Origin of the sequence: uncultured Campylobacter sp., assembly GCF_938015785.1 — a bacterium.
Classification (GTDB): domain Bacteria; phylum Campylobacterota; class Campylobacteria; order Campylobacterales; family Campylobacteraceae; genus Campylobacter_B.
In genome coordinates this window covers 1-57,671 of the sequence record NZ_CALLWC010000051.1, presented here as the reverse complement: position 1 = coordinate 57,671, position 57,671 = coordinate 1, and the positions used below count along the sequence as shown (strand labels likewise).

At 46.9% G+C, this 57,671-nt stretch carries 58 protein-coding genes, 5 tRNA genes and 1 pseudogene; 26 read left to right on the top strand and 38 right to left on the bottom strand.

What is annotated here, in order from left to right; all coding sequences use genetic code 11:
• Positions 1–118: 118 nt before the first annotated feature.
• Both Q0393_RS07630 and Q0393_RS07625 read left to right on the top strand, forming a co-directional pair.
• Positions 119–1,441 (top strand): MATE family efflux transporter, encoded by a 1,323-nt coding sequence (locus Q0393_RS07630; RefSeq protein ID WP_298979170.1) that lies wholly within the window; start codon positions 119–121, stop codon positions 1,439–1,441.
• The gene (locus Q0393_RS07625; RefSeq protein WP_298979168.1) at positions 1,417–2,754 is read left to right on the top strand and encodes a M48 family metallopeptidase; all 1,338 of its coding nucleotides are present in this window, start codon (positions 1,417–1,419) and stop codon (positions 2,752–2,754) included. The genes Q0393_RS07630 and Q0393_RS07625 overlap by 25 nt, the downstream gene beginning before the upstream one ends.
• 310 nt (positions 2,755–3,064) lie before the next feature.
• Here Q0393_RS07625 and Q0393_RS07620 read toward each other — a convergent pair whose 3' ends face one another.
• The 4 genes from Q0393_RS07620 to dnaJ form a co-directional block, all read right to left on the bottom strand.
• Positions 3,065–3,286: a hypothetical protein gene (locus tag Q0393_RS07620; protein WP_298063516.1), complete on the bottom strand. Its 222-nt coding sequence runs from the start codon at positions 3,284–3,286 to the stop codon at positions 3,065–3,067.
• Positions 3,287–3,453: 167 nt separating this feature from the next.
• Positions 3,454–3,894 (bottom strand): hypothetical protein, encoded by a 441-nt coding sequence (locus Q0393_RS07615; protein WP_298979166.1) that lies wholly within the window; start codon positions 3,892–3,894, stop codon positions 3,454–3,456.
• Positions 3,895–4,108: 214 nt separating this feature from the next.
• Positions 4,109–5,350 (bottom strand): hypothetical protein, encoded by a 1,242-nt coding sequence (locus tag Q0393_RS07610; protein WP_298979164.1) that lies wholly within the window; start codon positions 5,348–5,350, stop codon positions 4,109–4,111.
• Positions 5,351–5,576: 226 nt separating this feature from the next.
• A complete protein-coding gene (gene dnaJ, locus Q0393_RS07605) occupies positions 5,577–6,668 on the bottom strand; it encodes a molecular chaperone DnaJ (protein ID WP_298979162.1) in 1,092 nt (363 codons plus the stop codon).
• A 128-nt stretch (positions 6,669–6,796) separates the two neighbouring features.
• On the opposite strand from dnaJ, the gene Q0393_RS07600 reads away from it, so the two are divergent.
• From Q0393_RS07600 to Q0393_RS07555, 10 genes are all read left to right on the top strand, one after another.
• Entirely contained in the window at positions 6,797–7,468 is a 672-nt protein-coding gene (locus Q0393_RS07600; protein WP_005870149.1) for a response regulator transcription factor, read from the top strand.
• A complete protein-coding gene (locus tag Q0393_RS07595) occupies positions 7,465–8,706 on the top strand; it encodes an ArsS family sensor histidine kinase (protein WP_297901220.1) in 1,242 nt (413 codons plus the stop codon). The genes Q0393_RS07600 and Q0393_RS07595 overlap by 4 nt, the downstream gene beginning before the upstream one ends.
• Entirely contained in the window at positions 8,703–9,272 is a 570-nt protein-coding gene (gene recR / locus Q0393_RS07590) for a recombination mediator RecR (RefSeq protein WP_298979161.1), read from the top strand. Before Q0393_RS07595 ends, recR begins: the two co-directional genes overlap by 4 nt.
• A 505-nt stretch (positions 9,273–9,777) precedes the next feature.
• Positions 9,778–11,085 carry a UDP-N-acetylmuramate--L-alanine ligase gene (gene murC / locus Q0393_RS07585; protein WP_298979159.1) on the top strand — a complete coding sequence of 436 codons (1,308 nt, stop codon included), beginning with the start codon at positions 9,778–9,780 and terminating at the stop codon, positions 11,083–11,085.
• Between the two features lie 61 nt (positions 11,086–11,146).
• Complete coding sequence (locus Q0393_RS07580; RefSeq protein WP_298979156.1) at positions 11,147–11,923, top strand: hypothetical protein; 777 nt, start codon at positions 11,147–11,149, stop codon at positions 11,921–11,923.
• Entirely contained in the window at positions 11,913–14,123 is a 2,211-nt protein-coding gene (locus Q0393_RS07575; protein ID WP_298979153.1) for an endonuclease MutS2, read from the top strand. Before Q0393_RS07580 ends, Q0393_RS07575 begins: the two co-directional genes overlap by 11 nt.
• Positions 14,124–14,974: 851 nt before the next feature.
• A complete protein-coding gene (locus tag Q0393_RS07570; protein ID WP_298979152.1) occupies positions 14,975–15,694 on the top strand; it encodes a CorA family divalent cation transporter in 720 nt (239 codons plus the stop codon).
• A 17-nt stretch (positions 15,695–15,711) separates the two neighbouring features.
• On the top strand, positions 15,712–16,125 hold the full coding sequence (locus tag Q0393_RS07565) for a hypothetical protein (protein WP_298979150.1): 414 nt from the start codon (positions 15,712–15,714) through the stop codon (positions 16,123–16,125).
• Between the two features lie 44 nt (positions 16,126–16,169).
• Positions 16,170–16,646, top strand: a complete 477-nt coding sequence (locus Q0393_RS07560) for a hypothetical protein (protein WP_298979149.1) — start codon at positions 16,170–16,172, stop codon at positions 16,644–16,646.
• Positions 16,647–16,772: 126 nt separating this feature from the next.
• Positions 16,773–17,186, top strand: coding sequence for a methylated-DNA--[protein]-cysteine S-methyltransferase (locus Q0393_RS07555; protein ID WP_367179178.1), 414 nt, complete (start codon positions 16,773–16,775; stop codon positions 17,184–17,186).
• A gap of 259 nt (positions 17,187–17,445) precedes the next feature.
• Here the strand turns inward: Q0393_RS07555 and hchA are convergent.
• Positions 17,446–18,261: pseudogene (gene hchA / locus Q0393_RS07550) on the bottom strand (glyoxalase III HchA); the annotation flags it as partial.
• Between the two features lie 536 nt (positions 18,262–18,797).
• Positions 18,798–19,055, bottom strand: coding sequence for an MGMT family protein (locus Q0393_RS07545; protein WP_298979147.1), 258 nt, complete (start codon positions 19,053–19,055; stop codon positions 18,798–18,800).
• A gap of 150 nt (positions 19,056–19,205) precedes the next feature.
• Here Q0393_RS07545 and Q0393_RS07540 point away from each other — a divergent pair, with 150 nt between their 5' ends.
• The gene (locus tag Q0393_RS07540) at positions 19,206–19,742 is read left to right on the top strand and encodes a hypothetical protein (RefSeq protein WP_298979146.1); all 537 of its coding nucleotides are present in this window, start codon (positions 19,206–19,208) and stop codon (positions 19,740–19,742) included.
• A gap of 195 nt (positions 19,743–19,937) precedes the next feature.
• Positions 19,938–20,771 (top strand): dipeptidase PepE, encoded by an 834-nt coding sequence (pepE, locus tag Q0393_RS07535; protein WP_298979145.1) that lies wholly within the window; start codon positions 19,938–19,940, stop codon positions 20,769–20,771.
• A gap of 175 nt (positions 20,772–20,946) precedes the next feature.
• Here the strand turns inward: pepE and Q0393_RS07530 are convergent, their stop codons facing one another.
• Positions 20,947–21,096, bottom strand: coding sequence for a hypothetical protein (locus Q0393_RS07530; protein WP_298979144.1), 150 nt, complete (start codon positions 21,094–21,096; stop codon positions 20,947–20,949).
• A 112-nt stretch (positions 21,097–21,208) separates the two neighbouring features.
• Between Q0393_RS07530 and Q0393_RS07525 the strand changes: the two genes are divergently transcribed.
• A complete protein-coding gene (locus tag Q0393_RS07525; RefSeq protein WP_298979143.1) occupies positions 21,209–21,508 on the top strand; it encodes a hypothetical protein in 300 nt (99 codons plus the stop codon).
• 79 nt (positions 21,509–21,587) lie between these two features.
• On the opposite strand, the gene Q0393_RS07520 is transcribed toward Q0393_RS07525, so the two are convergent.
• The 3 genes from Q0393_RS07520 to Q0393_RS07510 form a co-directional block, all read right to left on the bottom strand.
• On the bottom strand, positions 21,588–21,812 hold the full coding sequence (locus tag Q0393_RS07520; protein ID WP_298979142.1) for a hypothetical protein: 225 nt from the start codon (positions 21,810–21,812) through the stop codon (positions 21,588–21,590).
• A gap of 59 nt (positions 21,813–21,871) precedes the next feature.
• Complete coding sequence (locus Q0393_RS07515) at positions 21,872–22,453, bottom strand: nitroreductase family protein (protein ID WP_298979141.1); 582 nt, start codon at positions 22,451–22,453, stop codon at positions 21,872–21,874.
• A gap of 70 nt (positions 22,454–22,523) precedes the next feature.
• The gene (locus Q0393_RS07510; protein WP_298979140.1) at positions 22,524–23,021 is read right to left on the bottom strand and encodes a glutathione peroxidase; all 498 of its coding nucleotides are present in this window, start codon (positions 23,019–23,021) and stop codon (positions 22,524–22,526) included.
• Positions 23,022–23,444: 423 nt separating this feature from the next.
• On the opposite strand from Q0393_RS07510, the gene Q0393_RS07505 reads away from it, so the two are divergent.
• Positions 23,445–24,188 (top strand): DUF4272 domain-containing protein, encoded by a 744-nt coding sequence (locus Q0393_RS07505; RefSeq protein ID WP_298979139.1) that lies wholly within the window; start codon positions 23,445–23,447, stop codon positions 24,186–24,188.
• A 405-nt stretch (positions 24,189–24,593) separates the two neighbouring features.
• On the top strand, positions 24,594–24,755 hold the full coding sequence (locus Q0393_RS07500) for a hypothetical protein (protein WP_298979137.1): 162 nt from the start codon (positions 24,594–24,596) through the stop codon (positions 24,753–24,755).
• An 8-nt stretch (positions 24,756–24,763) separates the two neighbouring features.
• Here the strand turns inward: Q0393_RS07500 and tpx are convergent, their stop codons facing one another.
• The 20 genes from tpx to Q0393_RS07400 form a co-directional block, all read right to left on the bottom strand.
• A complete protein-coding gene (tpx, locus tag Q0393_RS07495) occupies positions 24,764–25,294 on the bottom strand; it encodes a thiol peroxidase (RefSeq protein WP_298979135.1) in 531 nt (176 codons plus the stop codon).
• A gap of 615 nt (positions 25,295–25,909) precedes the next feature.
• The gene (gene fusA / locus Q0393_RS07490) at positions 25,910–27,985 is read right to left on the bottom strand and encodes an elongation factor G (RefSeq protein WP_298979133.1); all 2,076 of its coding nucleotides are present in this window, start codon (positions 27,983–27,985) and stop codon (positions 25,910–25,912) included.
• A 9-nt stretch (positions 27,986–27,994) separates the two neighbouring features.
• Positions 27,995–28,465, bottom strand: a complete 471-nt coding sequence (gene rpsG, locus Q0393_RS07485) for a 30S ribosomal protein S7 (RefSeq protein ID WP_177386837.1) — start codon at positions 28,463–28,465, stop codon at positions 27,995–27,997.
• 69 nt (positions 28,466–28,534) lie between these two features.
• On the bottom strand, positions 28,535–28,909 hold the full coding sequence (rpsL, locus tag Q0393_RS07480) for a 30S ribosomal protein S12 (RefSeq protein WP_291939381.1): 375 nt from the start codon (positions 28,907–28,909) through the stop codon (positions 28,535–28,537).
• Positions 28,910–28,992: 83 nt separating this feature from the next.
• Entirely contained in the window at positions 28,993–29,382 is a 390-nt protein-coding gene (locus Q0393_RS07475) for a DoxX family protein (protein ID WP_298979130.1), read from the bottom strand.
• A 35-nt stretch (positions 29,383–29,417) separates the two neighbouring features.
• Entirely contained in the window at positions 29,418–33,932 is a 4,515-nt protein-coding gene (gene rpoC / locus Q0393_RS07470; protein ID WP_298979128.1) for a DNA-directed RNA polymerase subunit beta', read from the bottom strand.
• On the bottom strand, positions 33,929–38,065 hold the full coding sequence (gene rpoB, locus Q0393_RS07465) for a DNA-directed RNA polymerase subunit beta (protein WP_298979126.1): 4,137 nt from the start codon (positions 38,063–38,065) through the stop codon (positions 33,929–33,931). Before rpoB ends, rpoC begins: the two co-directional genes overlap by 4 nt.
• Positions 38,066–38,155: 90 nt before the next feature.
• Positions 38,156–38,536 (bottom strand): 50S ribosomal protein L7/L12, encoded by a 381-nt coding sequence (rplL, locus tag Q0393_RS07460; protein ID WP_177386842.1) that lies wholly within the window; start codon positions 38,534–38,536, stop codon positions 38,156–38,158.
• Between the two features lie 20 nt (positions 38,537–38,556).
• Positions 38,557–39,036, bottom strand: coding sequence for a 50S ribosomal protein L10 (gene rplJ, locus Q0393_RS07455; RefSeq protein ID WP_291939396.1), 480 nt, complete (start codon positions 39,034–39,036; stop codon positions 38,557–38,559).
• A 113-nt stretch (positions 39,037–39,149) separates the two neighbouring features.
• On the bottom strand, positions 39,150–39,851 hold the full coding sequence (gene rplA / locus Q0393_RS07450) for a 50S ribosomal protein L1 (RefSeq protein WP_297921281.1): 702 nt from the start codon (positions 39,849–39,851) through the stop codon (positions 39,150–39,152).
• A 56-nt stretch (positions 39,852–39,907) separates the two neighbouring features.
• Positions 39,908–40,333: a 50S ribosomal protein L11 gene (gene rplK / locus Q0393_RS07445; protein ID WP_005872629.1), complete on the bottom strand. Its 426-nt coding sequence runs from the start codon at positions 40,331–40,333 to the stop codon at positions 39,908–39,910.
• 20 nt (positions 40,334–40,353) lie between these two features.
• Positions 40,354–40,884: a transcription termination/antitermination protein NusG gene (gene nusG / locus Q0393_RS07440; protein ID WP_298979123.1), complete on the bottom strand. Its 531-nt coding sequence runs from the start codon at positions 40,882–40,884 to the stop codon at positions 40,354–40,356.
• Positions 40,885–40,898: 14 nt separating this feature from the next.
• Entirely contained in the window at positions 40,899–41,072 is a 174-nt protein-coding gene (secE, locus tag Q0393_RS07435; protein WP_297997693.1) for a preprotein translocase subunit SecE, read from the bottom strand.
• Positions 41,073–41,084: 12 nt separating this feature from the next.
• A tRNA-Trp gene (locus Q0393_RS07430) sits at positions 41,085–41,160 on the bottom strand.
• 7 nt (positions 41,161–41,167) lie between these two features.
• Positions 41,168–41,341: a 50S ribosomal protein L33 gene (gene rpmG / locus Q0393_RS07425; protein WP_005872634.1), complete on the bottom strand. Its 174-nt coding sequence runs from the start codon at positions 41,339–41,341 to the stop codon at positions 41,168–41,170.
• 55 nt (positions 41,342–41,396) lie between these two features.
• Positions 41,397–42,596 (bottom strand): elongation factor Tu, encoded by a 1,200-nt coding sequence (tuf, locus tag Q0393_RS07420; protein WP_040304280.1) that lies wholly within the window; start codon positions 42,594–42,596, stop codon positions 41,397–41,399.
• 56 nt (positions 42,597–42,652) lie between these two features.
• Positions 42,653–42,727, bottom strand: a tRNA-Thr gene (locus Q0393_RS07415).
• A gap of 113 nt (positions 42,728–42,840) precedes the next feature.
• Positions 42,841–42,917: transfer RNA gene (locus Q0393_RS07410), tRNA-Gly, on the bottom strand.
• Positions 42,918–42,929: 12 nt separating this feature from the next.
• Positions 42,930–43,014: transfer RNA gene (locus Q0393_RS07405), tRNA-Tyr, on the bottom strand.
• A 36-nt stretch (positions 43,015–43,050) separates the two neighbouring features.
• A tRNA-Thr gene (locus Q0393_RS07400) sits at positions 43,051–43,126 on the bottom strand.
• Between the two features lie 126 nt (positions 43,127–43,252).
• On the opposite strand from Q0393_RS07400, the gene Q0393_RS07395 reads away from it, so the two are divergent.
• Positions 43,253–43,465 (top strand): hypothetical protein, encoded by a 213-nt coding sequence (locus tag Q0393_RS07395; RefSeq protein ID WP_298063605.1) that lies wholly within the window; start codon positions 43,253–43,255, stop codon positions 43,463–43,465.
• Positions 43,466–44,028: 563 nt separating this feature from the next.
• On the opposite strand, the gene Q0393_RS07390 is transcribed toward Q0393_RS07395, so the two are convergent.
• From Q0393_RS07390 to hemB, 7 genes are read right to left on the bottom strand one after another with little or no spacing between them, the layout of a single operon-like run.
• Positions 44,029–45,333 (bottom strand): (Fe-S)-binding protein, encoded by a 1,305-nt coding sequence (locus Q0393_RS07390; RefSeq protein ID WP_298979120.1) that lies wholly within the window; start codon positions 45,331–45,333, stop codon positions 44,029–44,031.
• An 11-nt stretch (positions 45,334–45,344) separates the two neighbouring features.
• A complete protein-coding gene (gene hemN, locus Q0393_RS07385; RefSeq protein ID WP_298979118.1) occupies positions 45,345–46,709 on the bottom strand; it encodes an oxygen-independent coproporphyrinogen III oxidase in 1,365 nt (454 codons plus the stop codon).
• Positions 46,702–47,184: a DUF2603 domain-containing protein gene (locus Q0393_RS07380; protein WP_298979117.1), complete on the bottom strand. Its 483-nt coding sequence runs from the start codon at positions 47,182–47,184 to the stop codon at positions 46,702–46,704. Before Q0393_RS07380 ends, hemN begins: the two co-directional genes overlap by 8 nt.
• Positions 47,185–47,199: 15 nt before the next feature.
• A complete protein-coding gene (argF, locus tag Q0393_RS07375; RefSeq protein WP_298979116.1) occupies positions 47,200–48,123 on the bottom strand; it encodes an ornithine carbamoyltransferase in 924 nt (307 codons plus the stop codon).
• Entirely contained in the window at positions 48,120–48,512 is a 393-nt protein-coding gene (locus tag Q0393_RS07370; RefSeq protein ID WP_298979114.1) for a type II toxin-antitoxin system death-on-curing family toxin, read from the bottom strand. Before Q0393_RS07370 ends, argF begins: the two co-directional genes overlap by 4 nt.
• 9 nt (positions 48,513–48,521) lie before the next feature.
• Positions 48,522–48,737 carry a hypothetical protein gene (locus Q0393_RS07365; RefSeq protein WP_298979113.1) on the bottom strand — a complete coding sequence of 72 codons (216 nt, stop codon included), beginning with the start codon at positions 48,735–48,737 and terminating at the stop codon, positions 48,522–48,524.
• Between the two features lie 2 nt (positions 48,738–48,739).
• The gene (gene hemB, locus Q0393_RS07360; RefSeq protein WP_298979112.1) at positions 48,740–49,714 is read right to left on the bottom strand and encodes a porphobilinogen synthase; all 975 of its coding nucleotides are present in this window, start codon (positions 49,712–49,714) and stop codon (positions 48,740–48,742) included.
• A gap of 63 nt (positions 49,715–49,777) precedes the next feature.
• Here hemB and ribA point away from each other — a divergent pair, with 63 nt between their 5' ends.
• The 8 genes from ribA (at position 49,778) to Q0393_RS07320 (ending at position 55,993) form a co-directional block, all read left to right on the top strand.
• Complete coding sequence (ribA, locus tag Q0393_RS07355; RefSeq protein WP_298979111.1) at positions 49,778–50,338, top strand: GTP cyclohydrolase II; 561 nt, start codon at positions 49,778–49,780, stop codon at positions 50,336–50,338.
• Positions 50,335–50,913 carry a 16S rRNA (guanine(527)-N(7))-methyltransferase RsmG gene (gene rsmG / locus Q0393_RS07350; RefSeq protein WP_298979109.1) on the top strand — a complete coding sequence of 193 codons (579 nt, stop codon included), beginning with the start codon at positions 50,335–50,337 and terminating at the stop codon, positions 50,911–50,913. Before ribA ends, rsmG begins: the two co-directional genes overlap by 4 nt.
• On the top strand, positions 50,913–51,119 hold the full coding sequence (locus tag Q0393_RS07345) for a hypothetical protein (protein ID WP_005872661.1): 207 nt from the start codon (positions 50,913–50,915) through the stop codon (positions 51,117–51,119). The genes rsmG and Q0393_RS07345 overlap by 1 nt, the downstream gene beginning before the upstream one ends.
• A complete protein-coding gene (locus Q0393_RS07340) occupies positions 51,116–51,658 on the top strand; it encodes a hypothetical protein (protein ID WP_298979107.1) in 543 nt (180 codons plus the stop codon). Before Q0393_RS07345 ends, Q0393_RS07340 begins: the two co-directional genes overlap by 4 nt.
• A gap of 580 nt (positions 51,659–52,238) precedes the next feature.
• The gene (locus tag Q0393_RS07335; RefSeq protein WP_298979106.1) at positions 52,239–53,441 is read left to right on the top strand and encodes a chloride channel protein; all 1,203 of its coding nucleotides are present in this window, start codon (positions 52,239–52,241) and stop codon (positions 53,439–53,441) included.
• A 200-nt stretch (positions 53,442–53,641) separates the two neighbouring features.
• Positions 53,642–54,064 (top strand): peptidoglycan-binding protein LysM, encoded by a 423-nt coding sequence (lysM, locus tag Q0393_RS07330; protein WP_298979105.1) that lies wholly within the window; start codon positions 53,642–53,644, stop codon positions 54,062–54,064.
• A gap of 470 nt (positions 54,065–54,534) precedes the next feature.
• The gene (locus Q0393_RS07325) at positions 54,535–55,197 is read left to right on the top strand and encodes a hypothetical protein (RefSeq protein WP_298979103.1); all 663 of its coding nucleotides are present in this window, start codon (positions 54,535–54,537) and stop codon (positions 55,195–55,197) included.
• 286 nt (positions 55,198–55,483) lie between these two features.
• Entirely contained in the window at positions 55,484–55,993 is a 510-nt protein-coding gene (locus Q0393_RS07320) for a hypothetical protein (protein WP_298979101.1), read from the top strand.
• 88 nt (positions 55,994–56,081) lie between these two features.
• Here Q0393_RS07320 and Q0393_RS07315 read toward each other — a convergent pair whose 3' ends face one another.
• Positions 56,082–57,140 (bottom strand): DUF3137 domain-containing protein, encoded by a 1,059-nt coding sequence (locus Q0393_RS07315; protein WP_298979099.1) that lies wholly within the window; start codon positions 57,138–57,140, stop codon positions 56,082–56,084.
• Positions 57,141–57,671 lie beyond the last annotated feature (531 nt).

Genomic DNA, 57,671 nt, shown 5'->3' with positions numbered 1-57,671 from the left:
TAAATTATAATTTTACGCATATCGCACGGCGCGCAAAACAACTCCGCTCGCCCCCACCTTTGCGAAAGCAAACCTAAAAGAATTTTCGGCTACAATTTCCCCCAAATAAAGGCAAAATATGAAAGAAATCTCGCTACTAAGGCTCTCGCTCGCAATCTACGTCGATATGTTTTTGCGCCTAGTAACCACGTTTATCAACACCTACATGATCTCGCGCGTGGACGTCTCGCTCGTGGGCGCGTTAGGAGCGGGCAACGAGATATTTTTGCTCTTCGTCACCGTTTTCGGCTTCCTCGCCGTGGGCTGCTCGGTACTCGTAGCGCAGGCGCTGGGGGCGAAAAACAAAGTCCTAGCGATGCGTGCGATCCACACGAGCATCACATTTAACGCGCTCGTGGGACTTTGTAGCGGCATTTTCGTCTTTAGCTGCGCACCGTTTTTACTGCACGCTCTGCAGGTGCCCGCCGAGCTTTTGAGCGAAAGCGCGATCTATCTTAAGGTTATCAGCATCGTCTTTGCGATAGACGCCGTAGCGATCGTGCTTAGCGCCATCGTTCGCGTCTACGGATACGCAAATTTCATCATCGCGGTCTCCGTGGTGATGAATTTAGTCACGCTCGCGGGCAACTACGTCGTGCTCTTTCGGCCGTTCGGACTGCCGTACTACGGGCTTGAGGGCATAGGCGTAAGCACGATCGCAGGGCGCATGATCGGCGTATTTTTATTCTTCCTTATCATCACGAAGGTGCTAAAGATAAAATTTTACCTCACGATGTTTTTAAAGATCCAGTTTGCCACGCTGCGTAAAATTCTATCCGTAGGGCTTCCGAGCGCGGGCGAAAACATGCTGTGGATCGTGCAGTATCTGGTCGCATTCGCCTTCGTCGCGAGCATGGGCGAGGCGAGCCTTACCGTGCAGACGATCTATTTTCAAATTTCATCATTCATCTTCTTCGGCGGAAGCGCGATCAGTATGGCAAACGAAGTGATCGTAGGCCGCCTCGTAGGCGCTGCCAAGCCGCAGGAGGCGTACCGACACACATTTACCGCGCTGCGCCTTGGGCTCGGGGCGACGGCGCTTTTCGTCGCGATCGTATTTTTAGCGCGCGAGCAGATCATGGAGATGTTAAGCCTAAGCGAGGCGCACAAGCAGGTCATGCGGCCGCTTTTTTACCTCACGCTGGGGCTTGAGTTCGGGCGGACGCTTAATATCGTCTTCGTAAACGCCCTGCGCGCAAGCGGCGACGCGAGGTTTCCCTTTGCGATGGGCGTGATCTTTATGTGGGGCATCTCGATCCCCGTGGGCTGGCTTTTGGGTATCCATCTGGGGTATGGAATTTTGGGCGTTTGGATCGGGTTTTTCTGCGACGAGTGGCTACGCGGCAGCGCGAATACGGCGCGATGGATAAGTAAAAAATGGCAGAGCAAAAAGTTAGTCTAAATTTGCTAGGCTTGCCGATCAGTCTGCGTTTTAAGCGGATGAAATACGCGCGCATTCGCATTAGCAAGGACTGCGAAATCAGCGTGAGCGTGCCGCGCTCCTACACCGCGGCACAGGCGAAAGACTTCATCCTAAAGCACGAAAGCTGGATCCGCCAAACGCTAGAGCGGCTGCGAAGCAAACTTTTAGCGAGCGACGAGATTAGAATTTTAGGCAAAATTTACAAGCTGAAATTTAGCCGCGAGGTCGAGCTTGGCGCGAACTGCGGCGCGAATAAAAGTTTAGGCGATAGCGGCACGCAAGGCTGCGTGAACTGGGCGAATGGCGATGCGAATAGTGACGCGGGCGGCGTAAATTCGGCTCATTTACAAAGCGGCGCGGGCATAAGCGGTAGCGGCGTCGATGGCGTCGATGTGAGAGGCGGCGCAAATAACGGCACTAGCGGCATGAATGACGGTGCGGACGGCGCTGCGGAAAATGAAATTTTAAAATTTCACTCGGGCGGACACACCTCGCAAAATGGTGCAGCGGGCGAGGATTTGAAATTTAACCTACCGGACGATGCGGCGCAAGGGCTCTCGCAACAGAGCAAAATGCGACAAAGCAGCGGGTTTATAAATACGGCGGCGCAAAATATTTTCGAACAATCCTACGGCGAAAATTTAAAATTTAACCCCGCCGCAAGGGACGAAATTTTAAAATTTAAACCTATCGCGGGTGAGGGAATTTCAAATTTTAAACCTGCTGCAAGCGGAGAAATTTCAAATTTTAGCTCTGTCGCGGGCGAAGGAATTTTAAAATTTAAACCCGCTGTGAATGAAGGAACTTCAAAATCCGCGAGTAAAAACGTGCCGCAAAATGTAGTACAAAGCGTGCAAGCGGCGGATATCGAGCGCAACGAGCCCGATTTTACGATCAAAAATTTTATCCAAAGCTCTAAATTTAAAGATAAAATTTTTATGTCACGAGACGTGATCTTTTGCGAGAGCGAGGGTGAGTTTGCGGCGTTTAAAAAGGCCTTTGCGCTTGAGCTTTACCTACGCTATATCGAGAAATTTTCCCCGCGAATAGGCCGCAAGATCGCGCGGGTGCGGGTGCGCAAAATGCAGACGCGCTGGGGCAGCTGCAACCACGCTAAGGGCTATCTCAACTTCTCGCTAAGCCTGATAGAGCGGGATCGGCGCTTCGTCGAATACGTCGTGCTGCATGAGCTCGCGCACCTTATCCACGCAAATCACGGAGCGGATTTTTACGCGCTCATCGCGCAGATCATGCCCGATTTTAGGGCACGTATCAAGCTAGGCAAGGGGTAAAGACCGCCTCAAAGAACTTTTGCAATAGCAATATTTTGCCTATTTTTATATCCCTGCTTTTACACTATCGTCATAATGAACTTCTTTTAATTTAAAAATCTCTATTATTCTTTCGATCTCATTTTTTTGTATTAACGATGTATTGATGTCAAAGATAAGTCCCTCTATCCATAATTTCTTGAAGTCAAAATTTATTATAAGCGGAGCATTTTCTTTAAAAAATAGTCCAGACGAAAATTGCAAATATATTAATTTTAATTCATCATATTTGAATGTCTTCGTAAAATAATTAGATATTACAAAGCCATTTTCATAAAATATAATTTTTCGAAACGTCTGCTCTGTAAATAGCATTATGAGCGTTAAAAAATATAATAAATGAGATAGAAATACCAATAATATCGCCTCTATACCAACCGGTATACACTAGTAATAATAATACCGCATATGATAAATATGGTCTTAAGTGCCCAAAAATTTTACTTCTTTCCACGCGATAAATTTCTTTACCTAGCCATTCTGGATTTTTCATGGGGTGCCTTTAAATTTGATCTGTTATTTTACTTCCGCAAATCTTAAAATGAAATTTTTTTAGCTCAAGCGAATTTTAATTACCCTCATATGCGCCTATCTATACCTAGATAAAATTTTTCACGCCTTAAATCGGCAAAATTTCGCAAATTTTCGTGGATCCAAATATTAATCCAAAGCCGCAAATTCCACGTATTTCTCCATCGCAACCAGCAGGAGCCAGCGCGCGGTAGGGCTGAAAAAATAGTGGTGTTCAGGGATCTGTTCCATTATAAATTTTAAAAAATCGTAAAAATATTCGGGCGCAAATTTAACCTCGGCGCTCGTTAAACTATCGCCTAGATAGCAGATTTCGCCGCCTAAAATCCTCGCTTTTACCGCAGGGTTTGCGTCTATGAAGCTTCTGGCACCGGCAAAGCTCAGGCAGCCCGCGGTCACGTAATCTTTCAATCCCCGCAAGACGGGCTTGGAACCGACGAAGGTGAAATTTTCCTCTATAAAGCGCGCTCCGCCCTCGCTCACTCGCCAGCGATCGCCCAAGCTCGATAAAAACGTAAACATCTCATCATCTGCGGATCTGAAATTCGCAGGTCCGTTTTTGCGATCCATCTTTGTCCTTTTTAAATTCATAGTTGCTTTTATTTTGAAATTTTTACGATAAAGAACAGAAAATATGTTTGATTTAATCTTTTTAAAATCATTATATTAAATTAGGCTAATCAAGGTTTTCCGAGCTCTTTTTATTTCAAGCGAAATCCTTTACCGCCCTTTAAAATTCAACCAATTCAAATAATCGTTCTTTCTTTATTTTTTTGAACTTTATTTATTTGTTATCATCAGTGAACTGCTCTTTGACAAGATCTTTGATATCGCTTTTAATACTTTTAGTATCAACTATTGAATCCTCACCCAGCTTCTGAAATTTTTCTTTATCTGCCTTCGTATATTCCTGTTCATCATCATATTTTTTTGTGATCAACCGAATCATCTTGCGACGCAAAAACTTCTCATCTCTAACATTTGACCTCTCTTTGATCCACCCAATTAGTAATACCATCAACATTATGAAACCAATATAACCTAGAATTGGATACATAATCGATACTAATTTTTTAAAGCCCATAAAGGATAATATATACCCTACAACTACGGTGCCAATCATAATTGGATAAAAACGTTTTGATTGATTAGATGAGAAACGTTTTGCTAAGGCATAGAATAAACTGAAAGCAGTATTAAAGATCAAGCCGAAGATAACAAGTGCATACACAAACGCAAATGCAGGGTGAATCTGTTTGGCAATAGCCAACATAGGAATATCAACAGTCGTTGCAAGTTTTACATTTGCATATAAGATACAGGTTGTAACTGTGATGATAATACCGATTATAAATCCACCCAAAGTACCACCTTTTTCTGCTACACCAATCCTCATAATGGATCCCCCTAATACAAAAGCCATTGATACACCTGTCATAACGCAGAGCGAAAAATAATTCAGAACAGAAAACCAGATATTTGGCATTGGAGTAGAGATTGTATTTGCAATTGTTTCTAATTCTTTAAAATCAAAACGTTGACTTGCAAAGGTATACACTGCCATAATCATAATCATGATAAAAATAATAGGCGTAAATATTCCGATCACATTCGTGATTTTTTCAAAATTAAGAAAGCTAACAAGGATTATCAATACGGCACATAGGAGTGCTCCTGACCAGAATGGCATGCCAAATTGCTGATTAAGATTTGATCCAGCCCCGGCAATCATGACAAAACCTACCACAAAACAGCAAATAATTAAAGAAATATCAAGAATTTTATTAGTGATAGATCCAGCAATTTGTGAAAGAACTTCAAAGTGATCATTGGATCTAAAATAACTACCGAATGTAATAATGATTTTACCAAAGACGGCATTGAGGATACCAAGAATAACGGCTCCAAGAATACCCCATTTGCCAAAACTGACGAAATATTGCATCAGATCCTGACCGGACGATAATCCAGCACCGACAATAACCCCAACATATGCTAACGCTACATTTAAAATTTGTTTTAACATCATCCTACCTCTTAATTATAAAAATTTTAATTTGCTTTACTAATATTAAGAATCTTTAAATTTAAATAATATTAAATGCTAATTAAATTTTATCCAAATAATGACACGAAATTTACACCGAAATTACATCCAAACTCTTAGCGAGATTCCAAGCGAAAATCCCGTACTTTGGTGAATAAAACCGCAAGACCACCGCTCAAAACAGATCAAGGCAGATCAAGGCAGTTTACTTGAAAAAATTCTTGATTTTATCGAGTATCCCCTCGTCGTCTCCGCCCTTACTGCCGAAGCTTTCTTGAAGCTCGCGCAAAAGCGCCTCTTGCTTCTCGTTCAATTTTTTAGGCGTCTGGACGTTTACCTGCACGATCAGATCGCCGTTTTTCTTAGTGCGGATATTCGGCGCGCCCTCACCGTAGATCGTGAAGCGCTGCTTGTCCTTGGTACCTACTTTGAGTTTCAGCTCCGCCTTGCCGCGCGGCGTCGGCACCTCGATGCTCTCGCCCAAGATCGCCTGCGTGAAAAACACCGGCACCTCGATATACAGATCATCTCCATCGCGCAGGAAGTGGCTGTCCTCCTTCACGCGCACTATCACGTACAGATCCCCGATCTCGCCGGTTTTAGAGACGTTACCTTTGCCGCTTAGGCGCACGCGCTGTCCGTCGTCGATACCTGCAGGAATGTCAAATTTAAGGCTCACGTCCTCCTCGGTAAAGCCCTTGCCGCCGCAATCCTTGCATCTGTCTTTTACGATCTCGCCCGTGCCGCCGCATTCGGAGCAGCTTTGGATGAAGCTCATATATCCGCGCCTGACCGCGACGCGCCCAGTGCCGCCGCAAGCGGAGCAGGTGTGTCTTTTTTTATCCTTCGAGCCGGTAGCGTCGCAGGTGGAGCACGGCTTTTTAATCTTGTATTTTATCTCCTTGTGTACGCCCTCTAAAGCCTCTTTAAACTCCAGCGTTACGACCAGTTCGGTATCTATGCCGTATGGATCGCTAGGGCGTGAGCGACCGCCTCCGCCGAATGCCTGCTCAAAAAAATCGCCGAAAATGGAGCTAAAATCAAATCCTCCGCCGCCCGCGCCGCCGTATGCGCCGCTGATGCCCTCTTTGCCGTAGCGATCATACATCCTGCGCTTTTGATCGTCGCTTAAAATTTGATACGCTTCGTTGATCTTTTTAAATTTCTCCTCGGACTGCTTGTCGCCTTGGTTGCGGTCGGGATGGAATTGCAAAGCGAGCTTTCGAAACGCCTTTTTTATCGTCTCGGCGTCGGCATCGCGCGCCACGCCTAAAATTTCATAATAATCTTCTTCCACGAAATTCTCCTTAAACTATACAAAAGGGGCAATTTTATCTAAATTTAATAAAACGCAAGTTAAGACTTAACTATTTTTATGTATAATGCAATATTTAAATTTCAAATCAACGATGCAAAGGATAAAAAATGATAAATGTATTGATGATAGAAGACGACAGCGAGTTTGCACAGCTTCTAACCGAATATCTGGCTAAATTTAACATCCAAGTTACAAACTTCGAAGACCCGTATCTGGGCATTAGCGCGGGGATCAAAAACTACGATCTGCTGATTTTGGATCTTACGCTTCCGGGGATGGACGGACTTGAAGTCTGCAAAGAGATTCGCGAGAAATACGACATTCCGATCATCATCAGCTCGGCTAGAAGCGACGTGAGCGATCGCGTAGTAGGCCTTCAGATCGGTGCGGACGATTATCTACCTAAGCCTTATGATCCAAAAGAGATGCACGCACGCATCATGAGCCTCATCCGCCGCTACAAAAAAGCTAGCGAGAAGGAAGAAACCGCGACAGATAGCGTATTTCGTATCGACGATAAGCGCCATGAGATTTACTTCGGCGAAGAGTCGCTCGTGCTAACGCCTGCAGAGTATGAAATTTTAGAATACCTCATCAAGCAGCATAGTTTTTCGGTATCCCGCGAGCAGCTCGTATACCATTGCAAGAGCCTAAAAGATAAGGACTCAAAGAGCTTAGACGTCATCATCGGGCGCCTACGCACCAAAATCGGCGACAGTTCCAAAGCGCCTAAGCATATCTTTTCGGTTCGCGGTATCGGCTACAAGCTCATCGGATGAAGCACTCCTTAATCACTAAAATTTCGGTTTTTTTTGTAATCGCGATCATCTTAGTCTGCGTGCTTTTCATCACATTCGCACGGATGCAGATGAATAGAGCTCTAGGCAGCATGCAGGCTAATCAAATAAACGCGGTCAATAATCTACTTGAGCTATACAAGCGCAACGCCCCTCCCAGCGATATTGAGCGCTACTTCTCCAGCTATGGCTTGGAGCTTGTAAAAGACAAAAATATCATCCAAAACATCATCACGAGCGGTAAAATTTTTTTCGTTCAAGACACCTCTATTGGCGAGTTTAGCTCGGTCGAGTATAATAATTCGCTGTTTTTAAATATAAAAAACAACTCTTTCGTCGTGGTTTTCGAAAGCCTCGGCACGAAGAATCTAAACGATCCGCTCTGGGTCGGATTTCTGCTTACGATGGCGGTTTTGATCTCACTTTATCTATCGATCGTGCGAAGTTTTACGCCGCTAAAAAAGCTAAGCAAAAATATCAAAAAATTCGCCCAAGGTAATTTGGACGTAAATTTAGCCGCCGCTCACAGCGAAGACGAGATCGGGCAGGTAGCGCAGGAATTTAACAACGCGATTGCTAAAATTCAAGAGCTGATCCGCTCGCGCCAGCTGTTTTTGCGCACCATCATGCATGAGCTTAAAACCCCGATCGGCAAGGGCAGGCTCATTACGGAGATGCTCGATGACGAAACACAAAAAGAGCGGCTCGTAAATGTCTTCGAGCGGCTTGAAATTTTAATCAACGAGTTTGCTAAAATCGAGCAACTGCTCTCAAAAAGCTACTCGCTCAACTATCAGGATTATCATTTCAGCCTCATTTTAGAGCAAGTAAAAGATATGTCGATGCTCGATAACTGGGACGAGCTCATCAGCACGGATATCGAGTGCGATGCGGTGATAAACGTGGATTTCGGGCTATTTGCGCTAGCGATTAAAAATTTAATCGATAACGCCCTAAAATACTCCAGCGATAAAAAAGTCCGCATCATCTGCGATGAAAACAAAGTAAGCGTCGCCAACCGCGGCGCAGCGCTTGCGAAGTCATTCGAGCACTATAAGCAAGCCTTTATTAGAAATAAAGACGAGAAAGCCACCGGCATGGGGCTGGGACTCTACATCATCGATAAAATTTGCGAGCTGCATAAATTCCGCTTCGAGTACAATTACAGCGACGGCACACACTACTTCTCGATCGTCTTTTCGCCGAAGGGCGCCATATGAGCGGCACAGACAGGTTCGAAGAGCTCGTCGCAAGCTTTGAAAAGCTTCCGGGCGTGGGCAAAAAATCCGCCCTGCGCTTTGCGTACTACGTAAGCGTGCAAAACTCCTTTCTGGGGCTAAATTTAGCGCACAATATCGAAGAGGCGGTGCGTGGACTGCACAGATGCCACATCTGCGGAGCGGTATGCGAGGGCGAGATCTGCGAATACTGCGCCGATGAGGAGCGCGAAAGCGATAAAATTTGCATCGTCGAAAACCCAAAAGATATCTTTATTTTAGAGAATAATAAAATTTACAACGGCCGCTACTTCGTGCTAGACGCCGCTGACGAAGATAAGATCGCGGCGCTGCGCGCCATGGTAGAGCAAAACGGCGCGAGCGAGCTGATATTTGCGCTGACGCCGGGCATCAACTCCGACGGCATAATGCTTTACGTCGAGGACAAGCTCGCGGATCTAAGCTTGAAATTTACCAAGCTCGCTCAAGGCGTGCCTACGGGCGTGAGCTTAGACAATGTCGATATGCTCTCGCTAATAAAGGCGATCAACGGGCGCACCGATATTTAAAATTTCGACGAAATTTAAATTTATGGGCTAAATTTAAAACGCAAAGCGGCGAATAGGCTTTGCCGAGGAGCCTAAGCGGCGAAATTTGAGGCGTTAAATTTAAATAGTGGACGTGCGATGAACGCGATGAAATTTATAAAATTTACGCGGCTTCGGTGCACGCTACGATGCGGCAGGCACGGCGACAAACGGCGCCTCGCTTGCCGCGAGGTTTTAACGGTGAGTTTGAGCCGTAAAATTTTAAGCACTCCGTTTCGAAGAGAAGTTTCGGACGCGAAATTTCGAGCGCTCAAATTTTAAAAGGCGAAATTCTAAAGGCAAATTTAGATCGCTAAATTTTAAAAGCGCTTTCGAAAGTAGCGAGACGGGGCTGCACGACGCCGCGAGTTCGTAAAATTTAAAGGCGAATTTCAAGGCGCGCAAAACGGTTTAAATTTTTAAATTTCGCCGGCGCGGGATTTAAAAATTTAAACGTAATTATCTATTATAATATTTAAGGATAAAGGTGAAAAAGGTTCATTTTATCGGCATCGGCGGCATAGGAATATCGGCATTAGCGAGATTTTTACACGAGAAAAATTTTATCATCTCAGGCTCGGATATCAAAGAGAGCGAGACGACCTACAAGCTAAGAGCGGACGGCATGGATATTATCACGCCGCACGACGCTTCGGCGATCAAAGATCAGGAGATCGTCATCTACTCCGCCGCGATCAAAGAGGACAACGTCGAGCTGCAAGCCGCGCGCAAAAAGGGGATCGTCTGCCTCTCGCGCAAGGAGGCCCTGCCCTTCGTGCTAAAAGACAAGCGCGTCTTCGCAGTCGCCGGCGCGCACGGCAAAAGCACCACGAGCGCGATAACCTCGGCGCTAATAGACGGCTCGGTTATCATCGGCGCGATCTCCAAGCAGTTCGGCTCGAATATGAAATATGAAAACAGCGAAAACATCATCTTCGAAGCCGACGAGAGCGATTCGAGCTTTTTAAATTCCAACCCCTACGTCGCGATCGTGACCAACGCCGAGCCCGAGCATATGGATCATTACGACAACGATTTGGATAAATTTCACGCGGCGTATCGCGGCTTTTTGGAGCGCGCTAAGATCCGCGTGATAAACGCCGAGGATGAGTTTTTAAGCTCCATCAAGCTCGGCTGTATCAAGCTCTTTCCTTCGCGCGACATAACGGATCTGAAGGTGCTGCTGCGCGATCATCAGCCGTTTATGAGCTTTAATCTTAAAGAGCTCGGGCGCTTCGAAGTTTACGGGCTCGGAAGACACATCGCGATCGATGCGTCGCTAGCGATCCTAGCCGCGGCGTGCGAGACGGGACTAGAGAAGATCCGCAAAAATTTGCTAAATTATAAAGGGATCAAAAAGCGCTTCGACATCCTGTGCGCCACCCCAAACTTCGTGCTCATCGACGACTACGGCCATCACCCTACCGAGATCAGAGCGACGCTGCAAAGCGCGCGCGAATACGCTAGCTTGCTAGGTCTTAGTAAGATCACGGCGATCTTTCAGCCGCACCGTTTCAGCAGGCTCAAGGCGAATTTAAACGCCTTTAAAGAGTGCTTTGCGGGCGTGGAGGAGTTAGTCGTACTGCCCGTTTACGCCGCTGGCGAGCCTAGTAACGGCATCGATCTGAAAGAGGAATTTAAAGGGCTCGGGGCACTTTTTACCGAGAGGGTCTTTAGAAACGGCGAGAAGATAGAATTTAGCGATATTTTCGGCGTCCGCCACATCATAAACGACGGGCTCGTGATCGGATTTGGCGCGGGCGACATCACCTATCAGCTGCGCGGAGAATTTTAGGTTTGAAAACTCTCGCCGAATTTATTAGACAAACTCCGCTGCGGGCGGACAAGGATAAAATTTGAGATTTTTGGTGTTTATTTTCGCATTTTTATTTATCGCGGCGATCTTTTTCGTGCGGGACGAAATTTTAAGCAAAAGGGCTAAAATCATCGCCACGGCGCTGATCGTGCTGCTGTGCGCGGGAGCGTATCTTTACGAAAGCGCGAGCGAGCGATCCGCCAAGCTTGAAGAGGAGATGGTGTTTAAATTTAACGCAGGCGCTAGATTAAGATGCGGCGGCGCGATAAATTCCGCTGCCGAAACGCGCGGCGCAGCAGATTCCTTCTCCGAAAAACATAGCGCGGATGCGAAAAATTTGGGCGCGAAAGTCGACGAAGCAAATTTAAACGCGCAAGGCGAGGCCGCTTCTGCCACACAAAGCTCCACCGCTCAAACGAACGAGCAGGCTTCCGCCGCGCAAGTAAACGGCGCCGTCTCGGGCGGGCAAAATTTCGCACAAAGCCCTACTTCGAAAAATTCTAAGCAGCAAGGCGATAAGCAGAACCTCGCGCCGCAAAATTCCGCGAATCAAGAAGGTATGCGAAGATCTGCCTCACAAAATTCCGCGCAACTAGGCGACACACAAACCTACGATCCGCAAAGCTCCGCACAGAATTCTAAAAATACGCAAAATTCCGCGCCGCAGAGCTTAAATTTTCAAAGCTCCGCGCAGATCGTAACGCGAGAGAATTTCACCTACTCCTTTTCGATGGGCGCTTTCATCGCCAAAAAAAGTGCGGGCGCGAAGTTTAGGGGCAAAACCTACAAGATCAAAGAGTGCGTTTATGATCAGTGACGAACTCTTTACGCGCCTCGATCTGGGCGAGTATCTAGAGAAATTTAAAAGCTTTTTGGCGCGCGAAAAGCCGCTGTTTTTAAGCGGCGATAGCAAGCTAAATTTTGAAAAAATTTCAGAACTTACGAAATTTGATCTCGCGCAGTGCGAGAGCGTCGCGAACCTAGACGACGCGCTGATGCGCATCTCAAAACACGGCGTGCTTCATATCAGCGAAATTTACGAGTTTAGCAAAATCGTCCGATATTTTCTGTATCTCAAAAAGCAGCCCTTCGAAGGCAAACTCGCCGCTTGGCTTGCAAAGATTGAGATCCCGCAGCCCATCGCGCAATTAAAGGATTATTTCGACGACCAGGGCGGCTTTCGCGACGCGATAGACGAGCGCTTCGGCGCGCTGAACGAGGCGTTTAAGATAAAAAAGGACGAGATCGAGCAGACGCTAAAAAGGCTGATCTATTCCAAAGCCCTTTCGCCCTATCTCGCCGACACGCAGATCCACTACATAAGCGACACCGAGGCTCTGCTGGTGCGCGGCGGCTTTAATCACGTGCTAAAAGGCAGCGTCGTAGCGCGCTCAAGCGGAGGCTATTTTTACGTGCTTCCAGACGCGATCGCGGCTCTAAAGTCCGCTCAAAGCGCGATTTTGGACAAAAAAGAGCAGATCGTTTTCGAGCACTGCAAGCAGATCAGCGCGGTTTTTAATAAGAATTTAGCCTTTCTGAAATTTATAAACGCCGCTTTCGACGCGATCGACGCGCTGATTGCGCGTGCCGCGATGGCAAGAGCGAGCGATTATGAGTTCGTCCTGCCCGAGCCTTCGCGCGACATCGTCCTAGACAGCTTCGCCCACCCCGCTCTTAAAAATCCAAAGCGCGTGAGCGTGGAATTTACGGGTAAAATTCTACTCATCACCGGCGTGAATGCGGGCGGAAAATCGATGCTTTTAAAAAGCATTCTAAGCGCGGCGCTGTTAGCCAAATACCTCCTTCCGATGCCTATTCGCGCAAGCCTCAGCCGCATCGGCACCTTTAAAGAGTTCGAGCTCATAATGGAGGATCCGCAAAACTCCAAAAACGACATCTCGACCTTTGCAGGCAGAATGGTTGCCTTTAGCAAGCTTTTCGGGCGCAAAGAAATTCTAATCGGCGTCGATGAGATCGAGCTGGGTACCGATTTTGAGGAGGCTGCGAGCCTATACGGCGCGATGATCGAGCAGCTGATAGGCGGCGATGTGAAAATGATCATCACCACGCATCACAAGCGCCTGGCGATGCTGCTTGCGAAAGATCCTCGCGTGGAGCTGCTGGCGGCGCTTTACGACGAGAAAAACAGCGCGCCGAAATATGAGTTTTTAAAGGGCACGATCGGCAAATCCTACGCCTTTGAAACCGCGCTGCGCTACGGCATAGCGCAAAATTTGATCGCCACAGCGCGCAAAAACTACGGCGAAAACAAAGAAAACCTAAACGAAGCGATCTCAAAAGCGATAAATTTAGAGCTTGAGCTAAAACAAAAGCTGGCACAGACGCAGCAAAAAGAGGAGAAATTAGACGCGCTGAGCGAAGCGCTAAAAGATCAGCGCGAGCGCGCACAAAGCGAGCTGAGAGCCGAGCTTTCAAGGCTGCAAAACGAATACTACCGCGCCATTTCGGAGGCCAAACGCAGCGTGAGCCTAAGCGACGTGCGCGAAAAGCAGCGTGCCATAAACCGCGCAAACGAGCTTGCACGGGCCGTGCAGCAGCCCGAATTTAGCGCTCCCGAGCCGCAAAGCTTCAAGGTGGGCGATCGCGTCAAATACGGTAAGATCAAGGGCGAAATTTTATCGCTCAGCAAAACCCAGGCGCTGATGCTAAGCGACGGCATTAGGCTGCGCGTGCCGCTTAGCGAGCTAAAGCGCAGCGGTGCGGCGACACCCGCGCCCGTAAAAAATATCAGCATCAAGGTGCAAAAGCCCTCCTCTGCGTCGCTCGTGCTTGATCTGCACGGCTTGCGCGCTGAGGAAGCGATCAGCAGGCTCGATAAATTCATCAGCCAAAGCCTCGTGATGGGCTTTGATGAAATCATCGTAAAGCACGGCATCGGCACGGGCAAGCTCGCGTTCGCGGTAAAGGAGTTTTTAAAATCGCATCCGAGCGTCAAGGGCTTTCGCGACGGCACGCCCGCAGAAGGGGGCTTCGGCTCAAAGGTCGTCTCGCTGTAGGATTTAGTTTAAAGACTCGTTTAGCTCTAAGCTTCGACTCAAAAGTTTTTCGCCTCAGACGCGGATGCGAGCAACACGGAATTCGCCCCATTTCATCTATGCCTTCGCCAAGGTTTTGCAAAAACACGGGTGCTTTTAACGTAGAATTTCGCCGCGGGATTTTAAAATTTGTCCTCGGCTTTAAATTTAGTCCACGTTTTATATTTGAAATTTAAAGTGCAAGAGCTCAATTTGAAATTCTAAAATTTCATGCGGCGTGAACCGCAATAGAAAATACAGCGCGGACGCAGTCCGCACCGCTTAAAGCGTAGTAGGGGGATGGGCGGGGTTTGAGGCGGGAAGGGGAGCGACCTCGCAATTCAAGCCCCCTTCCCGCCCCAAAAAAATAGAAATCACGGCGTGAATTTCGCGAGCTGTGAATTTAGGAATGAAATTTTATTTTGTAAATTTTTACAAAATTTTATGATATAGCCTAGCGCTTGGGTACATTATGTGCGATATTCGTAAGGGGGCGGCGCTCAGAGTTGCGAGGCGCGCCCGCCCCCCCTTACCAACCCCCACCCGCGCGACGCTAGCGGTGCGGACTGCGTCCGCGTTAAATTTGAATTGCGACTGCGTCGCATAAAATCTCACCAATAATAAAATTCTTTCGTGCTTAAAATTTTAAAATTCCAAGCGCAAAAGAATTTTGAAATTCCAAATACGATAAAATTTAAATGGCGGCGGAATTTTAGAATTCCTATTAGTGGCGAAATTTCGGAATTCTTATAGGCAGCGGAATTTCAAAATTCTAATCTGCAACGAAATTCTGAAATTCCGCAAATTTAAAACGATTGAATAAGGAGGTCTCATTGAACCCGATTACCGAAAAGCGCAGCGTTTCGGGCTACTACTACGCCGAAGATCGCGAGTATGTGTACTTCGTGACGGACGCGCCGCGCGAGCAAAACTACCGCTTTATTTTCGACGCAGGCGCGATCTATTTGCAGGAGGGTACCGCCGAGGTGCGGCTTAGCAGCGAGGCGGAGTTTTTCGCGGTCGTTAAAAAGATCCTCGCGCAGTACCGCGATAAAATTTTAGAGCACTCCGCAGAGCTTGAAAATTACGAAAAGATCTACACGCGGCGCGGCGATTTTTCAAAATTTATGAAAAGGCACTCTGTCCTAAAATACGAAATCCGCAAATTTCAAAACAAAGTTTTGCATTTCTACGAGGCGCTGCTCATCTGCGCAAATGAGCAGCCGGCGCTGAAAAAACAGCTGAAAAACTACGCCTACGAAGCGGGCGTTTTTAAAGGCGTGATGAGCGAATATGCCGTCAGGATCGAGGATATCTATCAATTCATCCAGGGGCTCAAAAACGACAAAATTAGCCGCAACATCTACATTCTCACGATCATCTCGTCGCTGCTGATGCCGCTAAATTTCATCACGAGCTTTTTCGGGATGAACACGACGGGGCTGTTTTTAAGCGGCTCGGCGCACGGCACGCTCATCGTGACGCTTGCGATGTGCGTGATTTTCGCGGCGATGGTCGGCTTTCTTATGCTCTACGCCAAAAAACGAAACTAAAGCGGAGGAGTTAAATTTTGAACAAAAACGAGCTTAAAAATATCCTGAGCGGATACCTCGGCAGGGAGATTGCGGGCGATTTTAGAGTGCTGAAAGAGCACAATATCGCGCTCTGCAACGACGCGGCGAAATTTCCTTTTGAGGGCGATAGCGGGCTGCTGCGCGAGTTTTGTATCTTTGCAGACGGCGGCAGCGGCGATCTTTGGCTGCTAAGCTCTGGCGGTGAGATCGCGTTTTACGACCATGATTTGGAGTTTTTGTCCGAGGCAAATTTGAAAAAATTCGATCTAAATCTTGCGGGCTGGCTAAAGATCGCCGAGCTTTTTTCCAAATTTGAAGCCCTTGGCGACCCGAGTAGCACGCAAAAGGCGGAGTTTAAGCAAAGCGTAGCTAAAATCTGCCCGCAAATTTTAGAAATTTGGGAAATTTAGGCGCTATTTGCGGCGCTAAATTTAATCGCAAAATAGGAGGAGCGATGAAATTTATCGCATATTACGACTCGCCGCTTGGCAAAATCACGCTCGCGGGCGATGAGGCGGGGCTTTGCGGGCTGTGGTTCGAGGGCGAGAAGTACTACGCGCACGCTCTTGCAATGGGCAGCACGGACGGCAAATTCTGCGCGCGCGATATTGCGACAAAAACAGATACCGCTGCGAGAGAGGGTTGCTACGAGAAAAGCTGCACGCTAGAAGCGAATGGTGCCGCTAACGAAAAGCGCGGCAGCGCCGATCTGCTCGCAAAGGAGCAATACGGCGCGAGCGAAACACAGCGCGATTTTGCGGCGTTGAAAAAGAGCAAAAAGAGCGATTTTGCGGCAAAAGCGGCAAGCGGCGCAGATAAAAAGTACAATGCGAGCGATTTTGCGGCTTATGATGCGGGAAAAAACCTCGCGCTATCAATCTTTCGGCGCAAGGCACGGGCGAAAAATTTGATATGGTTGATTTTTCGGTAAAAATTTCGAACGATGCGGGCAAAAAATTCGATACGAATAGCCTTGTCGCGCGATTTAAAAATTTACCGGTCCAAACAGAGCAGGAATCCGGCGCGGATGTTTTGGCTGCAAACGCTCTGATTACGCATTTTTGAGGAGAAAAACTTAGCCGTTTTCGATCAAACTAGGCGCTGGCTCGATCTGTATTTTAGCGGACGCGAGCCGGGTTTTACGCCCGCTCTAAATCCCGTAGGCTCGGCGTTTAGGCGCGCCGTGTGGGAAATTTTGCTTAAAATTCCTTACGGCAAAACTACGACCTACGGACAGATCGCGCGCGAAATCGCCGCGACACGCGGGCTAGCAAAGATGTCCGCGCAAGCCGTGGGCGGCGCCGTAGGGCACAACGAAATCTCGATCATCATCCCCTGCCACCGCGTCATAGGCGCGCACGGCAACCTCACGGGCTATGCAGGCGGCATCGATAGAAAAATAAAGCTGCTGCAGCCAGAGGGCGTCGATATGCGAGGGCTTTTCACACCCGCGAAGAGCACGGCGCCGTAAAGCGGCAAATTTAAAAGGCGCAAAAGATTTTAATGCTCGCACGCAAAAGTGCGATAAAATTTGAATACTTAAATTTAGACGCTGCACAGCGCATCGCTTACAAATCGAAGGCGAGCGGCGATTTTAAACGATTACACCGCGCGCAGGACGGCGATCATTAAATTTAAAACCGAAGCGGGCACGCTTTGAAATTTTAAATTTTTCCGCCGCGTAAAAATTAAAATTTTATGCCGAGATGCCGACCTTAACGGCGTAAAATTTACAGCGACTCTAAAAGCGTTTTAGCCGCCAGTTTGCCGAGGTTATTGGCCGCTAGCGGACTATCGCCCGAGAGCAAGTTGCGGTCTTTGTGCACGGCGCCGTCGATACCTTCGTTTAGGATTTTCATCCCAAGTTTTGCTAGCCGCGAGCCCATATACCAGCGCAGATGGCCCGGCATGTAGCCAATACCCGGCGAGGTGCGATCAATGACGTCGGGCAGCAGCACGAGCTCGTAGCCCTCGAACAAAAACTTATCCTCGTCAAGCGCCGCGGCTAGCAGCCCGGCTGGGCCGTGGCAGATCGTGATGATGTATTTGCCCTGCTCATGAAACCATTTTAGCGCGGCCTTTACGTCGCGGCTCTCATCAAGCCCGATCAGCGCGCCATGGCCGCCCGGGATGTACAGCGCAAAATACTCGTCAAATCCCTTCTTTACGATATCGGCGAGCTTTTTAGGCTCTTTAAATTTAGCCGCGTAGCTCCCGAAAAAGCCCTTGAGCCGCTCGTCCTTCGCAGGCATCGCCCAAAACTCGAATTTTACGGGATTTCCAGAGAGCGTCGCGATCTCGAAATCCCAACCGGCCTGCGCCAGATGATACATCGGCACGAGCGTCTCGACGGGGTGGTTGCCAGTGGAGAAAAAAGTCCCGTTGTCCATCAGCAAATACCGCTCGTCGGCCGCGATGATGAGGATTTTTTTATCGCCGTCGTATTTTTTCTCGTAATTAAAATCCGCCAGATCGCTCACGGGCGCCGTAAACTGTGACAGCGAAAACGGCGACGGGAAAAACGCGCCGTGCTCGGCGATATCGGGAGTCGGGAGTTTTGCCTTTCAAATGAAATTTTACCGATTATATAGGCTTTCGTTTAATCTGAAATAAATTTTAAAATTTCGCCGCTTTTTCTCCGTCTTCCGCAGAAGCCGCATCGATTTAAAATTTTTAACGCGCCGAGGGCGGATAGGTCGGCCGCCAGTTCGGCCGCTACAAAATTTGCGATAACCAAAATCTACAAGCGGCGCCGAAACGGGCGCGACAAGAAAACCAATAGGCGGCGTCGCGCCTGCTTCGTAAAACTGCGGCGGACTGATGCCGAGGAGCCGCTTAGTGCAGCATTTAAGCCGCCACGCAAAAAAGATGAATTTTATCTTTTCACGCATGATGATTTGCGCCGCATCTACAAACAAATGAAGCTCGCAGGCTCTTAGCGGTCGGCAGCGCTGCCGCTACGCCGCTTAAACCTGCGCGGATCTAAAATTTTATAAATTAAAATTCCATGCCGCGGACAATTTAAAATTTTGCGCTTCAAACGATCCGTAAATTCCGTGCTTCAGGCTGCGGCGATTAGGCCTTAGCACTCCCAGCGGTGCTTTTTCATACAGACGCGCTCGCCTCTAAATTCCACGCCTTCGGCCTCTAGCAGTTCGCGCTGAGCCGCAAAGCTCGCCGCCAAAGCGCCCGCGTGATAAAGGGCGCGGTGGCACGGGTAGTCGCCGTAGAGCTCTGCTTGCGAGAGCACGCGCCCCACGAGCCGCGAGCAAGCGGGCAGCCCGATCAGGAGCGCGATCTGCCCGTAGCTAGCGACCCTGCCCGCGGGGATCTCCCCCACAAGGGTAAAATTTCATAGATCAAATTTTGCGTCAAAACCATGGCGTGATTATACTTTTTCGCATTTAAATTTAGACCTAAATTTAGTCACTTTGCGCCGCTAAATTCGATATAATTTCTAAAATTTAGCGCTTTACAAAAGGAGCGAGCTGTGGACGAGAAATTCCAATCAGACACGAAAGAGCTGGACGAGAAATTTGCCGCTATCCCTGAAAATTTAAAGAAGCGATACGATATGCATAGATTTATCAGACGCGTGATTATAGGGTATTATTCGTCGGCGGCTACAACCATCTATTTCTCGCTAATGCTAATGTTTTTTCTTGATTTGCTTTTTTCGAATATCGGTATAGAATCGTCGTATAAAATTTTTAAAGATATTCGTGATGTCGCGATAATAGTTTTGCCTATATGCGCGACGATCTGTTTTTTAAGATACACTAAGACTAAGCGATACAGCAACCTTTTTATCAAGGATCAAGGAGATAGTTTGTTGGTCTTTACGATAGAAAATTTTGCCAGCATAGTTTTACTTTTATATCCGACCTTGATTTTTACCGGAATATTGGAAGGCGCCGCAGCTCATATATTTTTGTACGCCTTAATCGTAGCGCCGATTTGCGGAATAGTTTTTGGGGTATGCTATTTTTTCAATACGGGCTCATATACCCCGAAAGACGAAACGTAAATTTTATTAAATTTAGCCGCGCTTTTAAAATTTTACGACGCAGCGCCTTGCCGAATTTCGAAATTTAATAGTTTAAAATTTTACCTTGGCGAGGCTTTGAGGCGAGCGAAATTTAAACCGAATATTCAGCCCCTCTTTATATGCAAAGGAATATAATTTCAAAACAGATATCAACTTTGATTTAAAGGAGAAAAGATGCAAAATCAAAGACGAGACCTACTAAAGGTAGCCGCTTTGGCGGCGGGCGCTGCGATGCTCGGTACGAGCGAACTAGCTGCGAGCGAAAAGGCGTTTAAGCTCTCAAAGCGCGATCATAGCAAGCAAAGAGCGCTGCTGCTCTCAAGCTCGGGCTACAAAGACACGAAGTATCTATCGCACGCGGTGTCGTGGATCGGTAAATTTGCGCAGGAGAATAACCTCGCGGGCAAAAAGATCGTTTTCATCCCTTACGCAAGCCTTCGCAGGAGCTACGACGAATATGAAAAGCGCGTCAAAGAGGCGCTTGCGAGTTTAAGCTTAAACATTGTCGGCGTCCATCACGCTAAAAACGCCGCGAAGGAAGTCGCGAGCGCGGATTGCATATTCGTAGGCGGCGGCAACACCTTCAAGCTCGTGCACGATATGTACGAAAACGAGCTCATCGCTCTGATTAGCAAAATGGTCGAGGACGGCACGCCGTATATCGGCTGGAGCGCGGGCTCGAACGTCGCGGGCGCTACGATGATGACGACGAACGATATGCCGATCATCGAGCCTGAGTCGTTTAATACCTTCAACATCTTCCCGTACCAGATCAATCCGCACTTCATCTCGGGTAAGCCTGCGGGGCACAACGGCGAGAGCAGAGAGGAGAGGCTGGAGGAATTTTTGATCGCTAATCAAAAATCGACGGTGTACGCGATGCCGGAGGGTACAGCGTTTTGGCTTGAGGGCGAAAAGGCGACCGTGCTAGGGCCTGCTGCGGTGCTTAAGATGAACTATAAGCAAAAGGTTAAGTTGATCGAGCCGGGAAGCTCGTTTAAGTATTGATCGCACCCGCTTAAATTTAACCAAGAGGTGCGCCAGACGGCACCGCTCGTTTGAGTGCGTAAATCGGTTAAATTTTAATTGCGGCGCTCGGCTAAATTCGGGCGCCGCTTTTTAAATTTACGCGACAAAGCGCGTTTTGCTTATGTGAACGCATGGTCAAAAGATAAACATCGATTTAAAGCGGCGTGCGATCGCCGAAGCCATAAAAAGCAAAATTTAAAACGCAGATAAAATGCCCCGCGTCCGCCTTCTTATGCCGCTCGGCGATTTTATTCCATATATCGCAGACATTCTTGCCGGCTGCGGCGGGACGGTATATTTGCAAAAAAGAGCGCCTATGGTGCCGCCAAAACCGGTTCGAGTAACCGCCGAAACTTAACCGACCTGAGGCAAAGCTTAAAATTTTTTATTTCGCTGAATCGCCGCAAGAGCCCGAATTGCCTGCAAAGGTATTTTACGACGATATGTATCGAAGCATCATAGAAGGCACGGGAGGACGAGAAACGCAAGAAGCTATAGAGATGATCGCGCTGCGACTCGTCGCAAAAAATCCGGGCGCGGCTACTTGGGGAAATTTCTCCGGAAATAAACCTAAAAACGACGAAGCGATCGGTCGCGGGCTTAGCTGCGGCGCCTCTTTTTACAAAGATTATTTTTACGCGAAGCGCTGCGCGGACGGTAAAATTTTAAAATTTTATCTGAACAACGACAAACTGCCGAATATTACGACGCCGTAAACGGGCGGCATCGATAGCGCGAGCAAAGGCGGCGTCTACGCAAAAAAGGCGCCGCTTGGATCACGCGCGCTTTTAGAATTTAATCGTTTTCCTGCCCAAACGGCTTGGTTATGCAAGAAAAGGCGATCGCTCGCGCAAGGGCGTCTATGTAAGCAAAAGGTCGCTCCGCCATATCGCAGCCGCGCGATCTCAAAGCCGCCTTCGCCGCCGCTAGTTTGTACCGCTTGCCGCAGACGGCTCGCAAAGGGCTATAAATTTGAAACGCCTGCAAATTTAAGCGTTTAGCCACTATAAACGTATCCACTCAGACGCCACGTTAGGCTTCGTTGCAGGCGCAAATTTAAACGGCAGGGCACAAGCAAATTAAATATAGCTAACCCTGTAATGATCGCAGCTAGGCTTACGCTCCTCGCATTTAGCGTCGCTTTTACCGATCGCAAGCGAGCAAAGCGGCGAGTATCCCTCGGGAATGCCCGCACGAGCTGCGAGAACAGGCTCGTCAAAAAGCGTAACGACGACTGTATTTATCGGGCACGAAGTAAGCTCAAGCGAGGTTGCGCGAAGCTGCATATTTTGCATCACAGAACCCATCGCCCAGTAAATCCCGCGGTGTAGATTTTCAAGCTTGGCGCCTTCGCATTCCTTCGGCAGTTCCGTCGCGAGTTTACCCGAAAGCAAGACAAGAACGGGCGCGCCGTAAAGCGTAGTTTTGGTTTTCATCCCCATGTTTTCAAGCATTTTTCCGAATTTCTTAACGGCCGCCGCATCAAGCTCGCGCAAAAGATCTTTGTCCGTAATTACGCTTATGTGAACGTCCTTGGTGGTAAAAAGAGCGGGCGCCAGATACGCTGCCTCCAAAATCGCCTGGATTTCCTCTTTTGACGGGACTTCAGCGTTAAATTCGCGCACGCTTCGACGCTTTTTCATAGCTTCGAGTAGTTGCATTTTCTCTCCTTAAATTTGATTTTATATTTCAGGCTCGCCGAGCTTTACTTAAGCGTCTGCGAGTAGCCGTTTAGCCTAGTAGCTTTTTCACGCACGCTTTTATCTGTTCAAAGCTAGCCGTCGGCTCAAATCTCGCTACGACTTCGCCGTTTCTATCCACTACGAATTTCGTAAAATTCCATTTCACGCCGTCGCCTTCTAAAATTTCGGGGAAGTTACTTTTTAGCGATTCTTCAAGTTTTGCGCTTAACGGATGGGCTGCATCAAAGCCTTTAAATCCCTGTTTTGAAGTTAGAAATTTAAACAGCTCTATCGCGCTCTCGCCGCGCACGTTGCCTTTTTTAAATAGCTCAAACGTTACGCCAAAATTTAGCTTGCAATTTTGCTCTATCGTCTCGTCGTCGTCGGGTTCCTGATGAGCGAAATTATCGCTAGGAAAGCCCAACACGCAAAGCCCCTTGTCTTTAAACTCCTGATTTAGCGCCTCAAGCTCCTCGTATTGGTTCGTAAAGCCGCATTTGCTGGCCGTATTTGCGATGAGCAACACTTTGCCGCGGTACTCGCTCATAGATTTTTTGCTCGCCTCTGCCTGTAGTTACGTTAATGTCGTAGATTTGTATTTTTTCTCCTTTGTGGTACTTTTCGCCTTAAAATTTTGGATGGATTTTAGCGAGCGAATGTGTTCTTAGTGTGTTCTTTTGCGATTTTAAAAATTTATCTGCCGTCCCATTCGCCGCTCCTGCATTAAATTTAGCGAATTTTACCATAATTCGGCCGCCTCCTTGCGGCACGAACGATCCTTTTTAATTCGCTCATTACGGATACGGGCGATCCTGCGCGGCGCCGCATAAATTCGTAACGCAGCGTGAAATTTACGTTCGATTTGCAAAGCTCGAGGTTTGAGTTTGAATTTAAAAAATTCGTCCCGCCGCCGTAAGCTGAAATTTTGCGCGATTGTTTTAAAATACGTTTAAAATTTTAAGGAGAGCTCATGGCATTTTCAGATTTTTTCAAAAAAGGTGGCAAAAATAGCGCAAACGCCGCGAAGATCGGCAAGGCCGCGCAGGAACGCAAGGATATAAGCATCGAAATTTTAAAATCGCAGGGCGTGCCGTATATCGATCATCTGCCGCTGCGGTATGAGACGGACGAGGTCACCCCGCGCGAAAAGGACGAAGTCATCGCTCGCGCGATCTGCTCGTATGCGGCGATAATGTGCGCCTGCTCGATCAGAGACGAGGGCAAGCTCGCGGATGAGGATAAGCAGGGCGTACAGGGCTTTCTAGATAATCGCTACGGCTGCATAGACAAGCTCACGCGCATGGAGCGCCGCGTCACGCAGGGCGAGGCAAGCCGCGACGAGGCCGTAAATATGGGCTGGAAATACGAGTCGCTGTGGGCGCTGATGTGGGCCATGGGGCTCGTGGAGGAGCTTAGCTTTCCGAGCGAGATCTGCGACTGCGCCTTTGTGATGGACACCTTTAGCGGCGACGATTTTTCGGCGCGCGTGAAGCTACGCGATACGGATGAAATCCTGCAGGCGCTCGATCTCATCTACCGCTACCACTGGGCGTGCGTCAATGCTCGCGTGCACGGCTCAGACAGCGCGGGGCTTGATGAAGAGGTCGTGATGGAGAGACGCGGCGAGTTAGAGTGGCTGTGCTGCAAAGGGGCGGAGGACGATAATCTGACGGATGAATATAATGCGTGGGATTATCCCGACCTGAATACTTAGCGTCCCTTTTTTTCCTTTATACGTCGTTGGAAATTTCGCCGAATTTCGGCCACGTATTATAATATACGCTCCTTCACTCGGCTCACTTCCGCCTCGTCTAAAGAAAAATAGCGCGCCTTATCTTTGCGCGCGTCGTCTCGCTTTGCTATACGTCGTTGCGTCTAAAATTTTCTCGGTCCGTATTGCATATATGCTCCCATTGCAAATTTCATTCGCATTTCATCCACGCCTCGTCTAGCTTCTCGGTACTGCCGCCTGTGTTTTGCACTAAAATTTAACCCGATCGCGCGCTGTTTTTTCTAAATCCAAAATATGTGCCGACGGATCGAAAAGCATACCGAATGTGAGAATTTATGAATCAATTGGGGATTAAAATTTTAAAATTTTTCTTGTAAACTGCGCAAGGTGGATCACGGGCGCAGATCCGCTGAAATTTCAGACGCGGCCTGCCAAATTTCAGAGCGCCGTGGAATTTTAGAATTTAAAGTTGCAGGCGAGCAAGGCGCCCGTCCGCGTATTTTAAGCCCGCTAAATTTAAGCAAGCAGATGTCTGCGCCGCAGACCTAGAAATTGCATCAGCCCTGCGTCGCAGCGCTTCCGCTCGCAAACGCCGCCGCATTCAGCGCCGCGTCGTAATCGGGCTCATCTACGATGTCGTCCGTGATCTGCTTGTAGGCGATCTTGCCCGCGGTGTCCACGACGAAAACCGCGCGGCACGTTAGCCCTGCAAGCGCGCCATCCGCGATCAGCACGCCGTATGCGCGCGCAAACTCTTTATCGCGAAAGTCGCTTAGGGCGCGTAAATTTTTGATCCCCTCGGTCGAACAAAATCTGCCCGCGGCAAACGGCAGATCCATCGAGACCACGAAAACCTCGGTATTTTTTATACTCGCGGCGCGCTCGTTAAATTTGCGCGTCTCGGTCGCGCACACGTCCGTATCCAGGGACGGCACGGCGATGATGACCTGCGCCTTGCCCGTGCCGCCACCGACTTTGACCTCGCTAAGATCGGCCGCGACCAGACTAACCTCTGGCGCCTTATCTCCCAGCTTAAGCTCGTTACCCGAAAGACCGACGCTTACGCCTTGTAATTTGGTTTGTTGCATGATTTTCCTTTGTTTTGAAATATTTAAAACTGGCGCATTATAACCTGCGAAAGCAAACGCCTGCTAAATCCGAAAATGGGCGAGTTCGTGCGTCGGCTCGGCCTAATGAACGGTGCGTAGATCGCTGCGTTAAGATGAAATTTTATGGCGCAAAGCGGCAGAACAATTAAAGCCCCCGAGAATACCGCTACTTGCATAAAGCACTAATGGTCGCGATCTGATATAAGTCTATGATAGTTGCGCTCCGCCTTAAGGCTGTGCCGAAGATAAAATTTCTCCCCGTTTGCGGCGATTTTGTCCGTGAATAAAAGTCAAAGCGATAGCGCTGTATGTACACTTTACCTGCGAAAGAAAGAAATCACTAGTAAAACGACAGGTGCGGCATCATGAGCGCGTTTTAAGTTATGTTTTGAATTTTTAAATTTAATTGAAATTTTTTGATCTAAATTTGCAATCTACAGAAATCAAAATTTATGGATTGAAATTTTATTTGAAACCAGAGTGTGAGTTAAAATTTTGGCTCGTGAAGTAGGTTAAATTTAAACACCGTTTTAAAATTCAAAGAAGCGCCGGGGGTTGGCGATAAGCTATCGCCGCACCCTAGCGCCTGTTAAATTAGCCGTTGCGCTTTTTGATGATCTCTTCGCCGACGTTTTTAGGAACCTCGTCGTAGTGATCAAATTCCATCGAATAGGTCGCGCGACCCTGCGTCTGAGAGCGCAGATCGGTTGAGTAACCGAACATCTCCGAAAGCGGGCAAAACGCGTCGATGATCTTATTACCGCCGCGTTCGCTCATATTATTAACCTGTCCGCGGCGTTTGTTTAGATCGCCGATGACGTCGCCCATATACTCCTCGGGAGTTTCTACCTCGACCTTCATCATAGGCTCCAAGATCACGGCACCCGCTTTTCTAGCGCCCTCTTTAAAGCCCATAGAAGCGGCGAGTTTGAATGCCATTTCGGAGCTATCGACTTCGTGGTAGCTTCCGTCATAGACCGTTACGCGCACGTCCTCGACCGGATAGCCCGCTAAAACGCCGTTTTGCATCGCCTCTTGGCAGCCCTTGTCGACTGCGGGGATGTATTCTTTAGGGATCGCGCCGCCTTTGATATCGTTTACGAACTCATATCCGGTGCCCGGCTCCAAAGGCTCTAGGCGCAAAAATACGTGACCGTATTGACCGCGACCACCCGACTGCTTGGCGTATTTGTACTCCTGCTCGATCGTTTTGCGTATAGTCTCACGATATGCGACCTGCGGCTGTCCGACCTCGGCCTCAACCTTAAATTCTCTAAGCATTCTATCTACGATGATCTCAAGGTGCAATTCGCCCATTCCCGAAATAATAGTTTGTCCGCTCTCTTCGTCGGTCGCGACCCTAAAGCTCGGATCTTCTTGCGCCAATTTTTGAAGCGCGATACCCATTTTTTCTTGATCAGCTTTGGTTTTAGGCTCTACAGCTACGCTGATAACGGGATCAGGAAATTCCATACGTTCTAAAATTACTTTATCTTTTTCGCTAGCTAGAGTATCGCCAGTAAGAGTGTCTTTAAGACCCACAACGGCGCCGATCTCGCCCGCATATAGCTCTTTGATCTCTTCGCGTTTATTCGAGTGCATCCTTAGCAAGCGTCCGATGCGCTCTTTTTTACCCTTGCCGGTATTTACGACGTAGCTGCCGCTTTCCAAAACGCCGCGATAGACACGCACAAATGTAAGCTGACCTACGAAAGGATCGGTCATAATCTTAAATCCAAGGCCCGCGAACTCGCCCTCGTCGGTAGAACTTACATGAACCTCACTGCCATCCTCATACTGACCCTTAATCGCAGGCACTTCATCAGGCGCAGGTAGATAATCTACGACCGCATCTAGCAAAGGCTGTACGCCTTTATTTTTAAACGCGGTGCCGCATAGCATAGGAAAAAAACTTAGGCTTAAGCAGCCTTTCTTGATGCCCTTTTTAATCTCTTCTACGCTTAGCTCTTCGCCGTTAAAATACTTCTCCATCAAAGCTTCATCAGTCTCTGCTACCGCTTCGATCATCTTGTCGCGATACTCTTGCGCTTTTTCTCGTAATTCAGCAGGAATTTCAACGATCTCAGGAGCTGAAGGACCCTTGCTATCGTCCCAAACGAGCGCTTTCATAGTGACTAAATCGATAACGCCTTTAAAATCGTCCTCAGCGCCGATCGGAATTTGAATCGGAACCGGATGAGCTTTGAGCCTATCTTTGACCTGCTGTTCGACATTATAAAAATTTGCGCCTACGCGGTCCATCTTATTTACGAAAATGATACGCGGAACATGGTATTTATTCGCTTGACGCCAAACGGTCTCGCTTTGAGGCTGAACGCCGCCTACAGAGCAAAATACTGCTACCGCACCATCTAAAACGCGCATTGAGCGCTCTACTTCGATAGTAAAGTCGACGTGGCCCGGGGTGTCGATCAAATTTATCTGATGATTATTCCAAAAGCAGGTAGTTGCCGCAGACGTGATCGTGATGCCGCGCTCGCGCTCCTGCTCCATCCAGTCCATCGTAGCGGCGCCCTCGTGAACCTCGCCAATCTTATGACTCATGCCGGTAAAAAATAGAATTCTTTCGCTTGTAGTGGTCTTTCCGGCATCAATGTGGGCGGCAATACCGATGTTTCTAACCATATGCAAAGGGGTTTTTCTTGCCATGATGCCCTCCTACCAACGATAATGCGCGAAAGCTTTGTTGGCTTCCGCCATCTTGTAGGTATCTTCTTTCTTCTTAAATGAAGAGCCTTTAGAATTTGCGGCGTCCATAAGCTCGTAAGCCAGGCGCTCTATCATCGTACGTTCGCTTCTTTTTCTCGCAAAAGAGATGATCCAGCGGATAGCCAGAGCTTGCTGGCGAGCAGGCCTGACCTCGATCGGAACCTGATAAGTTGCGCCGCCTACACGACGAGACTTAACTTCCATCAAAGGCTTAACGTTATCTATGGCATCGTTAAAAATTTCAATACCTTTCTTCTCGCCGCCTTTATTGTCAATGAAATTTAAGGCGCCGTACATAATCTCGGTAGCAACGCTCTTTTTGCCGTCGAACATAAGCGAATTAATAAATTTTGTGATTACCTTGCTGTCATAAATCGGATCAGGCATAACTTCCCTAACGGGAGCTTTTCTTCTTCTCATTTTATTCCTTCAAATTTTAAAATTTTACTCAAACTCGGCAAAATCTAGTGCCGGTCTGTTTCGGCTAAACTATTTTTTAGGTCGTTTAGCACCGTATTTTGATCTTGCAACGGTTCGTTTCGCAACGCCTGCAGTATCGAGCGCACCGCGGACGATGTGATATTTAACGCCCGGTAGGTCCTTTACGCGACCGCCGCGAACTAGCACGATAGAGTGCTCTTGTAGATTGTGACCTTCACCGCCGATATAGCTGATGACTTCAAATCCGCTAGTAAGCCTTACTTTGGCAACTTTACGAAGCGCTGAGTTTGGCTTTTTAGGGGTCGTGGTGTAGACCTTAGTGCAAACTCCTCTTCGTTGAGGGCAATTCTTTAGCGCTGGAGACTTCGATTTCTCGGTAAGCTTCTTGCGCTCTTTTCTGACCAATTGATTTATGGTTGGCACATCTTTCCTTTCACAAAAATTTATTCAAAAATATTTGGATTATACTTTGTTTAAACTTACAGAAACGTAAATTTAACTAAATTTTAATCTCTAATCAGCACAAACTCCCCACCGCCGCAGATTACTAGGCAGATCGCAGCGGAAAGATATAGATATACGATTTCCAGCTCAAATCCGCCCACTCCGGTAAGCGCACCCAACGGAATATGCAGGACGTATATTATCATGAGCACGTTTGCGATCACAAGCAGAGCGCCTATGCGGCAAAATACACCTATGATTATCATCGCGGGCGCCAGCACCTCGCCTACGTATGCGCCGTAAGCCACCAGATCCGGAATTCCTCTAGCTACTAGCATCGATTTTACGCCGTCTATGCCGTGAGTAAGCTTAAAAATTCCGTGCATTAAAAGACAAACTCCAAGCCCCAACCTGATAAATAAAAGACCGAAATTTATGTTGATCATATTCATGCTTTATCCTTTAAATTTAGGGCTTGCGCCCAAAATTATTTTTTGAGTTTAACTTCCTTATCTTTATACAGACCCGTTCCCACAGGGATTATACGACCTAGGATGACGTTTTCTTTTAAGTCCTCTAATCGGTCAAATTTACCCGCGATGCTAGCCTCGGTTAGAACCTTCGTAGTCTCTTGGAAAGACGCTGCCGAAATGACGCTATCGCTTCCAACGGCCGCACGAGTTACGCCCAGCAGTACGGACTCTGCGATCGCAGGCTCACCACCAATTTTCATAATGCGCTCGTTTTCTTCTCTAAATCTACGACGGCTAATCAGATCACCGACGATTAGCTGAGTATCGCCACTATCGACGATTCGGACCTGGCGGAGCATCTGAGATACAATAATCTCGATATGCTTATCGCTGATGACGACACCTTGAGAGCGGTAAACCTGTTGAATTTCGCTTATCAGATAGTAATGCAGCGCCTTTTCGCCTAAAATTCTAAGCACGTCGTGCGAGCTGATAACTCCGTCGGTAAGCTTCTCGCCCGCGTGGACGAACTCGCCGTTTCGCACCTGTATCTGGCGGCTCTTATCGATTAGATACTCTGCACTCGTTCCGTCCTCGCCCTCTATTATAATGCGCTCTTTTGCACGCAACGCCTTATCGAAGCGGACGGTTCCGTCGATGTCCGCGATGATCGCGGTATTTTTTGGACGGCGCGCCTCAAATAGCTCCGATACGCGCGGCAAACCGCCGGTGATGTCTTTCGACTTCGCAGCCGCTTTCGGCGTTCTAGCCAAAATATCCGCAATCGCTACTTGATCGCCCTTATTCGTAAAAATCGCAGTCTTCGGTCCTAGGTTGTATTTGATAGGCTCGCCCTTGCTAGGAGTTACGATGATAGCCGGTTTGACGCCCTGCGGTAGGTATTCGTTGATAACCAAACGGCTTTGGCCGGTCGTCTCGTCATATTGCTCCGTAGCGGTGTATCCCGGCTCGATATCCTCGAAGCTGATCTTACCCTCGCACTCTGCAGCCACAGGGATAGAATACGGATCCCACTCGGCGATGATCAAGCGATCGTCTTTCTTAGGCTTGGCGATAAGATCTTCGCTTTTTACGACGCTATTATCATCATAGGTAATGACAGATTCACGCGGTATATAGTGGCGGATCGCCTCTCTGCCGTTTTCATCGGAAATGACTACGTACATACCCTTCTCACTTACGACGTGACCTTTTTTAATATCTCTTAGCCTCTCTAAATAATCGCCCTTTAGGATGAAATACTTAAGCGTACCATTTGCTCCCGCTTTGATCTTTTGAGTTACCGGCTCGCCGTCTTTGACGCGAAGTTCGCTTGCAAACGGAATTCGAGTAGGGATATTCCAATCTTCTTTTATAACCTCTACTAAACTATCATTTTCTCCAACGGTTTCGCCGTCTTTAAATACGATGTAGAATTTCCCCTCAACTTTACCGCTTACGCCCGCAAGCTCGGTAGGCTTGGCTAGATCGTGGCGTCGGATAGTATATTTAAATTCTTCTTTCTTACCTTTTAGCGTAATATTCACATCATCGTGAGTTATATCGATACTTACCTTACCAGTAATTGGGGCTTTGATCTTAGGCTCAACCAAAAGTACCGCAGCGTTTCTGCGGTTCATTACGATATTTTTGCCGCCGTTTTCGTAGGTCTTTACGTTGTAATATCTGATAAAGCCCTCTTTATCGGCGATTACTTGACGATCTTGCTGCTCGGTAGATGCGGTACCGCCGGCGTGGAAGGTTCGTAGCGTAAGCTGCGTGCCCGGCTCACCAATGGATTGCGCCGATATGATACCGACCGCTTCACCCGGTTTTACTAGCTTGCCCTCGCCCAAATTTACACCGTAGCACTTTGCACAAACCCCTTTTTCAGCCTTGCACGTAATAGGCGTACGGATGCTTACGGATTTGATGCCGGCATCGACTATGGTGCGTACCTCATTAACGCCTAGAAGCGTGCCTTCGGTAAATAAAATTTCATTCGATACCGGATCAATCACATCCGAGCTTAGCACCCTACCCATAATCCTATCGGCTAGGCTTTCTATTTGCGTTCCGTTCTCTACAATCTCGGTAACCTCGATACCCTCGTGCGTACCGCAATCGTGCATCGTAACTCTAACATTTTGCGCGACATCGATCAGCTTTCGCGTTAGATAGCCCGCGTTTGCGGTTTTAAGCGCAGTATCGGCAAGACCTTTACGCGCGCCGTGAGTCGAGATGAAGTACTCGTTTACATTCAGACCCTCTCTAAAATTTGAAGTAATCGGCGTCTCGATGATCGAGCCGTCCGGCTTACTCATCAGACCTCTCATGCCCGCTAGCTGCTTGATCTGCTCCGCGCTACCGCGTGCACCGCTATCGGCCATCATATAGATCGAGTTAAAGCCGTCCTTATCCTTCTCCATCATCTTCATCATCTCATCGGCTAGCTTCTTACTAGTGCTGGTCCAGATGTCGATCGTTTTATTATAGCGCTCGCCGTCAGTTAGCAAGCCCGCGCCGTATTGGTTCTGAACCTCTCTGACCTGCTTTTTAGCCTCTTCTACAAGACCTGCTTTAGACTTCGGCACGATGATATCCGAAACGGAGATCGATACACCCGCTTTAGTCGCGGATTCAAAGCCTAAGTTCTTAAGATTATCCAAAAATTCTGCGCTTATCTCAAGGCCGCCGTTTTTATAGACGTAATCGACAAGCTCGGCGATATCCTTTTTCTTCATAATCTTATTCCAAAGATGATCCGGAATAAAGCTAGGCAGGATCGATTTGATGATCAAGCGGCCCGCGGTCGTAAAGATAATGCGGCGATCGATCATCGTTTTGATTTTAGCGTGGATGTCTAGGGCATTTGCCTCCACGGCGAGCATTACTTCATCGACGTTTGCAAAAATTTTATTTGTTCCCTTGGCGCCTGGCTTTTCCAAGCTTAGATAATAAATTCCCAAAACCATATCCTGGCTAGGCACCGCGACAGGTTTTCCGCTCGCAGGAAGCAAGATATTCATCGAGCTTAGCATTAAAATTTTGCACTCCGCGATCGCCTCTTGGCTAAGCGGCACATGTACCGCCATCTGATCTCCGTCGAAGTCCGCATTGAATGCGGCGCAGACTAGCGGATGTAGCCTGATCGCCTTTCCCTCGACGAGCACGGGATGAAACGCCTGAATAGACATCTTATGAAGCGTCGGCGCGCGGTTTAGCATAACCGGGTGATCCTTTACGACCTCCTCCAAGCACTCCCAAACTTCATTGATCCTATTTTCGATCATCTTTTTAGCCTGCTTAACGGTCGTTGCATAGCCCTTCTCTTGAAGGCGAGCGATTAGATGCGGCTTGAATAACTCAAGTGCCATCGTCTTAGGCAGACCACACTGATCCATGCGTAAATTTGGACCTACGACGATGACGGAGCGACCAGAAAAATCCACGCGCTTGCCGAGCAAATTTTGACGGAAGCGGCCTTGCTTACCTTTAATGATCTCGCTTAGAGATTTAAGCGGTCGCTTATTAGCGCCTTTTACGGCGTTAGCGCGACGTCCGTTGTCAAAAAGCGCATCCACCGCCTCTTGAAGCATTCGTTTTTCGTTACGGATGATGATCTCGGGGGCGTCGAGCTCCATCAGCCTTTTAAGTCTAGAATTTCGATTTATGACGCGTCGATATAGATCGTTTACGTCCGAAACCGCAAATTTTCCGCCCTCAAGGCTTACAAGCGGGCGTAGATCGGCAGGTAGCACGGGAAGATTTGTAATCATCATCCACTCGGGCTTATTGCCGGAATTTAAAAAGCTCTCGACGACCTTTAGACGCTTGACGATAGTTTTTTTCTTCGCTTCGGAGTTTGTATTAGCCATCTCCTCCTTCAAAGAATTTAAAATTTCTACCAAATCAAGCTCAGCTAGCATATCGCGAATTACCTGACCGCCCATTTTGGCGACGAAGCCCGTCTGCGAAAAGCGCTCTTTTAAGCTCTGATACTGCTCTTCATTTAAAACGTCGTATTTCTCGACCTTTTTAGAATTTTCGTTGTCGTAAAATGCCTCACCCGCATTCTCTACGATATACGCCTCGTAGTAAAGCACGCGCTCAAGATCTTTCATCTTGATGTTTAGCAGCGTACCTATGCGACTAGGCAAGGAATTTACGTACCAAATATGCGCCACCGGCGTTACCAGCTCGATATGCCCCATTCTAGTGCGGCGAACCTTCGAGCTCGTGATCTCGACACCGCATTTTTCGCACTTCCAGCCCTTATATCGCATCTTTTTATATTTGCCGCAGATGCACTCATAATCTCTTACGGGACCGAAAATTTTAGCGCAAAAAAGTCCGTCGCGCTCCGGCTTGAGCGTGCGGTAGTTGATAGTCTCCGGCTTTTTTACCTCGCCGTGGCTCCATGCTTTAATCTGCTCAGGGCTAGCAAGCCTAATAGCAAACGCGTCGAAGTCGTGAACTCTAGCGTCTTCTTTTATTTCTATTCTTTCTAAATTTGAATTATCGCTCATTTATTCTCTCCATTCTCGTAAATTTCAACGTCTAGAGCAAGCGATTTAAGCTCGTTTGTTAAAACAAAAAATGTCTCAGGAATTCCTGTAGACGGAACGTTTTCACCTTTTGTCAGCGCCTTATACGCAGCCAAGCGTCCGTCGACGTCGTCGGATTTGATCGTTAGCATTTCGCGGAGCGTGTATGCCGCACCGTATGCCTCCAGAGCCCAAACTTCCATCTCGCCGAATCTTTGACCGCCGAATAGCGCCTTACCGCCGACCGGCTGCTGCGTGACTAGACTGTAAGGACCGGTGCTTCTTGCGTGAACCTTTTCGTCGACTAGATGGTGTAGTTTGAGATAATACATGCAGCCCACGTTTACGCGCTCTTTGATCTTTTCGCCGGTGCGACCGTCGTAAAGCTCGGTCTTGCCGTCCTGATCGATGCCCGCCATTTCAAATAGCTTTTTGAAATCCTCCGGCACAATGCCTTCGAATATCGGAGCGGAAAATCTAACGCCCTTAGCCCAGTCTCTAGCGTATTTCAAAAGATCTTCGTCGCTGATCTTTTCAAGCGTTTTTTTAGCCTGCATTAGTTTGGAAACGCCTGCGATCTCAATCATTTTGGCGCGAAGGGTTTTTATCCATTCGCCCGTTTTCTCTTCTAAAATTTTAGCGATCTGCTCTCCTAAGCGCCAGCCCACAAGACCTAAGTGGCTCTCCATTATCTGACCGATATTCATACGACTTGGAACGCCGAGAGGATTTAGCACGATATCCACGCGCTGTCCGCTAGGCAGATACGGCATATCGACCTCAGGGACGATGTTTGAGACGATGCCCTTATTTCCGTGGCGGCCCGCCATCTTATCGCCCACTTTTAACTTGCGCTTAGTCGCGATATAGACCTTTACGAGCTTAACGACGCCGCTTGGCAAAATATCGTCTTTTTCTAAAATTTCGATTTTTTCGTCATGTTCCTCTTTGAGCTTGCGCTTTTCGTTTTGGAAATGGTTTTTTAGCTCTTCGTATTCCTTCTGAACAGCTTTAGAATAAGCCTTGACGAAGGAATTTAACGTAAAGCGATTGGAGCTTTCAAGCTCCTCTTTTTTAACCTTATCGCCCTTTTTATAATCTTTTTTATTGAGGCTTTGATCGCTTTGCAAAGCGCTTTTAGAAAGTAGCGCCACTACCTTTAGCATCTCTTCGCGATCAAGCATCAAAAGCCTGTCGTGATGCTCCCTTTCGAGCTCGGTTTTTTCATCCTCATAGGCTTTGTTCGTGCGTGGATCCTTCTCGTAGCCCTTTTTGGTAAAAATTTTAACGTCGATCACTACGCCTTCCATAGAGGCGGTCGCGTAGAGAGATTTATTTACCACATGTCCCGCCTTCTCGCCAAAAATTGCGCGCAAAAGCCTCTCTTCAGGCGTCGGTTTAACCTCGCCCTTCGGAGTTACCTTGCCTACTAGGATCATGCCCGGTTTTACGTGAGTACCTATCTTTACGATACCGCTATCATCGAGGTGGGTAAGCTCCTCCTCTTTGATATTAGGGATGTCGCGCGTGATCTCCTCCACGCCGTCTTTAAGCTCTCTAGCCTCGATCTCCTTTTCATAAACATGCACGCTGGTGTATTCGTCGGCGCGGATCATCTTTTCGCTCATGACGACGGCGTCCTCGTAATTATAGCCATGCCACGGCATGAAAGCTATAAGGGCGTTTTTGCCGATCGCAAGCTCGCCGCCGTCCATGCTAGGACCGTCGGCTATGATTTGACCGGCCTTTATCACGTCGCCTTTTCGCACGATAGGGCGCTGTGAAAAGGTAGTGTTTTGGTTGGTGCGTAAATTTTTCTCCATCGAGTAGTGATCGATAAACGGTCCCTTCTCGTCCTCGCCCAAAATAAAGATATTTTTATTATCGACCTTTTCTACGACGCCGTCGCGAATGGCCTTGATCGCTTCCCATGAATCGCGCGCGATAATCGCTTCCATGCCCGTTCCGACGATAGGAGCAGTAGAGTGCAGAAGCGGCACGGCTTGGCGCTGCATGTTCGAGCCCATAAGTGCGCGGTTAGCATCGTCGTGCTCCAAAAACGGAATCAACGACGCCGCTACGCCCGCGACCATACCGGAGCAAAGGTCTATCAGCGAAATATCCTCGCGTTTAGCCATGATATTTTCGCCGTCTTTTCTAACCTCCAAAAGCTCCTCTACGATATTGCCCTCTTCGTCCAATTTAGCGGACGCAGGAGCGATTACGAGCCCTTCTTCCTGCGTAGCGGTAAGATAGACAATCTCGTCGGTTACCTTGCCGTTTACGACTCTTTTATACGGAGCCTCGACGAAGCCCAGATCATTTACCTTCGCATAGGTCGCTAGGGTGTTAATAAGACCGATGTTTTGACCCTCCGGCGTCTCGATAGGGCAAATTCTACCGTAGTGCGTAGGATGGACGTCGCGCACCTCAAAGCCGGCGCGCTCTTTAACTAAACCGCCCTCGCCCAGCGCAGATAGACGGCGCTTATGCGTGACCTCGCTAAGCGGATTGGTCTGATCCATAAACTGGCTTAGCTGACCGCCGGTGAAAAATTCCATAAGCGTAGTGGTGATGATTTTAGGGTTTACGAAATCATACGGCATAAGCTCGTCTAAATTTCCGCTAATGCCGGTAAATTTATCTTTGGTCGCCTTTTGAACCTTGATAAATCCAAGGTGCATCTCATTTGCCAAAAGCTCGCCAATCGAGCGAATACGACGATTGCCGAGATTATCGCGATCGTCGATGAAGCCGTCGCCGTTTTTAACTCTAATTAAATATTTCGCCGTCTTGATAATATCCTCGCTGGTTAGTACGGTTACGTACTCCGGCGCTTCGATGCCTAGTTTGTGATTCATTTTCATACGACCTACTTTGGTTAGATCGTAGCGCTCAGGGTTGAAAAACAGATCGTTTACGAAGCTCTTTGCCGCCTCTTTTACCACCGGCTCACCCGGGCGCATAACTTTGTAAATTCTAATCGCAGCTAGATCGTTCTCGTCGTCTATGCCCTCGCTTTGTTGCAAGAGCTTAAGCGCGTCGGCGTCTTGGATGAAGGAATTTATGATTGAAGTATCTACGCCGCTAGCTAGGTCGTTAGCGATCGTAAATTTTTTCTCTGTGTTAGCGATCTTGGCTAGCTTGCCCTCATCAAGCGCGGTTAGCGAATCAAAAAGCACTTCGCCGCTGTTTTTATCGACGATGGCGTCCGCTAGATAGCGCTCGGCTAAAATTTCAGCCGGATACTCGATGAGTTTTAGTCCGTCCTCCGCCAGCTTCTCCGCTTTTTTGGATGTTAGGCGCTTGCTTGCTTGATGAAGCACCTCGCCCTTTTCGTTTATAATGTCGTAATCGAGCCTGCCCGCGTATTCTTTCGGATCGAAATCGGTTAGGAATTTTCCTTTTTTGATATAGATCGTCTTAATAGGATAAAATAATTTTATAATGTCTTGTTTTTTGTAACCGAGTGCGCGAAATAGGATCGTGATCGGAACCTTGCGCCTTTTATTTATGCGCACGTATAGTACGTCTTTTACGTCGTACTCGAAGTATAGCCAGCTGCCGCGATCTGGTATTATTTGAGCGGTATAGATGAGTTTATTTAGAACCGTCGGGCTCTCTTCCTCTTTGAAGATTACGCCCGGGCTTCTGTGCAGCTGATTTACGACTACGCGCTCTACGCCGTTTATGATAAATGAAATTCTATCGGTCATTAGAGGAATGTCGCGAATGAATATATCTTGCTCTTTGATCTCTTTTACGCCGATTTTTTTGCCCGTCTTTTCATCGCGCTCATGCACTAGCAAACGTAGCTTCATCTTTAAATTTACCGAATAAGTAAGCCCTCTTTCCATGCATTCTCTAATCGAATACTTTGGCTTTGAAATTTCGCTACTTACATACTCGATACTTAGTCTATTCTGTGCGTCGTGGATAGGAAAAATGGCTTTGAAAACCTTCTCTATGCCGCTTTCTCCACCCGAGTTATCAAGATTTAAAAAATGATCAAAACTTTTCTTTTGTAGTTGTAATAAATTTGGAATTTCGATGTCTTTGGGAACCTTTGAAAAATCCACTCTAAGACGATTTCCTGAATATAGGCTGTTTAACATTCCACTACCTCGTAGTTGTATTTTAAAGAAAGAAGTGCCGATGCAGCGCACCGGCACACATTTGTATGCGAAATTTTAAAATTTCGCGATTTATTTGAGTTCGACTTTAGCGCCTGCTTCTTCAAGCTCTTTTTTAGCCTTCTCGGCGTCTTCTTTGTTAAGTCCCTCTTTAAGAACGGACGGAGTAGCCTCGGTAGCGTCTTTGGCTTCTTTTAGACCAAGACCCGTTAAGGCGCGAACAACCTTGATTACGTTGATCTTCTTATCGCCCGCATCAAGCAATACGACATCGAATTCCGTTTTCTCTTCAGCCGCTGCCGCACCTGCGCCGCCTGCACCTGCGCCGCCAGCCACCATAACCGGAGCTGCGCTTACGCCGAATTTTTCTTCGAATTCTTTAACTAGTTCGCTAAGCTCTAGCACCGAAAGATTAGAGATATACTCTAAAACATCTTCTTTTGAAATTGCCATTTTATTCTCCTAAATTTTAATTAAGCGCTAGCTTCTTTTTTCTGCTTAAGCGCATTGAGGCCGATCGTAAAATTTTGAATCGGCGCATTCCATACTTGAAGTAACATCGCGATAAGCTCGTCTCTCGAAGGCATCTTCGAAAGCGCTCTAACCTTATCTATGCCGGCTACTTCCCCATCGATATGAGCGGTCTTAAGCTTAAAAATTTCATTTTTCTCTTCAAATTTAGCCGCTACTTTACATACAGAAAGCTGCTCGCCCCATAAGAAGATATTGGTATCTTTAAAGCTAAGTCCGTTTTTTTCGGCATTTTTTAATGCGATATTGGCTAGGGTGTTTTTGATAACTCGAACCTTTACGCCCGCTTCGCGCGCGCTATTTCGAAGATCTTCAAGCTGCTTAACGCTAAGGCCTTTAAAATCGGAAATTACTATAGCTTCGCTAGCTTTGAAAGCCTCGCCAAGCTCCGCTACTATCTTTGATTTTTCGTCTCTCGTCATTAGGTCTCCTTTCCGATCGGTGATTTCAAGCCAAGCGATCGAAATTTTAAAATTTCGATCAATTAAGTTAAAAACCTTGAGCTATCTCCAATCTAAGATAAAAATTTAAAATTTTATTTTAAATCGATTATTTCTTGATTATCCAGTGTAACTGCAGGGCTCATAGTAAGTGAAAGCGATGCATGAGTTACGTATCTACCTTTCGCAGTCGCCGGCTTATGCTTATTTATGGTTTTGATAAATGTCGTAATATTGTCTAAAAGCTGCTCTTTGCTAAAGCTAGCCTTGCCAAGGCCTGCGTGGATATTACCCTGCTTATCGACGCGGAAATTTACCTGTCCACCCTTAGCGTTTTTAACCGCCTGAGCGACATCCATAGTAACGGTACCGGTTTTAGGGTTTGGCATAACGCCTTTTGGACCAAGAATACGACCTACCTTACCGACTAGTCCCATTAAATTTGGAGTGGCGATAAGAACGTCGAAATTTATATTTCCCTTTTGAATCTCTTCGATCAGATCATCGGCACCCACGATATCGGCACCTGCTTCGCTAGCCTCGCTAGCTTTTGCGTCTTTTGCAACCACGGCTACTCGAACGCTCTTGCCAGTACCAGCAGGCAAAACGACCGAGCCGCGCACCATCTGATCGGCATGTCTTGGATCTACGTTTAGTTTAAGAGCGATCTCCACTGTCTCATCAAATTTAGCAGAAGCTAGAGTTTTTACTGTGCTTACCGCTTCGTCTACACTATAAATTTTATTTACGTCAACTTTTTTTAAAAGTTCGTTGAATCTTTTTGAATTTTTTGGCATATATTTCTCCGCAATTAAAGTGCTACCGCTTTTTTAAACCTTAGCGGTCAAAAGGTCTAGTCAGTGACCGTAATACCCATAGAGCGAGCCGAACCCGCTATAATCCTAGCAGCCTGCTCTCTATCTTTGGTATTCAGATCGGCGATCTTTTTCTCGACGATCTCTAAAACTTGAGCCTTAGTTAAGGATGCTACCTTCTTTTTAAGAGGGTTGTCCGAACCTTTATCTATCTTCGCCGCCTTTTTGATCAAATCTGTCGCAGGCGGTTGCTTAGTGATAAAAGTAAAGCTTTTATCGGCATAAACCGTGATGATGACCGGGATATTAAAGCCCGCCATATCTTTGGTTCGCTCGTTAAACGCTTTGCAAAATTCCATAATATTAACGCCCTTTTGGCCTAGCGCAGGACCTACCGGCGGGCTTGGATTTGCTTTTGCGGCCGCTATTTGCAGCTTGATTTCGCCAACAACTTTCTTAGCCATAAATTTACTCCTTATAAAATTTAAATAATCTTTTCAACTTGCGAATATGAAATTTCAATCGGCGTGCTTCGTCCGAAGATCGAAACATTGAGGCGAAGCTTGCCATGGATCATATCATACTCTTCTACGATGCCGTTGAAATTAGCAAAAGGTCCGTCGACGATCCTAACCGTCTCTCCGTCTTCAAAATTTATCTTCGGCTTAGGAGCCTCGCGATTATTGATCTTTTCTAGAATTATTTCGATATCTTTTTCCGGTAGCGGAGAGGGTTTTTTCGCCTCGCCGATAAAGCGACTGACCTTAGGCAGCATCTGAATTCTATGCCATAAAGTGGTATCCAAATCTAAATTTGCAAAACAATACCCTGGATATAAGCTACGCTCTTTAATGGTTTGCTTTGTATTTTTGACCTCTATAACATCTTCGGTAGGCACTAGCACTTCGCCGATCTTAGTCTCAAGCGCTTCGTCTTGCTTTAGCGCTTCTATTGCGCGCTTTACCGCCATCTCGCTGCCGGCGTAAGTTTGTATCGCATACCATTTATTTGCCATATTGCGATCCTTACTTAAGCAGTTATCAAAGCAGACATAATAAGATCCACTAGCGCTAAGAACAGTGCGATAACTACGACTACGACTACTACAGAGATATATGCTGTTTTAGTCTGATCTTTAGTCGGGAAAATTACCTTATCTAACTCTATCTTTGCTTGTTTATAATACTCTTTTACTTTTTCCATACCCAATCCTCGTGGCAGGGCAAGAGGGATTCGAACCCCCAACCATCGGATTTGGAATCCGGCGCTCTACCGTTGGAGCTATTGCCCTATAACAATTAGCCTTTTAACTTTACTTCTTTATGAAGCGTGTGCTTTTTTAATCTAGGGCAATATTTTTTAAGTTCTAGTTTTTCGGTCGTAGTTTTGCTATTTTTATAAGTAGTATAGTTAATATCGCCACTTTCGGAGCATTTTAATCCGACCTTTACTCTACTTGAATTCTTTGCCATTTGGTTTCCTTGAATAAAAAAGCAAGTGGAATTTTAAAATTCCACTTGCAAAAAATTAAGCGATGATTTTCGAAACGACGCCTGAACCTACGGTATGACCGCCTTCGCGAATCGCGAAGCGAGTACCTTGCTCAAGAGCGATCGGAGCGATTAGCTCAACAGTGATTTTAACGTTGTCGCCCGGCATAACCATCTCGGTTCCCTCAGGAAGAGTAATCGAACCGGTAACATCTGTCGTACGAACGTAAAACTGCGGTCTATAATTATTAAAGAATGGAGTATGGCGTCCGCCCTCTTCTTTAGTTAGGATATAAACCTCGCCCTCAAATTTAGTATGAGGAGTGATCGATTTTGGTTTGCATAAAACCATACCGCGCTCTACTTCTTCTTTCTTGGTACCGCGCAATAAAACACCTACGTTATCGCCGGCTTCACCTTGATCCATCTCTTTTCTAAACATCTCAACGCCGGTAACGGTAGTAGTTTGAGTAGGTTTAATACCTACGATCTCGATAGTATCGCCAACTTTAACGATACCTTTTTCGATTCTACCGGTTACAACGGTACCGCGACCGGAAATCGAGAAAATATCTTCGATCGGAAGAAGGAAATCTTTATCGGTATCTCGAACAGGAGTTGGAATATAGCTATCAACCGCGTCCATAAGCTCCATAATCTTTGCAGACCATTCGCCGTCTTGTCCGGCTTTAGCTTCCTCAAGAGCCTTAAGGGCAGAGCCTTTAATGATTGGGGTCTCGTCGCCAGGGAATTTATACTCTTTTAAAAGGTCTCTAACTTCCTCTTCAACTAGCTCTAAAAGATCCGGATCATCAACCATATCGGTTTTGTTTAGGAAAACTACGATATAAGGAACGCCTACTTGGCGAGAAAGCAAGATATGCTCGCGAGTTTGAGGCATAGGGCCATCTGCAGCGGAAACAACTAAAATAGCTCCGTCCATCTGAGCCGCGCCGGTAATCATATTTTTTACGTAGTCGGCGTGACCAGGGCAGTCAACGTGAGCATAGTGACGTTTCTCGGTCTCATATTCGATGTGAGACGTAGCGATAGTAATACCGCGCTCTTTTTCCTCTGGAGCGTTATCGATATTGTCGTAGTCCTTTAGCTCAGCCAGACCTTTCCTAGAAAGAACAGCAGAAATAGCAGCTGTCAAAGTAGTCTTACCATGGTCAACGTGACCGATGGTACCAATGTTTACGTGTGGCTTGTTACGATTAAATTTTTCTTTAGCCATCATATCCTCCGTTATTGATTTGTGGATTACACAACAAACTAAGCGACTCTATTTTATGGAGCTCATAGCGGGACTTGAACCCGCGACCTCTTCCTTACCAAGGAAGTGCTCTACCTCTGAGCCATATGAGCCTAAACTCAGGCAAAGAGAAATCGCTACCAATACCCAACAATGCGACCAAAATTTAGATTATGTAAGCATATAAAAGCAGTTAAGTTTTACAGCTCCCAGTAAACCTAAATGGTGGAGCGGGAAACGGGGCTCGAACCCGCGACCCTCAGCTTGGAAGGCTGATGCTCTAGCCAACTGAGCTAATCCCGCATCAAAAATTCATGGTGGTGAGACGTGGATTCGAACCACGGAAGGCAAAGCCAGCAGATTTACAGTCTGCCCTCGTTGGCCACTTGAGTATCTCACCCTTTGATGAAATCTGGTCAAACACTGTTACAAAAAATGGAGCTGGTGGACGGGATCGAACCGCCGACCCACTGCTTACAAGGCAGTAGCTCTACCAGCTGAGCTACACCAGCATTTTGAAATTGAAGTGGCAATTATAACCGAAAAATCCCCAATTGTCAAGGCTAAAACAGCCTATTTTAAAATTTCATAAAATTTCTGCTATAATGCGCGCAATTTTAAATTTTAAGGAATTTTATATGAAAATCATACCTTGGATTATCATAGTTTTTATGATTTATTTGATTTATTATTTTATCTCCCGCTCTGAAAAGCGTCTAAATACCCTTGAAAAGCGCCTAAATAAGATAGAAGAAAACTTAAGCGAGATAAAAAAGGCTACCGAAGCCAACAGGCTTTTGATCGAAGAAGCAAAGCTGGACTCTGAAGATGACGCAAAAGAGCAAGAATAAAATTAAATTTAAATCCATGATCTCGCTAGCTTAGCCTTTTTGCCAAATATCTCGTGCTGAAAATTACGAATATATTTTATACGCACTTTGGCATTTTTGAAAGAAATTTTGCCGCAATGTCGGAACCGCGAAGTGCAAGAAGCTCATACGTAACTAATTCTTAAATTTTACGAAATTTAAAATTCACGCTTTAATCCTGCAACGCTAAGCAAATCCACGCGAATTAATAAATCAAATTTCCAACCATTAGCCGCAAATTCCATAGAATTTCAAACAATACCGCATAAAATTAGAATTCCTGCCAAAATCCATCCCTCAATTCAACTTCTTAAAATTTTGCGTAAATCCCTCAGCTAAAATTCTAAACCACAAAATTTTAGTATTTAAAATCATATTAATCAACCCCACCGCAGAGCAAAACCTGTGGGCTTGCCACCTCGTGCACCGCTTCAGGCTACTTTGTCCAAAAGCTCAAAGACGAAACCACAACCTTAACAAGCTAACGATAAAATTTAATCATAATTTTTAAAAACTAAATCCAGGAATTTCACAAATGTTAAATTTTATCCATTGGAATTTTCCTCACTCATAAGCGCCTCAGCGATGAGCTCCAGCGGGTTTACGCACCTCATCTGCGACTCGCTTAAAGAAAGCGAATTATTTAGCTGCATCCGACACGCACTGCACTCAGCAGAGACTACGCGCACAGGCAGATCTGCCATTGCACGCGCCTTAGCTAATCCTGCTTCACGCGCGAGCTCGTAGCGCTCGGTTTGCATCGTCACGCCGCCAAATCCGCAGCATTTATTAGGCTCATCCATCTCGGTTATTTCGTAGTTTTGAGCAAGCAAGCCGCGCGGCTCTTTCCAAATACCCTGCATTTTGCGGGCATGGCACGGATCGTGATAAGTAATCGCTAAGGCCCTTTTGCCGCGGCGCATCAAAAGATCACTTAAGTTTGTAAATTTATAAAAGTATTCGCTCGCCATAAAAATTTTACTCGCAAGCTTTTGCGCACGGGCTTTCCATTGCGGCTCGTTTTCAAAAAAATGCGCGTAATCCACCCGCAACATCGCAGAGCACGTAGCCTCGGGCACGATAATCGCATCAAGAGCAGGCATGACTTTTTCGAAATATGCTATATTAAATTTTGCCACGCGTTCAACCGCCGCAAAATCTCCCGTAAAATACGCAGGAGCGCCGCAACAGGCTTGTTCCTTCATCAAATTTACGTTTAGCTTTAGCGCTCGCGCGATATGTAAAACCGCCTCGCCTACGCCCGTGTAAGCGTAGTTTGCCATGCAGCCTATAAAAATTCCGATAGTTTTTTCGCCGCCGTTGTCGATAAGCTCTGCGTGCGAGTTCATAAAGCTCTTTTTCGCAGGAGCAGGCAACAAGCGCTCTTTTTTAAGTAGTGGTAAGTCAAATCTAGGCGACATAGAGCTTTGCGTATCTTTTCGCATCTTAAAGCCACAGCTAAGAAACACGTATCCAAGCGCTGCTGCTAGATCCAGCGCTTTGCGGTGCCCGAGCAGCCAAAACGCAGCTTTTTTGTACCACGCGATACCAAATTTCTCCGCAATGCGCGCGCGAACATTCTCGATTGCCGTATCTATGGGCAAAGACTCGCCGCAAATATCTACGCAGTTGGTGCATAAAAAGCAGCTCTCAAAAATTTTCTTAGCGTTTTTATCAAGCTTTAGTTCATTCCTGCCGTAAGCGCCCAAAAGATCCACAAATCCGCGCGGGCTCGTTACTTCATCGCCGTTAATGCCATGAACCGTGCAGATTTGGATACATTTACCACATTTTACGCAACGCTCGCTAAGTGCCGCAAAATCGAACGCTACAAGCTTTGCCCTACTCATAGCCGCGCCGCTTAAACGGTTTTAGAAAAGCGCTTCTCGCCCAAATTTTTACCCATATACTCATCAAAGCACATCGCGATATTGCGGATCAAAAGCGTACCAGTAGGCGTTACGGAAATTCTATTTGGCGAGACTTGCACGAAATCCTTTAGCGCCTCAAGCTGCTTTAAGCTCACATCAAAGTGCTCGAAAAATTTTATCTTAAATTTCTCCTCGATCGCCTCTATATCGGCGCAAAAATTACTCATCAGCCCCATAATCACCTCCTTGCGCAGCAGATCCTCTTCATTTAGCAAAACGCCCCTGCAATACGGCAGCCTGCCCGCATCTATCGCGACCTCGTAAGCGTCCATATCTTTGAAATTTTGCGCGTAGTGGCGCGCGCCCTCGCCGATGCTAGTTAGCCCGATGCCGATCAGATCGGCGCCGCCTTTGGTCGTATAGCCTTGGAAATTACGGTGCAGCGAGCCGTTTTTAAGCGCGGCATGAAGCTCATCGGCGGGCTTTGAGTAGTGATCCATACCGATCATCTCATATCCGTTCGCGCTCAAAAAATCGTGCGTAAATTTTAAAATTTCAAGCTTTACCTTCGGCTCGGGCAGTGTCGTCTCGTCAAATTTACGCATAGATTTTTTTATCCACGGCACGTGCGCGTAGTTAAAGATCGCAAAGCGGTCCGGATCAAGCGAAAGCGCAAGCTCCAGCGTGCGCTTAAAGCTATCCAGGCTCTGATACGGAAGACCGTAGATCAGATCCATATTTATCGATTTTATCCCCCTCGCGCGCGCCATGGCTATGACGTCCCTCGTAAGCTCGAAAGGCTGGATGCGGTGGATCTCCTTTTGCACTTGCGGATCGAAGTCCTGCACGCCGTAGCTTATGCGATTAAAGCCGTTTGAAACGAGCACGTCAAGCTGCTCGGCGTTTAAAAACCGCGGATCGATCTCGCAGCTGATCTCGGCTTCAGAGCTAAAATTTGTAAAATATTTTTTGATATTTTTTATGTGGCGCGCTAGCTGTTTGGCGCTAAAATATGTAGGCGTACCGCCGCCGAAGTGCATCTGCACGACCTGGCGCGAGCCGTCCACGATGCTGCTTAAAATTTGCATTTCGCGCTCGATATAGTCCAAATACCGATCCATCTTGTCGCGCTTGCCGGTGTAGATTACGTTACAGCCGCAAAAATAACAGGCGGAGCGGCAAAACGGCATGTGAAAGTAAAGCGATAGCGGCGTAGAGCTTTTTTGATTTTTTAGCTCATTCAGATACCCGTCGTAGCTAAAATTTTCGCTAAATTCCAAAGCGGTCGGATAGCTCGTGTAGCGGGGTCCGGGGCGCGAAAATTTCGCGTAAGCGTCGAAGTCTATGCTATTCACGGCTGCCCGCCTTGGTTTTGATAAGCTCTTCGATATCGATGAAAAGGTTCGGATGCAGGCTTTTTACGCGCGAGACGACGGCATCGACGTCTAAGCTTAATCTTTTTGCATTCGGATTTGCGCCCGTTAGCCTTCTGATCTCGTCCATGCACACGATCCACGCGTCGCCGAAATCCACCGGCGTATGCTGCAAGATCGAGCGCTCAAGCTTGAGATTAAAATTTTCCTGCATCGCGTTTTTGGTCGCGGTGATGAGATTTGCAAGCGATTTTATCGAGATCATCGTGTGCACTTCGTTATTTTCGTCGATGCCGAACCACGGCTCCTCGTCGCTCCACGAGCCGCTTTTTAGCGTGAGTTTTTTCTCATTATCCTCGCCCTGCGAAATTTCAAAAACCGTCCTTTTCGAGCTATCCAGCCCGAAAAATTCGCTCGCTTTGTCGATCTTTTTTAGCGCTTTATCTTTTTCTTCCATGCATTCTCCTAAAATTTATCTTTTTTGATCCAGCCAGACCATAACGCCCTTTTGCGCATGCAGGCGATTTTCCGCCTCTGCAAAAATTTCATCCGCGTGCGCTTCAAACACGGCCTCGCTTACCTCGTATCCGCGGTACGCCGGCAGGCAGTGCAAAAAGATCGCGTTTTTTTCAGCTAGAGCCATTAAGCTTTCGTCCACGCAAAAGCCCGCAAAATCGCGAATCCTTTGCTCCTTTTCGGCCTCTTGCCCCATTGAAACCCAAGTATCGGTCGTCACGACGTTTGCGCCCCTTACAGCTTCTTTTATATCGTTCGTTATTAAAATTTTAGCGCCTGAAATTTGAGCATTTTGCCGCGCCTGCGCCAGTATCTGCGGATCAGCCTCGTAGCCCACGGGCGTCGCTATTCGTAGCTCAAAGCCAAGCTTGCTGGCAAGCATCAGCCACGAGTGCGTCATATTGTTGCCGTCGCCCACGTACGCGGCTTTTATCTTTGTAATTGGGATGCCACACTCCACGATCGTCATTAGATCCGCCATCAGCTGCACGGGATGAAATTTATCGCTTAGCCCGTTTATCACCGGCACGCGGCTAAATTCCGCAAGCTCTATTAGCGTCTCGTGGCGATTTACGCGCGCCATGATTAGATCGCACATTCGCGAAATTACGCGAGCAGTGTCTTTGACCTGCTCGCCGCGCCCGAGCTGGATGTCGCGACTGCTCAAAAACAGCGCGTGTCCGCCAAGCTCGTTCATCCCTACATCGAAGCTCACGCGCGTCCTGGTCGAGCTTTTTTCAAATATCATCGCCAATTTTTGATCTTTTAAATATGGCTTAAAATTTCGCGCCTTGGCTTCCTTTTTTATCTCAAAGGCTAAATTTAAAATTTCGATTATCTCGTCTTTGCTAAAATCGTTTAACGTAAGAAAGTGCCTCATTTATCTCCCTTATATTTTATAAATTTACTAAAAAATTCTTTTAAATCACCTTTCGTCATATCGCCCGCAGCCACCTTTACGACTACGTCTTCCATCGCTGCATAAAATTCCTCGTCGTCCAAAACTATAGAATTCGCCGATAAAAACATATCGGCTAACAAAATCGCCGTCCTTTTATTCCCGTCGGTGAAAGGATGAAATTTTATGCACGAATGCGTCAAATGCGCGAGTTTATCCGCCATAGTAGGATAATACAGATCGTTTTTTATATTCTGCAATACGGACGATAAATATCCAAGCGAAGTTTTATTATAACCCTTGCTTCCGCCTATTTTTTCTAGCATTTTATCGTGGATAAAAATAGCCTGATGCAGCGTTAAATATTTCATTTGTCTTTTTCATTTATCCTTTAATCGCTCAAAAACAGCCCTATTGCTCGGCTTATCTAATTTCGCAATAACGGCGCTCGAAAGTTCGCCAAAATTTTCTATATACTCATCCCTATTTTCGGGTAAAATTTTAGCTTCAAATTTCATCTTTTTTGCCAGCTTCATCACGGCGTCCAAGACGGCTTCCATTTCGTTACTTTTAATCTCTAGTGCTATTTTATTCATCATCAAGCCCTGTTTAAAATTTCCGCGATCTCTTTAGCGTGATAGGTGATGATCATATCAGCACCCGCGCGCCTTATGCCTATCATCGTCTCCATCATCACGCGCTCATAATCGATCACGCCCGCTTTTTTGCCCGCCTGCAGTAGCGAGTATTCGCCGCTTACGTTATACGCGCAGATCGGCAGCAGCGTGCGCTCTCTAAGGTCTCTGATTAGATCCAGATACGCAAGCGCGGGCTTTATCATCAAGATGTCCGCTCCCTGCGCCTCGTCTTGCAGACTTTCGTTGATCGCCTCAAATCTATTTGCAGGATCCATCTGGTAGCTGCTGCGATCGCCGAAACTAGGCGCTGATTCTGCCACGTCGCGAAACGGCCCGTAGTAGCCGCTAGCAAATTTCGTCGAATACGCCATAATCGGCAAATTTTCAAATCCGCCGTGATCGAGCGCCTCTCGCAAGGTAGCGATAATACCGTCCATCATGCCGCTGGGCGCGATCATATCTGCGCCCGCTTTGGCATGGATAAGCGCCTGCTGCGCCGAAATTTCAAGCGTCGCGTCGTTATCCACCGTCTGATGCACATGATCGATGATGCCGCAGTGCCCGTGGTTGGTATATTCGCAAAAGCACAGATCGGTGATGACGAGTAAATTTGGAAATTTAGCCTTTATCGCGCGCAGCGAAGTCGCGATGATACCGTCCTCGCTTAGCGCATCCGAGCCGATGCTATCCTTTAGCGAAGGAATTCCGAAAAGTAAAATTTTATCTAGTCCTAGCGCCAAAAGAGTCTCGCACTCTTTTAAAATTTCATCCAAGCTCATCTGAAATACGCCCGGCATCGAGGTGATCTCCTTTTTGATGCCGCTTCCTTCCACGACAAAAAGCGGATAGATCAGCGAGCGGATTTGCAGATCGGTTTGTCGCACCAGATCCCTAAGCGCAGGGTTTATTCGTAGCCGTCTAAATCGTTTAAACATTATTTTTCCTTTTTTAGCTAGAATTGCGGGATTCATAATATCACAATTGGAGTAAATTTAAGCATGGATATAAAAATTTCAGAGGTCGCAAATCTCCCCTCCCGCTTCGGAAGCTTCCGCGTTCAGTCGTTCAAGCAAGGGAACAAAGAGCATTTGGCGATATTTAAACAGCCTTTGGAGGGCGTCGTAAACGTGCGGATCCACTCGGAGTGCCTTACCGGCGATGCGATCGGCAGCCTAAAGTGCGACTGCCGCGACCAGCTTGAAGCGAGCCTAAAATATATCGAAGAGCACGGCGGCATGGTGATCTATCTGCGTCAAGAGGGGCGCAATATCGGGCTTTTTAATAAAATCAACGCCTACGCGCTACAAGATCAAGGCCTCGATACGATCGAAGCAAATCATCAGCTAGGCTTCAAAGCGGACGAGCGCACCTACGAGATCGTAGATTTCATACTCGCTCATTTTGGAATTTCGCGCATAAATCTGCTTACGAACAATCCGCAAAAGCTGCGCGATTTAAAAGTCGAAGTGGTCGCGCGCGTGCCGATAATCATCACGCCCAATAAATTTAACGAAAACTATCTGCGCGTCAAAAAAGAGCAGATGGGGCATCTGCTGTGAAGCTTGCGCCGGGCGAGAGCTTTGGCGAGCAGGTCGCTAAATTTAAAGCCTGCCTGCAAAAATTTAACCGCGTCCATAGCCTCACGAATTACGATGATTTGGACGCGGTGGTGCGCGACAGCCTAAGCGGAGCGAATTTCATACCGCGCTATCCGCACGTTGCGTGCGACATCGGCTCGGGAGCGGGCTTTCCCGGGATATTTTTGGCGCTTGCGCTGCCGCTGTGCGAGTGGCATCTGTTTGAACCAAACCTTAAAAAAGCGGCGTTTCTAACCTACGCGAAGGTTAGCCTTACTATAGCTAACGTAAAAATCCACGCCGAGCGCGTGCAAGACGGCGCAAAGCTGCGCGCCGATCTGATAAGCTCGCGAGCTTTGATGAGCGCGCGAAGCTTAATTGAAATTTGCCGCGGCTTTTACGATCAAAACACTATGTTTTTGCTCTACAAAGGCTCGGGCACAGAGGCGGAAGCGGCGGAATTCCGCAAGGAATTTGCAAGCGCGAGCTGCGAAATTTTTAGCGGCGAAAACGCTTTGAAAAATAGAAAATTTTTAGTGATCAAAGGGGTGAAATAATGGGAAAAATTCTAGCCGTCGCCGTTATCGCGGCGCTCATATATTTTTTAATAGTGCCTAGATTTCGCATAAAGAAAAAGGACGATGCGACCGAGCTTTTGGCGTGCGACGAGTGCGGGACGTACTTTAGCAGCGACGAGCTTGCTCTGCGCGACAAAAAGCGCCTTTGCAAATCCTGCGAAGCCAAACTAAGGGGCGGCAAATGATCATCCTAGGCCACGCGCTCGTGCCCTACGAGCCGCTGTATCTCATCAAAAACGGCGACGAAGTTTTCAAATACGACAATCTGCTCTTTAAATTTAACGACAGACTCATCGCCGCAGCGCAAAAGGCGCAGAAAAAATTTAGCGTTATTACGAACGATATAAATGAAATTTTGCTCGCAAACGGCGCAGGCGCGCGCTTCATCATCGTGGATAAAAAATCCGCAGCAGCCGTGCAAAAGCTAGCCAATGATTATTTATTCGACGCCAAGATCGCGATGTTTATCGGCTCTGCGCGGGCGTTAAAAAACTTAGCCGAGCTCGGAATCGATGCGGCGATCTTTAAAGACGCGATCGCAAACGCGCCCAAATCGCTGCTTGCAAGTATCGGAGATAGCGTAGGCTCTAAATTTCACTTCGGACTTCCGAAAAAAGATGAAATTTTCGGCGGCGCGCAAAAGCTCGCGGATAAAATTTCGGCTCTGGATAAAAAGCTAAGCGCGCCCGCAGATGGTAAAAATGACGATATCTGGAAAAAATAGCAAAATCCTAAGCGAATTTATTCGCGGGTATAAAATTTCTATGACTCATGCAAATTAAAATTCCGCGCATAATTTTGCTTAGCCTCGCGGCTTAGAATTTAACGCGAATTTCACCCGCTTACGCGGATCGGAATTCTACGCGGAATTTTGCTCTCTTTCGCAAACTAGAATTCTGCGCGAAATTTCACGTGTCCTCTGCAAAATTTTCTCGCTTATTCAATTTAAAATTTTATCCGCTCGGATAGATTTAAATTTTACGTAGAATTCCGCCTGGCCTCGCGGCAAGAAATTTCAAATAGAATTTTATCCTCCCGCGCGATGCGAAATTTTACTAAATTTTCTACGCACGATATAAAATCTACGTAAATTTTACTCGCGCAATTAACGTAAATAAAATTCCGCCTCTGCCTGCGCTTCATAGAATTTTGCGCAAAATTTTACCCACAGAAACCCACAGAGATGATATAAATTCTTAGCCATTGTTTTAAAATTTACTCGCGTTTTAGCTGCTTTTATGCGCGCGGTAAGGATTTTTTAAAGCTAAAATTTTATATAATTATGCGTTTCAAAAAGGCATATTTTGAGTACTAAATTCTTTCTAGCGATCCTTGCGATAGGCGTTATAATGGGGCTTTGCGCAGGGCTCTTAAACTTCGGCATCAACGAAATTGAAACTTTTGCTTTCGGGCATAATGATGAGGAATTTCGCATTATCACGGAGCAAACCACTGCGCTTAGGCGCTTTCTTAGCGTCCTCGCAGCCGGCGCAATCGTAACTTTAATTAGAATTCTGCTAATAAGACTAAAACCTTTTTTAAACGTAGCCTCGATGATGGATGGGCGAAATCCGCCGTTTTGGCAAAATTTAATCCACTCTGTTTTGCAGCTAGTAGCTATCGCTCTGGGCGCACCGGTAGGCAGTGAGGCTGCTCCGCGCGAGCTGGGCGGCTTGTTTGCAGCTAAAATTTGCCGCGCCTTAAATATCGGTGGAGACGAGCTTCGGCTATTTGTCGCATGCGGCGCGGGAGCGGGACTGGGCGCTGCATATAACGTCCCGCTAGCGGGCGCGCTTTTTAGCCTAGAAATTTTGCTTAAAAGCTTCGATACTCGAGCAATTTTATGCGCTTTTGCCACAAGTGCGGTGGCTACAGCTACAGCGGAATTTGGAGCTTCAAAAGAAATTTATTACGCGGTTTCAAACTTCGCCCCTACCCCACAGAATTTACTCGCAGCGGCGCTAATCGGACTTGTCACGGGGGTCGCGGCGAAATACTTTCAAGACGGGGTGCGCTTGTGCGAAAAGCTGCGCATAAAAAGCCTCAAAATCGCGCTTACACTACCATTTGCATTCGTGCTTACCGCGGCGATCGGCGCATACGTGCCTGAAATTTTAGGTAACGGGCGCTCTGCAGCGCAGTTTGCTTTCAACTCCGCGTCCTTCAGCCCCTATTTGCTTGCGATTTTGCTTTGTAAGGCATTTTGCATTTTGATGATCTTTCGCTGCGGCGGATATGGCGGCACGCTAACGCCAAGCTTCGCGCTGGGCGCAGTTTTGGGGCTATGCGTTGGATTTGCGATCGGCGAAATTCTACCTATTAGCCTAAGCGCAGCGGGCGTTTGCGGAGGGGCTGCCTTTTTAGCGATCAACCTAAACGCGCCGCTTTGCGCCTTTGCCCTAAGCGCAGGATTTTGCGGGCTAAATCTCAACTCATATTCGGTCGTCGTTTTTAGCATCGTATGCGCCGTGATCGCTAGAAATTTACTGACGAAAAATTTAGCGTAGTCGCAGCGCTGATAATTCATACGCTGCAAACATGAATCGATGGGCACGGCGATGATGGTCCAAGAACCTGCCCCGTCAGCATAGACTGAGCGCAGTAGGTCGCATCATTGGGCTAGGTCGGAGCCGTAATGATATGCGTCTAAGCTGATCGTTGGTAAATTTAAGATAAAATTTTGCCACTTTAACCAAAGGAGAAGACAATGGGTTTACTTTCATTCGTAGCCGAAGCAGGCAAGAAACTACTAGGTCTAGGCGATGACGCCAAATCCGTAAAAGACGAGATCGCCGCCAATCTCAGCTCTACGCCAGTAGAGGGGCTAGGGGTCGAGGTGCAGGGCGATACCGTCAAAATCAGCGGCAACGCCGATAAGGAAACTCTCGAAAAAGCAGCCCTCATCGCGGGCAACACCGCAGGCATCAAAAACGTGCAGATTGAGGGCATTAGAGAGGATAGCGCCGAGAACTACTACACCATCGTAAAGGGCGATAATTTATCTAAAATCGCGAAGAAATTCTACGGCGACGCGAATAAATACAAGATTATTTTCGACGCCAACCGCGAGGTTATCAAGGATGCGAACCTCATCTATCCGGGGCAGAAAATCAGAATTCCAAAAGCTTAAGCTCGCTTTTGAATGCCGCGGCTTGATTTTGCAAGCCGCGGATTTTACTTTTGCGAACATTGCGCTGCGTTTGCGCGAGCCGTGATTTATCAGCCCGCGGCGCAGCGCGATTTTGGTGAGCTATGAATTTACGAGTTAGCGAGGCGCCGCGGTTTTTTACGCTTTAAGAGGCCCGGTTTTGCAAACTGGCGGCGCGAGCGCGGTTTTTGCAGGGCGTGATTTTGAGCTGGCTGTGCAGCGCAGTTTTTAAACTATGATTTTATGAACCGACGGCACGGCATGATCATGATTGTGTGAGCTATGGATTTTGCTGCGGATTTGCTTTTGCGAGACGGGTTTTGATTTTAAGCCGTGACGCGGTTTTGCGAGCCTGTTGCGGTGGATAGTGGATTATCCGCCGCACTTGCGCGCCGCCATCCTATTTGAGAACATATAAAACGCTTTAAAATTCCGTTTATAAAGAGCTAAATTTGGATAAATTTGAAATCAGCGCTACGCTAAAAAAGACCGAAACTAGGGATTACGACAAATATCCGATAATCATCAAAGACAACGCAATAGAGATGATAAAGCTATATCTACCGTTTCTATTTCTTTTAGATATTATTTCATACCTCTCCCCGTATAGGCATCCCGGAGAGCTAACTAGGCGCCCAAAAGAGCTCGGAAGCTGCTATATTAAATTTAAAAATTCCGCCATAGAGTATTTTTCTACGAAGAAAAATTTGATCTTATTTAAGATAGAACTATCAAATATCGTGGATATTAAACGAACCTTCGGGCCTTCCGAATTTCAATCACCGATTGCTACAAAAAAGTTTGGATTTTGCGTCGTTATGATCTACTTTGTTTTGATGTCCACGGTTTTTTACTTTAAAGGTTACGCTATCGCCCCATTCGTGGTACCGATAGCATTTGGGCTCGGCATACTCCCGCTACTGATTTTTAGATTGATGAACGGGCTAGGGCTTGGACTGGATATGCTAAGCGGCGACAGTTTGATTATCTTCGATAAGCATTTCATTATCGACGCCTCGATTTTAACGAGCAGCGAATACAAGGAGCTAAAAACCTATTTTCTGCTAAAAACGGGTAAAAATTTAGACAAAATTAGACCACAAATTTTTATATAAATAAAAGGAATAAGTAATGGCGACACAAAGTAAAAATCGATTAGGCTATGCGAAAAACCATTACGAGAGATCAAAATTTCATAAAAAGAATGTAAAGTAATGGAAATTTCTAATAAGCAAAAACCCAGGGATTACGACAAAGAGCCGTTGATTATAAACGGCTATGAAAAATTTTTTGCGATCGCTTGGTATTTAGTATTGTTATTTTCCGTCTTAACGATAGCTATAATAGAGGATTTTATGGAATGCGGATCTTTATGTTCGCCAAAAGGCGTAGTTATGAATAATGTTAGGGATTCTTATTGCGATATGTATCTTTAAGGTAATTCGTAGCAAGCAACAAATAAAGTTTACGGATAGATATATAGAATTTGTCGAAAACGGCGTCGTTAATAGATTTTGCAAAGTAGAATTTGACAAACTGCGAAGGAGTTTTTCGATTGACATATTTATTAGCTCAAAAATTTCGCGGAATATCTGCAATTTATCTCTTACGATAATTGGGCTCATAGCTTTAAAATGGGAACTTTTGGAGATAATATTTTTTATATACCTATGGGGATTTTTATTAAATTTTATATTTTATCTATCGATGAATAAAAACCTCAAAGGCTTTAGTGCTATGCCGTTTATAAGGGTCGCCGAATATACAACTAACCCTGGATATCACAATATTTTACCAAGATACTATCTTATCTATATCTACAATGATAAAATTTACAACGATATCAAAGAGTATTTTTTGCAGAAAAATATAGATATCGACTACATCAAAAAGAATTATCTGTTTGTCTAAAACCATAAAGCTGCAAGTATAAGCTTAGACGATCGACGCTCGGTTTGCCGCAAAAATCTATAAATTTTATCTAACCAAACTCGCTCGTCTAAATCCAAATCCTCACGTTCAGTTTTAAAATTTTAACGATACTCAAAAAGCTTAGAATTTCACTCTTTATCTCGCTTGCAGGATCGCGGCGCAGCACGCTTTCATAGACGCTAGGCTCGAAATTATCGCGCCGGGTGTGCACGAAAATGTGGATCCGCCGCTCTCTGATGCTCGCCCAGATCTGCGCTCCGAGCGCGTCGCCTACCGTCAAAAGCCGCTCCATAAATGCGGGCGTTAGCACGTACATCGCGTTTTGCGGCTCGTCGCTAAGCACCTTGTAGCGCGCGGCAAACTCCACGTTGTCCATCGCAACGGGCTTTAGGCCTACGTGCTGTTTGTTTTGTATCTCGCGCGGATAGATGAAAACGGGCGCGATGATGCGTTTGTTAAATTCCGCTACGAAAAACGCCCCCGCGAGTTCGTGCTGTAAATTTTGATGGAAAAAGCTCACGTCGCTAAACTCGAAGCTCACCCCCTGCCACGCGCCGCCTACGCGGTCGTTGCCGCGTAGATTTTCGATGAACTCGAACAGATCGCTCTGTACCACGCGCCAAAACGGCACGCTGCCGTAGGAGACGTATTCGTAGCCGAGCTCGCGCACGAAAGGCGCCAGATAGTGCTGCTTGTAGCTTTGGCGGTACCGCCCGGTAAAGATATCTTGCGCGCTTCTTACGCCGAGCGCGTAAAGCTCCCTCGCCAGCCACACCGCAAGCGCAAGCGCGGCTAAGCTTATCAACGCCTGCGGCAAGGCTGCGGAGTATTTGAAGATCAAAAACGAGATCGCGACCGCGCCGAATTTCAAAATATTTTCCCTGCCGATCAGATCCTTTTGCCAGCCGTTTAAGTGCACCTCTTTAAGACTTACGACGAGCGAGGCGACCGCCAGCAGCACGAGCATCGTCGCGCTAAAGCTCTGCGCGCCCTGCCTATCTGCAAAATACGCGATAGCACCAAATACCGTAAACAAGGCGATCGTGCTTACGACGACGATAAACTTTAGCTGCTCCACGTGCTTTTTCGCGTCCAGTCGCAGGCGCTCCAAATCATAAATAGTCAAAATTTCGTCCCTCTTTAAATTTGCCCGCAATTTTAGCGAAATTCTAGGAATTTTGAAATTTCAAAGCTCACTCGTCCGCACATAATGCGAATTTTTTATATGAATTTTACACAGCGCCCTAAATTTAAGGATAAATTTAAAACTCTAAGTTTAAAATTTCGCCGTAGCGGGGGCGGAGCGCAGAAGTGGAATTGCGCATAAAAGCGTCGCTAAATTTCGGCTCGCGGAAGTTAAATTACAAGGCATAAATTTGCTACGTAGAATTTTCAAGGTTTGATGCAAAGCGTTATTGGCGCGAGGCTTAAGATCGGTATAAACTTGCTACGTAAAATTTAAAAGCGGGATTTCCTAGTTAAATTTTTTAAAAGCAAATTTCAGTAAAATTTCACGAGGCAGAATTTCAAATTAAAATTTTGCAAATTAAATTCCGCAAAGTAAAATTTAAAGCGAAATCTTGCGCCAAAAACGTCGTCATTCGCAAATCAAATCATGGAGCAAAAATGAGATATATTTTCGGGCCCGTCGCCTCGC

Bases quoted from the DNA above. Each gene is read 5' to 3' on its own strand.
- Q0393_RS07630 (WP_298979170.1), top strand. From the start codon at position 119: ATGAAAGAAATCTCGCTACTAAGGCTCTCGCTCGCAATCTACGTCGAT.
- Q0393_RS07625 (WP_298979168.1), top strand. From the start codon at position 1,417: ATGGCAGAGCAAAAAGTTAGTCTAAATTTGCTAGGCTTGCCGATCAGT.
- Q0393_RS07620 (WP_298063516.1), bottom strand. From the start codon at position 3,286: ATGAAAAATCCAGAATGGCTAGGTAAAGAAATTTATCGCGTGGAAAGA.
- Q0393_RS07615 (WP_298979166.1), bottom strand. From the start codon at position 3,894: ATGGATCGCAAAAACGGACCTGCGAATTTCAGATCCGCAGATGATGAG.
- Q0393_RS07610 (WP_298979164.1), bottom strand. From the start codon at position 5,350: ATGTTAAAACAAATTTTAAATGTAGCGTTAGCATATGTTGGGGTTATT.
- Q0393_RS07600 (WP_005870149.1), top strand. From the start codon at position 6,797: ATGATAAATGTATTGATGATAGAAGACGACAGCGAGTTTGCACAGCTT.
- Q0393_RS07595 (WP_297901220.1), top strand. From the start codon at position 7,465: ATGAAGCACTCCTTAATCACTAAAATTTCGGTTTTTTTTGTAATCGCG.
- recR (WP_298979161.1), top strand. From the start codon at position 8,703: ATGAGCGGCACAGACAGGTTCGAAGAGCTCGTCGCAAGCTTTGAAAAG.
- Q0393_RS07575 (WP_298979153.1), top strand. From the start codon at position 11,913: ATGATCAGTGACGAACTCTTTACGCGCCTCGATCTGGGCGAGTATCTA.
- Q0393_RS07560 (WP_298979149.1), top strand. From the start codon at position 16,170: ATGAAATTTATCGCATATTACGACTCGCCGCTTGGCAAAATCACGCTC.
- pepE (WP_298979145.1), top strand. From the start codon at position 19,938: ATGCAAAATCAAAGACGAGACCTACTAAAGGTAGCCGCTTTGGCGGCG.
- Q0393_RS07515 (WP_298979141.1), bottom strand. From the start codon at position 22,453: ATGCAACTACTCGAAGCTATGAAAAAGCGTCGAAGCGTGCGCGAATTT.
- Q0393_RS07510 (WP_298979140.1), bottom strand. From the start codon at position 23,021: ATGAGCGAGTACCGCGGCAAAGTGTTGCTCATCGCAAATACGGCCAGC.
- Q0393_RS07505 (WP_298979139.1), top strand. From the start codon at position 23,445: ATGGCATTTTCAGATTTTTTCAAAAAAGGTGGCAAAAATAGCGCAAAC.
- tpx (WP_298979135.1), bottom strand. From the start codon at position 25,294: ATGCAACAAACCAAATTACAAGGCGTAAGCGTCGGTCTTTCGGGTAAC.
- fusA (WP_298979133.1), bottom strand. From the start codon at position 27,985: ATGGCAAGAAAAACCCCTTTGCATATGGTTAGAAACATCGGTATTGCC.
- rpsG (WP_177386837.1), bottom strand. From the start codon at position 28,465: ATGAGAAGAAGAAAAGCTCCCGTTAGGGAAGTTATGCCTGATCCGATT.
- Q0393_RS07475 (WP_298979130.1), bottom strand. From the start codon at position 29,382: ATGAATATGATCAACATAAATTTCGGTCTTTTATTTATCAGGTTGGGG.
- rpoC (WP_298979128.1), bottom strand. From the start codon at position 33,932: ATGAGCGATAATTCAAATTTAGAAAGAATAGAAATAAAAGAAGACGCT.
- rpoB (WP_298979126.1), bottom strand. From the start codon at position 38,065: ATGTTAAACAGCCTATATTCAGGAAATCGTCTTAGAGTGGATTTTTCA.
- rplL (WP_177386842.1), bottom strand. From the start codon at position 38,536: ATGGCAATTTCAAAAGAAGATGTTTTAGAGTATATCTCTAATCTTTCG.
- rplJ (WP_291939396.1), bottom strand. From the start codon at position 39,036: ATGACGAGAGACGAAAAATCAAAGATAGTAGCGGAGCTTGGCGAGGCT.
- rplA (WP_297921281.1), bottom strand. From the start codon at position 39,851: ATGCCAAAAAATTCAAAAAGATTCAACGAACTTTTAAAAAAAGTTGAC.
- rplK (WP_005872629.1), bottom strand. From the start codon at position 40,333: ATGGCTAAGAAAGTTGTTGGCGAAATCAAGCTGCAAATAGCGGCCGCA.
- nusG (WP_298979123.1), bottom strand. From the start codon at position 40,884: ATGGCAAATAAATGGTATGCGATACAAACTTACGCCGGCAGCGAGATG.
- secE (WP_297997693.1), bottom strand. From the start codon at position 41,072: ATGGAAAAAGTAAAAGAGTATTATAAACAAGCAAAGATAGAGTTAGAT.
- rpmG (WP_005872634.1), bottom strand. From the start codon at position 41,341: ATGGCAAAGAATTCAAGTAGAGTAAAGGTCGGATTAAAATGCTCCGAA.
- tuf (WP_040304280.1), bottom strand. From the start codon at position 42,596: ATGGCTAAAGAAAAATTTAATCGTAACAAGCCACACGTAAACATTGGT.
- Q0393_RS07395 (WP_298063605.1), top strand. From the start codon at position 43,253: ATGAAAATCATACCTTGGATTATCATAGTTTTTATGATTTATTTGATT.
- Q0393_RS07390 (WP_298979120.1), bottom strand. From the start codon at position 45,333: ATGAGTAGGGCAAAGCTTGTAGCGTTCGATTTTGCGGCACTTAGCGAG.
- Q0393_RS07380 (WP_298979117.1), bottom strand. From the start codon at position 47,184: ATGGAAGAAAAAGATAAAGCGCTAAAAAAGATCGACAAAGCGAGCGAA.
- argF (WP_298979116.1), bottom strand. From the start codon at position 48,123: ATGAGGCACTTTCTTACGTTAAACGATTTTAGCAAAGACGAGATAATC.
- Q0393_RS07370 (WP_298979114.1), bottom strand. From the start codon at position 48,512: ATGAAATATTTAACGCTGCATCAGGCTATTTTTATCCACGATAAAATG.
- Q0393_RS07365 (WP_298979113.1), bottom strand. From the start codon at position 48,737: ATGAATAAAATAGCACTAGAGATTAAAAGTAACGAAATGGAAGCCGTC.
- hemB (WP_298979112.1), bottom strand. From the start codon at position 49,714: ATGTTTAAACGATTTAGACGGCTACGAATAAACCCTGCGCTTAGGGAT.
- ribA (WP_298979111.1), top strand. From the start codon at position 49,778: ATGGATATAAAAATTTCAGAGGTCGCAAATCTCCCCTCCCGCTTCGGA.
- Q0393_RS07345 (WP_005872661.1), top strand. From the start codon at position 50,913: ATGGGAAAAATTCTAGCCGTCGCCGTTATCGCGGCGCTCATATATTTT.
- Q0393_RS07340 (WP_298979107.1), top strand. From the start codon at position 51,116: ATGATCATCCTAGGCCACGCGCTCGTGCCCTACGAGCCGCTGTATCTC.
- lysM (WP_298979105.1), top strand. From the start codon at position 53,642: ATGGGTTTACTTTCATTCGTAGCCGAAGCAGGCAAGAAACTACTAGGT.
- Q0393_RS07320 (WP_298979101.1), top strand. From the start codon at position 55,484: ATGTTAGGGATTCTTATTGCGATATGTATCTTTAAGGTAATTCGTAGC.